The following is a 57,129-nucleotide window of genomic DNA, read 5'->3' as shown; positions in this document are numbered from 1 at the left end:
GTAGAAGGAGGCACAACGGAAGTGGTCGGTGTCGTGGTTGTTCTAGTGGACGGAACTGGTTCAGAGGTCGGCGGCGTAGTAGAGGCCTCAGCTTCGGATTGTTCCTTCGCGAGGTAGGCGTTTTCGCAAGCACCAGCAAGGGTGACAGTGGAGCTGAAGGGCAAGGTAAAGCCCATGACTTCGAGGCCTGCTACGGCTTCGAATTCATCCTCGAGAGGTTGCAGACGAAGCTCCCCCGGCTTCATGAGATTGGTCAGCTTTTGAGAAGTAGTGGGGAAACCAGCATGTAGACCTGCGGAGTACGAGGGCACCTGCGTCCGAAGATCCATGGCAGAATCCTCGACTTCACCGTTCTGTGAGTTCACTACGGGGAGATCGCCGTAGGGATACTCAGCGAGTTCGCTGGGAGTCCAATTGCGCGCCACTTCCCAATTGAAGGGATATCCGTTGGCCGCCCAATCCTTGTACTTGGCCTCAGTGTCAGAATTGGTGAATACGAGGTAGGAAGCGTCCAAGCGGTCGTAGCCCTGAGCTGCAAGCTCAGCCTCAGTGGGGAGCGCAAAGAAGCTGATGTCAGACCAGAAAGTGAGCATTTTGTGGGTCTGAGGGGCGGAGTCTAGGCGGGCAAAGCTGTCCGCATACTGCGGGAAGTCCTGGCGCATGCGGTTCTGCAGTTTGGTTTGTTCCTCGAGTTTCGCAGCGAAGTACTTCTTAGAGATTTCCTTTTCCGCGGAGTCGAGGGAGACCACACAAATCTCTTTGCCATTGCGAGTGTCCAGCTGAGCATCGAGAGCAGTAGCGGAAGGGACAGAAACCAAGGAGAGCGAAACGGCGATGGAGACTCCAAGACCGAGCCGAGAGTATGTCATGAGAGAGTTCAACTTTCAGAGAAGAGAAATAGTGACCTTGTAGTTATAGCCCAAGATTGTGTCTGAAGTCTTGGTTATTAGTAATCAAAATTATTTTTATGGATCTGCTTGTTTGTTGGCCTGCTGCCTTGAAGAAACGATGCATGCCGCAGCATGAAAATGAGTAGGCATTCATCGGGCACGAGGAGCTGCGTTCGCTCTTTCGAATTTTTCGAATTGCCCTATGATGAACTTATGGATGAGGCACGGAATCACCGCCCCCACACGACGCTTCCGCCGCAGGACCTGAAAGCCATGCTTGACGTGAGCAGGTTCTTAGAGCAGCAGTCGGGACCTACTGCGCTAGTGGGGCCCGACGGGCAGGCGGTAGATCTGCCCGAGGAGGCATTGAGCGTATTACTTGACGCAGTTCACGCGATGCAGCAAGGAAAGGCCGTGACTGTTGCGCCCGTAGACCAGTTGCTCACAACGCAGCAAGCGGCAGATTTCCTGGGCATTAGTAGGCCGACTCTGGTGAAGAAGCTTGAGGATGGATCGATTGCGTTTGAGCGCACTACCGGTGGAAGGCATAGGAGAGTTCGGCTCGTTGACCTATTGCGGTACCGAGATGGGCTGCGGAGTGAACGCCGCAAAGCACTGCGAGAGCTGGCGTCTGAGGCCCAGCGTGCTGGTGCCTATGACGTAGATACTCTAGATAAAACTGACGGCGCTGTGGACATTACGCAGATCTTTAAAAACGTCCGCAAGGAAGCGGCGCAGAAGGCTCGGCGTGGATAGTCTGTCGGCGCATCTGGATGGGGTCATGCAACGAGCCATCCACATAAGCCATCACAAGCGGTCGTCACGGTCCAGTAGCGAAATAATGTCGGTTCCAGGACGCAGATTGTCTGTGTGCCTTGGCTGCGGGGCTGTGGCGGCTGGCTGTGAATAAGGCTCTGGAGCGTGGCTCAAAATTCCGGCAGCCACTAATTGCTTCACGGGGCTATCTGGGGATGAGATGGGGACAATTCGAACGATGGCTTGATTGCGGTCAGTGATGACCACGTTGTGACCCGTAGCGGCCACTGCACGCACTATGTGCTCAGAACGCTGGGTGAGTTCGCGCAAAGAAATACTGGTCATCGTTTTAGCTGCCTTGTCTGAACATCCGGTGGACGGGAGTTTTGTCCTTCTTTATTGGTTTATTGGTGTCCTTGTTTTTGAGTGGTGGACCTTGGAACAGCCAACTGTAGAACTGCAGGACAACGGTGATTCTAGTGGCGTATTTAGGCAAGGACAAGGGGCGAATGCAGTGATTAACCAGGGAGGACGGCGATAGGTCAGGGAAGAGAGAGGCTGAAGAGATTGACCCGGGAAAGGAGTAATTCTGGTAGCTAGGTATAGGGCGGTGACTTAGAATTACTGGAATCAAGCTGTATTCGATATGACACCACGTCCCTGGTGATGTGAAAACTTGTCCCTGGAGAACTCTATGGTGACCACTACTCCCCCGACTGCTGGGCGCAACGGTGTGCCAGGTGGGCCTGCACGCAGCAACTTCAGCTTTGTACGTTACGTCTGGCCCACTGCGTATGAGGAATGCCTGAAGGTAGAGCGGTTCGTCGATGCGGACCCCGTGATTTCCTGCTTTTACGCGCGCAAGGTGTTGGAGCGGGTGGTCAGCCACATCTGGGTGCTCCGAAATTTGGGTGACACTCAGTACCGCAGCTTGGCGGAGATGACCCGAGACCGCGCCTTCACTGACTGCGTGGATAACCAGACCATGTTGCGCAAGATGACTCTCTTGCGCAAGAGCGGCAACGACGCCGCACACGCCGACGACATGGAAGGCAAGCAAGCGCCGACCTCCCCGCAGAGGGCGCGGAAGGCGGCGGCGCACCTCTATGACCTCATGGCCTGGGCGGTGCGGTACCACTCGGCCAACCCTCAGGCCGCACCGGGTCCGCAGGCGGCTTTTGATACTAACCTGCTGGGCCAAGCCACAGCTGACTCTTCAGGCATTCACGTTGCTGGGCGCTCCCAAGCGCAGACCGCCGCGTACCTCAAAAAGCTGGAACAGAAAGATGAGGAGCTAAAGAAGAACCGGCTGCTGCTCAACGAAGCCCAGGAAGCAGCACGTCAAGCGGAGGAGAAGCGCCTTCGTGAGGCTGCCCAGTTCGAGCTCAAGCGGCGGAGCACGGAGATTAAGGCGAAGGCGGAGATCGCCGATGCCCAGGAGCAAGCCGAAGCGGAGCGCGAAGCTGCACGGCAGGTGAAAGACGAACTTGCTGCCAAGATTGAGGCCCTCCAGGAGCAGTTGGCTGAGCAACAAGCAGCCGCTGCAGAGCGCGCCGGGGTGGCAGCACCGTCGGCTGCGCCTTTGGCGATCAGCGAGGCCGAGACCCGCCGACAGCTCATTGACCCGATGCTCGAAGCGGCAGGGTTTAGTGATGATTCAATCACTCGAGAGCTCGAGCTGCGCGGCATGCCCAACACCTCCGGTGTTGGATTCGCAGATTATGTCTTGTGGGATGATGACCGCACACCGCTGGCCGTTATCGAAGCGAAGAAATCGATGGAGTCTATGAGCGTGGGCGCCCAACAGGTGAAGCTGTACGCGGATTGCATCGAGCGCGAATACGGCACACGGCCGGTCATGCTGTGTACCAACGGCTATCACATTGACCTGATCGATGATGCCGCTAACCTTCCTGGCTCCGGTGTGGGCTATCCCGCCCGAGAGGTTGAAGGTTTCCCCACTGCGCAGCAATTTCGCCGCATGATCGGGCGGCGCACCATGCGTGCCCTATTGAGTGAGACGGCGGTTGATACGGAGATTGCTGGCGGCGGCGCCCGCACGTATCAGCTCGAGGCCATCCGCGCGGTGACGGAGACGTTGGAGAGGCGGAGGCGTCGCCAAGCATTGCTGGTCATGGCGACGGGAACTGGTAAGACGCGTGTGGCCGTGGCCACCGTCAAGCTGTTGCGCCAGGCCGGCTGGGTGGGCAAGGTGCTGTTCCTGGCGGACCGCACTGCCTTGGTCAACCAAGCGCACAAGGCTTTTGTGAGCATGTATGCGGAGTCCACGCCCGTGAACCTCATCAAGAATCCTGAGCAGGTGGGTGATGTGTACGTCACTACCTACAACACCATGATGAACCTGATTGGTGATGACGGAGACACACCGGCCAAGTTTGGGCCGTTCGACTTTGACCTCATCATCGTGGATGAGGCCCACCGCTCCGTTTACAACCGCTTCAAGCGCATCTTGGAGTACTTCGATGCCTACGTGGTGGGGCTGACGGCGACGCCGAAGAGCGAAATCGACCATGACACATATGCGCTCTTTGAGATGGAAGATAAAACCCCGTCCTTCGAGTACGGCCTCGATGAAGCCGTGGCAGATGGAAACCTCGTTCCCTTCAAGACGGCTCGTCAGGACTCACTCTTCCTGCGTCGTGGTATGTCCTATGACGAGCTCTCCCCCGAGGAACAGCTGGCGTGGGACACGTCCGATTGGGGTACCGACGAGGACGGTGGGCGCCTAGATCCGCCCGGGCAGATTTCCTCGGCGGAGATCAACCGCTACCTGTTCAACAAGGACACCATACGCAAGGTGTTGAAAACCGTGGTGGAGAACGGGATTCGCGTGGGCGGCGACCAATTGGGAAAGACCATCATCTTCGCCCGGACCCAACGCCACGCGGAACTTATCAAGGAAGTCTTTGACGCGACGTTCCCGGAGTATTCGCGCACTGGTGCCTCCGTGATCACCACGCACACAAAGTATGCGCAGTCGGCCTTAGACGAGTTTGCAAATCCGGACGGGGACGTCAACATCGCGATTTCCGTGGACATGCTGGACACTGGCGTCGACGTACCCGAGGTGGTTAACCTCGTCTTCTTCAAACCCATCTACTCCCCCACCAAGTTCTGGCAGATGGTGGGCCGAGGGACGCGATTGCGCCCGGACCTCTTCGGGCCGGGGATGGACAAGACGCACTTCCTCATCTTCGACTTCTGCGGCAACGTGGATGAGTTCTACAAGGGTGAAGCCCGTGATTCGGCCACGGGACGCCCGCGATCGCTGTCGGAAAAGCTTTTTGATGCCCGCGTGGGATTGCTCGCGCAGCTGGACAAGCACTCCGATGCCCCAGAACTGCGCGCCGAGCTTGCCGACTCCCTCCACGCCTCAACGGCGTCTGTGCCGCTAGGCCACATCATGGTCCGGCCCGGCGACAAAGAAACCCTGATGCGCTACCGCGAGCGCTCCGCCTGGGACGACGTGAATGAGGAAAAGGCTGAGCAGCTGCGCCGCCATCTCGCACACCTGCCGCTGAACACAATGAAGGAACCAGAGACAGCTAAGCGCTTTGATCTGGTGATTCTGAAGCTCCAAGTGGGGTTGCTCGACCACAGCCCCGAGTTTGCGGCAATGCGCCAACGCGTGGAGGGTATGGCGAATGATCTCATGGCCGTGAGCTCCACCATCCCCATGGTGGCCGAGCGGCGGTCCTTCCTCGAGCGCGCGCTGGATCCGGAGTGGTGGAAGAACGTTACGGTCGAGGACCTCGAGACCATCCGCATCGGCATGCGTTCGCTCATCCAGTTCGTGCCCAAGGGAAAGCGCAACGCCGTGACCCTCGACATCCAAGATGAGATGGGTGAACTCACGATCGATGATGAGATGCCTGGGCGGCTGCCCGGAACAGGCTCTTACCCCTCTCAGGCCGAACAACAGCTGCGTGATGTGCTGCAGGAACACGACAACGATCTCGCGATGATCAAGTTGCGTAGTGCACGTGCGCTTAACGCAGAGGATGTTGCCGCGTTGGAAGCCATGGTGGCTCAGGCTGGCGGGGGAAGCGTGGGCTTCGAGGAAAGCATTGACAAGCTGCGGGAACGCATGGGTGGAGACAGTATTCCTGCCTTCATTCGCCGCTTGGTAGGTCTTGATGAAGCTGCAGTCCAGGAGCAATTTGCGGACCTTCTCAGCAACACTTCGTTCAGCGCCGCCCAAATCCGCTTCATCAAGATGCTGGTGGACGTGCTGGTTCACAACGGTGGCGTGGCCTACGAGGAAATTTTCCAGCCGCCCTTTGATGAAGAGGGCTCTGTCGTCGATATCTTCTACAACAAGACCGATGTCATCGTGGATTTGCGCAAGCGCCTTGAACGGATTGAAGCAACGGCACAGGCTAACTAAGTGCCGCCGCTCTGCGGGAAAGGACGCGGTCTAGCTGGGTCTAACTGGGGTGATGTCCGTACGGTGACTACACTGTCTAACCATGACTAACCCGAGCGATAACACCACCCACCGCTACACGCCGGAGCTCGCCGCGCAGATTGAAAAGGCCTGGCAGCAGTACTGGAAGGACAACGGCACGTTCAACGCGCCGAACCCAGTCGGTCCGCTCGCGGAGGAGGGTAAGGAACTTCCCGCGGAGAAGCTGAACATCCAGGACATGTTCCCCTACCCTTCGGGCGCAGGCCTTCACGTGGGCCACCCGCTGGGCTATATCGCTACGGATACCTATGCGCGTTATCAACGCATGCTGGGCAAGAACGTCCTGCACACGTTGGGTTATGACGCCTTCGGCCTGCCGGCGGAGCAGTACGCCATCCAGACGGGTACGCACCCGCGCACCACGACGGAGGCGAATATCAAGAACATGCGCCGCCAGCTGGGCATTCTGGGCTTAGGCCACGATCCGCGCCGCTCCGTGGAGTCCACCGACCCCTCCTTCTTCAAGTGGACGCAGTGGATCTTCCTGCAGATTTATAACTCCTGGTTTGATGAAGAGCAGCAGAAGGCGCGCCCGATCTCTGAGCTCATCAAGGAGCTTGAGGTGGGCAAGCGCACCACCAAGGACGGCCGCTACTACGCGGATCTCACCAAGGAAGAGCAGCGCCACGCGCTCGACGAATTCCGTCTTGTTTACCTGTCCAACTCCACCGTGAACTGGTGCCCGGGCCTGGGCACGGTGCTGGCTAATGAGGAGGTCACCGCGGAGGGCAAGTCCGAGCGCGGAAACTTCCCGGTCTTCCGCAAAAACCTGCGTCAGTGGATGATGCGCATTACCGCCTACTCCGACCGCCTGCTCGATGACCTGGAGCTTCTGGATTGGCCGGAGAAGGTCAAGTCCATGCAGCGTAACTGGATTGGCCGCTCCCGTGGTGCAGAGGTCAGCTTCCACGCCGAGGGTTACAACATCGACGTCTTCACCACCCGCCCGGATACTCTCTTCGGTGCGGAGTACGTGGTGCTGGCCCCGGAGCACGAGCTTGTCGACGCCCTCCTCTCCCCCATCCCTTATGACGATGATGTGGATGAGCGCTGGACCTTCGGTCATGATGATCCGAAGGAGGCCGTGGAGGCCTACCGCGCGTCCATCGCCGCGAAGTCCGACCTGGAGCGCCAGGAGAACAAGGAAAAGACCGGTGTCTTCCTGGGTACCTATGCCACCAACCCGGTCAACGGCAAGCAGGTGCCGATCTTCATCGCAGACTACGTCCTGACCGGCTACGGCACCGGCGCCATCATGGCGGTCCCGGCGCACGATACGCGTGACTATGAGTTCGCCACGGTCTTTGGGCTGCCGATTACTGAAGTGGTTGCTGGCGGCGACATCACCAAGGAGGCGTACACGGAGTCCGGCAAGGCCGTAAACTCCGCCAACGATTCCCTGGACATCAACGGTATGTCCAAGGATGAGGCCATCGCCGCCATCATTCCGTGGCTGGAGGAACAAGGAGTAGGCCGCGAGAAGATCCAGTACAAGCTGCGTGACTGGCTGTTTGCCCGCCAGCGCTACTGGGGCGAGCCCTTCCCCATCGTCTACGACGAGGCCGGCCAGGCCTACCCGCTGCCGGAGTCGATGTTGCCCATCGAGCTGCCTGAGGTGGAAGATTACAAGCCGGTGGCCTTCGATCCGGATGATGCCGATTCCTCCCCGCAGCCGCCGCTGGCCAAGGCCCGCGAGTGGGTTGAGGTGGAGCTGGACCTGGGTCTTGGGGATGGCCCCAAGACGTACTACCGCGACACCAACGTCATGCCGCAGTGGGCAGGTTCGTCCTGGTACCAGCTGCGCTACATCGATCCGACGAACGATGAAGTCTTCTGCGATCTGGAGAATGAGCGCTACTGGACGGGCCCGCGTACAGAAGAGCACGGCGCCAACGATCCGGGCGGCGTTGACCTCTACGTCGGTGGCGTTGAGCACGCTGTGCTGCACCTGCTCTACTCGCGCTTCTGGCACAAGGTGCTCTTTGACCTGGGCTTTGTAAGCTCCAAGGAGCCCTACCGCCGCCTGTACAACCAGGGCTACATCCAGGCCTACGCGTACACGGATTCCCGCGGTGTCTACGTCCCGGCCGCCGAGGTAGTAGAACGCGATGGCGCGTTCTACTACGGGGATGAGAAGGTCAACCAGGAGTACGGCAAGATGGGCAAGTCCCTGAAGAATGCCGTGGCCCCGGATGACATCTGCAACGACTATGGTGCCGATACCCTGCGCGTGTACGAGATGTCCATGGGCCCGCTGGATACCTCCCGCCCGTGGGCGACCAAGGACGTGGTGGGCGCGCAGCGCTTCCTGCAGCGCCTGTGGCGCTTGGCTATCGATGAGAACTCCGGCGAGCTGTCCACGACGGACGCCGCGCTTTCCGACGATGACCTGAAGCAGCTCAACCGCACCATCGCCGGCGTGCGTGACGACTATGAGAACCTGCGCCTCAACACCGTCGTGGCCAAGCTCATCGAGTACGTCAACTACCTGACCAAGACCTACCCGAAGGGAGCGCCGCGCGCGGCCGTTGAGCCGGTAGCGCAGCTGGTCTCCCCTGTTGCCCCGCACATTGCGGAGGAGCTGTGGAAGCGCTTCGGTCACGAGGAGACCATTACTTACGAGTCCTTCCCGGAGTTCGATGAGAAGTACCTCGTCGACGATGAGATTGAGGTTCCGGTACAGATCAACGGCAAGGTCAAGGCCCGCGTCATGGTGCCCGCCGATGCCGACCAAGCCACCGTCGTGGGCGTGGCAAAGAGCGATGAGCGCATCGCCGAGCTGACCGCCGGCAAGAACGTGGTCAAGGAGATTTACGTCCCGGGCCGCATGGTCAACCTGGTGGTGAAGTAAAACCAACGTGGCTCCGTTAGATGGCGGCCGCAACTGCCCTAGTTGACGAAACCAGCGCCCTTCCAGCGAAGGATCGTGGGGAAAATTGTCAGTTAGGGCAGTTTTGCGCCTAGGCGTGTACCTTCGTCACTCCCCTCGCAGCGCGCAACGTCTGCGTGCCTCCATTGACATGCAGGAGGCAACTGACAAAAGGCGTCTTACAAAAGGCATCAGTCAAATGGCGTTTTCGCGACCAAAAACGCCATTTACTCAGTGCAGATGGCGTTTTTAGACCCAAAGATGCCTTTTACCAGATGCCTTTTGCAGGACGCCTTCCTGACCTAGGCGGATTTAGTGCGCAACAATCCCACCTCACCGCCGAACAACACCAGGGAGCAGTGTTATGAGTGTCGTCTACATGGTCGCGGCTTGGAGCTAATCCAGCTCTTGGTTCAGCTCCTCGCGCACCTTGGTGATGATCGCGCCGAGGAAGCCCTCGCAGCCATCGGTAATCATGGGAAACGTGGAATCATCCTCAAGGACGCCCAGCGTGAACAGCAGGTCGCGGGTGATGGCGTGCGTGTAGTCGTATTCCGGGTTGAACTCCCACTCGCCGCGGAATAAATGGACTAGTTCGAAGGACAGTTGAGGAATGCCCTCCGGTTCGGCGTAGGCATAGGGGATGTTGTTCAGGACGACCTGCGTTGCCCAGAGCGGATCGCTCATGGCCTTGCGGCCATATTTGGTGAGCTTGATATCCGTCGTCGTGGTCTTGATCCAATCCAAGTCCGTCAAGAAACCCCGCAAGTTCAGCAACGGCTGGTGGTAGTCCTCGCGCTTGACCTCATCAAAATCATTGGGGCTATTCAGTCCCTCCTTGAGGCGCGCGACGGCCGCCTGCTTGAGGTAGCCGGCCCCGGTGAGACGCGGAAATTCCTCGATGACCTCGAGGTATTCGCGTATGCGCTGGCCTACGTGGGCGGCGGTGGCGTCGTCAAGCGCCGGCAGCTCATAGTCGGGGCGCAGCTCCGGGTAGGCCTCGTGGATGTCCGCGCGCCATTGCTCCAGCAGCTCCGGGGAGGGCACGGGGATGTCTTCGAAGGGGGTGGAGCGGAAGGGATCGAGCGGGAGATCCCCAGGCAGCGCGGGCTTGGTGCCGCCCTCGAGGTTGGCGGCCTCCGTGCCCATGGTGGCCAGGCGCTGCGCCACTGCTGGCGGGAAGAACGTGGTGAGGCGTTGGTGGATTTGGTCCAGTGTGTAGTTGGGGAAGAGCGCGAAGATGCGCTCCATACTATCCGTGGGCACGGCCATGTAGGCCATGGTGGCCTGGACGTCGAGGACCACCTTGAACATCGCCTCGGCACTTCCGAGCTCACTCATGAGATCGGGACCCTCACCGGCGATAAGCGCGGGAAGGCCCATGACGACGCGCGAGCTATCGGCCACGCTGATGCTGATATTCCATGCGCCGTCCGAGGGGTGGTAGTGCGCTACCTCCCGGAAAGTCTCGAAAAAGTCCTGGTCAATGATGCTGAGGACGTCGATTGGCGTATCGTCCCCACCGACGAGGATTCCCGGATGAGAGGGCTCGAGGCCGAGTGCGGCGTGGACGATGATCATCATCTCGCCCACGGTGAGTTCCGCGGGGGCGGCGACGAAGCGGGACGTGGTGAAGAAGGGATTCTCCACGTCGATGCGGACGTTCCTAGCGAGGTTCATAGTGACCGACAGTATTAGAAAACCGTGCTAGCCGCGCGCCAACGCTTCGCCCACGCGCTTGCCCGAGTGGATGCATCCGCCGAGGAAGGTGCCTTCCAGCGCATTCTTGCCGTGCATGCCGCCACCGCCGAAACCGGAGGCCTCACCGCAGGCGTAAAGGCCGGGGAGTACCGTGCCGTCGGGGTTGAGGCACTGGCCATCGAGGTTGGTCTCCAGGCCACCCAGCGTCTTTCGGGTCAGGAATTTCAAACGCACCGCGATGAGCGGGCCCTTGGATTCATCGAGGATGCGGTGCGGGGGAGCCACGCGGATGAGCTTGTCACCCAAGAAGCCGCGGGCCACGCGCAGGTAGTTGACTTGGGTGTCCTTGCTGAAGGGATTATCAAGCTGAGAATCGCGGTCTTCCAGGACTTTTCGAAGTTGGGCCACATCAATGGTGGGGGAGCCCTCCGGAGAGATGTCGTTCATTCCGGCGACGAGATCCTCCAGGTTGTCTTTTACGACCCAGTCGATACCGTTGTCCATGAAGGCCTTGACGGCCACGTGCGTGCCGGGGCCCAGCTTGCCGGCGAGCTTCTTGAATTCCTTATCCGTCAGATCCGGGTTCTGCTCCGAGCCGGAGAAGATGAATTCCTTGTCCACGATGGCCTTGTTGAGCACGAACCAGGAATAGCCGTGGCCGGTCTGGCCAATGTGGGCGAGTGCGGCCAGGTTATCGGTGCCGGGGAAGAGGGTGGTGGGCAGGCGGTTGCCTTCGGCGTCGATCCACAGCGCCGAGGGCCCAGGGATGATGCGGATGCCGTGGCCGGGCCAAATGGAGTTCCAGTTGGTCATGCCCTCGGTGTAGGCCCACATGCGGTCGGTGTTGACCACGGAGGCGCCGGCCTGCTGGGCGATGTCGATGCCGCGGCCGTCGACATGCGCGGGAACACCCGTGACCAGCTCCTTCGGGCATTCGCCCCAGCGCTCAGTGGGCCACATCTTGCGTACCTTCTCCAGATTGCCGCCGATGCCGCCGGTGGCAATCACCACGGCGGAGCCGCGCAGTTCAAAGTGCTTGACGACGTCCCTCGGGCTGGCCTCGCCACGTACCTGATTGGTGGGGGAGAGGACGCTGCCGCGCACGCCCACCACACGCGGACGACCCGCCTCGTCGTTCTCGACGACGAGCTCATCCACGCGGTGGCGGAAATGGAACTCTACCTGGCCTTTTTCTTCTGCATTAAGGAGCGGCTCACGGAAGACGCGCACGACCTCTGGGCCCGTGCCCCAGGTGAGGTGGAAGCGCGGCACGGAGTTGCCGTGGCCGGAGGCATCCCCGGAGCCGCGCTCTGCCCATCCGATGGTGGGCAGGACGTTGAGGCCTAGGCCTTTGAGATAGGAGCGCTTTTCATTGGCGGCGAAGCGCACGTATTCGCGTCCCCATTTCTCACCCCAATAGTCGTGACGGTCCTCCTCGGTCACTGGGTCATAATCGGCTGAGTTGGTCCAGTCCCGCCACGCCAACTCTTCGGAGTCCTTGACCCGCATCATGGATTGTTCGGGAGAATTGACATAGAACAGCCCGCCGAGTGACCAAAAAGCCTGCCCGCCGAGGTTATTGCGGTTTTCTTGTTCAAGGAAGATGACGTGCTTGCCACCTTTGAGGGCCTCGTAGCCGGCGACCATGCCGGCGAGGCCGGTGCCCACGATGATGACGGAGGTTTCGTTCATGGAAAGAAACTTTACGCGATGAAAGAACAGTTAGGGGGAGTATTCAGGAAGATGTACAGAAACAATGGAGTTTCGGCATTTGTTAGTTGGGGGTAAATGGGGGCGTAAAGAGGACGTAAAGATTCGAGGCTGAAGGTGTAAAGATGCCGCAAAGAAAAGGTAAGTACAGCGGGGTGTGCTCCTAACGTCACTAGATGTCAGATGCCGATTAGGAGGCACTGATGCTCGGTGACAACCTTCACTGAGCACGGACTAGTGCAGAACATTGCACGCGCACAAGGGGGTCTCTCCCACATGTTGGACATTCTGGTCATAGTGATCGTGGTCCTTGCGTTCAGCGGTCCTTCCTCCATCAACGAGTTTATGGACGGAGACGCGTAGAACATGAACACCATCACAGCAGTCATCGGGCTCATCATTGTTGTCGCGCTCGTGGCTTATCTCATCATTTCCCTTATTGACCCGGAGCGTTTCGCATGATCGCTAGCATTGCGGCGGTGGCGCCGCAGTATCTTGCCCTCCTTGCACTTCTAGCAGCGGCCTACGTGCCGCTGGGCAATTGGATGGCCCGCACATATACCTCTGAAAAAGACTGGGCCGTGGAGCGCCTTGTGTACAGAATTTTGCGTATTGACCCTAACCGGGGCCATAACGCTAAGAACTACGCTCGCGCTCTGCTGGGCTTCAGCCTGGCTTCAGTCCTCGTCCTTTACGCAGTGCAGCGGCTCCAAGCGGTGTTGCCAAGTTTTGGAAACCCCCGCGAGGAAGCCGTGGAGCCGTGGATGGCCTTCAACACCGCGGCTTCCTTTACCTCCAACACCAACTGGCAGTCCTATTCCGGTGAAGACACTCTGACGAACGCTTCGCAGATGCTGGGCCTGACCGTGCAAAACTTCGCCTCAGCCGCAGTGGGCATGTGTGTTGCTGTCGCCTTGATCCGCGGCATCGGTCACTTGGGGTACAGCCGCGATACGTTGGCAACCGAGAATGGTCAGCACCTCATCGGCAACTTCTGGGTGGACCTCACCCGCGGCCTCGTCCGCATCCTGCTTCCCCTGTCGCTATTCATCTCCACCGTGCTCGTCCTCGGCGGAACCATGCAAACCTTTGGCTCGAACCTGGTTACGGAGTCCGGTGTAGATATTTCCCGTGCTCCCGTGGCCAGCCAGGAAGCCATTAAGCTCCTGGGTACCAACGGCGGTGGCATCTTCGGTGCCAACTCTGCGCACCCGTTTGAGAACCCGACCGGCTTTACCAACTTGGTGGAGATCTTCTCCCTGCTTGTCATCTCTTTCTGCATGATTCGCACGTATGGTGTGATGCTCAAGTCGCAGAAGCACGCGTGGACGCTGCTCAGCGTGGCTGGTGGTTTGTGGACCGTGATGGTTGTTCTGGTGACTTGGGCACAGCACACCCTTGTCGGCGGCGCGTCTCAGTTGGCAGGCACCAACATGGAAGGTATCGAACAGCGGCTAGGCATTGATGCCTCAGCACTGTTCGCCGTGTCTACCACGGGTACCTCGACGGGTGCGGTGGATTCGATGCACGATAGCTATTCGCCACTGGGCGGTGGTCTGCTCATCCTCAACATGCTGCTGGGTGAAATCGCGCCGGGTGGTGTGGGTACTGGCCTCTATGGCCTGTTGGTTGTGGCCATCCTCGCGGTGTTCATCGGTGGCCTCCTAGTGGGCCGCACACCGGAATTTATGGGCAACAAGATTGGCCGCAAGGAAATTTCAGCGGTTAGCTTGTACATCCTCACCATGCCGGTTCTGGTCCTCGTGGGCGTCGGCGCTTCCGTGGCGCAGCGCAAACTCGTGGAAGCTTCAGCGACCAACTTCGGTGCGCCGGGCACGGCTGATAATGCCCACAGCCTGTCGGAAGTTCTCTACGCCTTTACCTCGGCGGCGAATAACAACGGTTCTGCTTTTGCCGGACTGACGGTGACTGAGCCCTGGTGGCAGATCACTTTGGGCTTGGCCATGCTGTTGGGCCGCTTCCTGCCCATCGTCTTCGCCCTTTACCTAGCCGGAAGCCTGGCAGGACAGAAGCGCCAGGCCACCACCGCAGGCAGCTTACCCACCTCCGGCATTACCTTCTCGCTGTTGACTATCGGAGTAATCCTGCTGGTTGCAGCGCTCACTTTCTTCCCTGTCCTCACCCTGGGTCCCATTTCGGAGGCACTATCATGACAACCCAAACCATCACCGCTGAGCCGGATAAGACTCCTCACCGCAACGCTCCGGAGAAGAGCAGTGGCCTCGCGGCTGCGGCGCTGAAAACGCTGCCGAGCAAAATGTCCCCGCTCGCCCAAGCACGCAACCCCGTGATGTTCGTGGTGTGGGTAGGCGCGGCACTGACCACTGTGTGGTCCATCCTCAACCCCAGCTTTTACGGATGGGTCGTGACGGTATGGTTGTGGTTCACCATTGCCTTTGCCGCCTTTGCCGAGGCATATGCCGAAGGCCGTGGCAAGGCCCAAGCAGACAGTCTGCGCTCTGTGCGCGATGATGCAACTGCCAATCTCATTACTGACTCTGGCATTGAAGTGGTCCCCGCGTCCGAGCTGACCAAGGGTGCCATCGTGCGTGTAGAAGCAGGGGAGACCATCCCGGGTGACGGTGACGTCATCGAAGGTGCTGCCACCGTGGATGAATCGGCTATTACTGGTGAGTCGGCTCCTGTGGTCCGCGAAGCTGGCGGTGACCGCTGTGCCGTGACCGGCGGCACCGTGGTGCTCTCTGATTCCATCAAGGTCAAAATCACCTCCGAACCGGGCTCCACCTTCGTTGACACCATGATCGCCTTGGTGGAGGGCGCGGAACGCCGCAAGACTCCGAACGAGATTGCGCTGAGCATCCTGCTCTCCACGCTGACCATCCTCTTCCTCGTCGCCGTCACTGCGCTTGCCCCGATGGGTCTATTCACCGGCGCGGAGCTTTCGCCACTATCCCTTATCGCTCTGTTGGTCTGCCTAATCCCTACCACCATTGCCGCCCTACTTTCGGCAGTTGGTATCGCCGGTATGAACCGCCTCGTTCGTCACAACGTTCTGGCCACCTCCGGCCGTGCGGTGGAGGCGGCTGGTGACGTCGCCACGCTCCTCATGGACAAGACGGGCACCATCACTTACGGAAACCGCCAGGCCACCGGCCTGATTGTGGCTTCGGGCGTTGATGAGCGCGAGGCTGCAGCGATTGCTCGCATTTCCTCCCTAGCGGATGAAACCCCAGAAGGCCGTTCCATTGTGGCCTGGCTGACTGAAAACTACTCTCTGTCCAGCGAAGGAGATGCAGAAGCGCGGAGTGCGGAGGTCGTTCCATTCAGCGCGTCGACGAGGATGTCCGGCCTTGACCTGGCTCACCGCAAGCTGCGCAAGGGCGCTGGCGATGCCGTACGCAAGTGGGTTACTGAAGCAGGTGGCACCTGGCCGCAAGAGATCGAGGATTCCGTAACCCGAATTGCACAAGACGGTGGCACCCCGCTGCCCGTCGCTGTGGAAGAATCCGATGGCAGCCGCACGGTTATTGCGGTGGTGCAACTGAGTGACGTCGTCAAACCTGGCATGGCCGAGCGCTTCGCTGAACTGCGTCAGATGGGTATCAAGACCATCATGGTGACCGGTGACAACCCGCTGACCGCAGCTGCCATTGCCAAGGAAGCCGGCGTCGATGATTACATCGCCGAAGCTACTCCGGAGGACAAGCTCGCCCGCATCCGTGAGGAGCAAGCACAAGGCCGCATGGTGGCCATGACCGGTGACGGTACTAACGACGCCCCAGCGCTGGCCCAGGCGGACGTGGGCGTGGCCATGAACACTGGTACCTCCGCGGCGAAGGAAGCTGCCAACATGGTGGACTTGGATTCTGACCCGACAAAGCTCATCGATGTCGTTCGAATTGGCAAGCAGCTGCTTATCACCCGCGGCGCGTTGACTACCTTCTCCTTGGCCAATGACCTGGCGAAGTACTTTGCCATCCTGCCGGCGCTCTTCTCCACGCAGTTGCCGCACTTGGAGCGCCTCAACGTCATGCACCTGCATTCCCCTGAGTCCGCCATTGTTTCCGCAGTTGTCTTCAACGCGCTCATCATCGTCGCGCTCATCCCCTTGGCGCTCAAGGGTGTGTCCTACAAGCCGGCCTCTGCGTCCTCACTGTTGCGTCGAAACCTCGGCATCTGGGGTCTCGGCGGTGTTATTACCCCCTTCATCGGCATCTGGGTTATCGACCATGTCGTCTCCCTCCTTCCAGGCCTATAAAGAAAACCTGCAAAGAAAAAGGAAGCAATAATGCGTGTTTATCTGCGTAATCTCATCGCCGGATTCGTCGCCGTGCTCTTATGCGTCGTCGCGCTGGGCATGATCTATCCGGCCGCGGTGTGGGGAATATCTCGCATCACCCCGAAATCTGCCGATGGAAACCTTATCTACCAGGGTGAATGCCTGGTCGGTTCCACTCAGATTCAGGATGGCTTGGAAGATGGCCCCTACTTCTTCGCCCGCGCGGAAGGTATGAGTAACTACGGCACATCAAGTACGGAGCTAGAGAAGGCCATCCGGGAACGCCGAGAGGAGATTGCTCAGCGCGAAGGCGTATCAGTGGAGCACGTGCCTGCCGATGCCGTTACCGGCTCCGGTTCCGGCGTGGATTCCGGCATCAGTCCTGAGTACGCGGAGCTGCAGGCTCCGCGTGTGGCCCGGGAACAGGGTATGCCTATCGAAGACGTGAAGAAGCTGATTGCAGACAATACTGAGCATGCCAGCCTGGGTTTCTTGGGCGAGGACACGGTAAATGTGACCACACTCAACATTGCATTGCCCACGCCAACCCCTTGCTCATAAAGATCAGCTCATAAGATGAAGCAATGTTGACCGAACCGACGACACCCCCGACGCGGGTCAAACGCGGCACCCTGAAGATTCTGTTGGGCGCCGCTCCCGGCGCGGGCAAAACCTGCGCCATGCTCAGCGAAGCGCACACGCTGGTCGACCAAGGCCGCGACGTTGTCGTTGGGGTAGTGGAAGACCACGGGCGCGCGTACACCAAGGCCCTGTGCGAGGGGCTGGAGATTGTTCCGAGGCGCACTGTCGAGGGCATTTCCGCGGGTGAAATGGACACCGCGGCGGTTATCCAGCGGCACCCGGAGATCGTTCTCGTCGATGAGTTCGCGCACTCTAATCCGCGCGGCGAGGTTCACGAGAAGCGGTGGGAAGACATTGAGCAGATCCTGGACGCCGGAATTGATGTCATGTCGACTCTCAATATCCAGCATCTGGAGAGTCTCAATGACGTTATCAAGCAGATCACGGGCATCGCGCCGCAGGAAACGGTGCCGGACGAGGTAGTACGTGCTGCCGATGAGATCGAGCTTGTTGACGTTTCCCCACAGCTGTTGCGCACCCGTCTGAGCGACGGCCACGTGTACCGCGAGGCGCGCATTGAGCCTGCACTCAACAACTACTTCCGCGTGGGAAATCTCACCGCGCTGCGCGAGTTGGCACTGCTGTGGCTAGCGGATCAGGTTGATGAGGCACTCATCACTTATCGCTCGGATCAGAAAATCACCGAAACGTGGGAAGCGCGTGAGCGGGTGGTTGTGGCCATCCAAAACGTTGCCCATGCTGAGACTCTTATCCGCCGCGGACGGCGCATCGCGACAAAATCCTCGGCGGAATTGCACGTGGTCCACGTTGTTTTCGGTGATTCCTTCACCTCTCGTTCCTCCTCGGTGGGGGGATCAGCGCAACAGCTCGCCCGGCTGCAGTCCTTAGCCCAGGATGTGGGCGCACGACTGCACCAGGTTACCGGGGACAGCGTCCCAGAAGCCCTGCTTAATTTTGCCCGGAGTGTCAACGCCACCCAGCTCGTAGTGGGGGTCTCGCCGCGGCGTCGTTTCGGCGTGCACTGGCACGGTACGGTAGCGGAAACGGTGCTGCGTGAATCCGGCTCAATTGACTGTCACATAGTCAACCTTCCCCCGGAAAAACCACTTCCGCTCACACGGATGCTGCATCCTTTCCGCCCTTTCCCGCAGCGCGCCATCGCGTGGCTTAGCTCAGCGTTGGCTTTCGTGGGGCTCACTGCGCTGTTGGTGCAAGCTGACGGCCAGGATTTGGGAACAGGTACTTGTTCCGCGTTCTACTTTGCGCTCATCCTGCTTGTCAGTTTGCTGGGAGGCCTGTGGCCGGCCGTAGTGGTGGCGGTGGCTTCCGGCCTAGCGGTCAACTGGTTCTTCACCGAGCCGATCCATACCTTCGATATTGCTGATCCCGCTAACGCCGTGATCGCCGTAGTCATGGTGGCTATTGCGCTGGCCGTCGGCATGCTCGTGCGCCGCGCCAAGATTGAGCGTGCGAACTCGGCTATTGCTGCGCGTGATGCTGAGCTACTCACGGTGTTTTCCCGCGCCGCCTTGAATCGCCGCGCGGATTCTTCTCCGAAGGATGCCGTGATGCGCAAGGTGGGGGAGGCTTTTAATTGTCGTAGAGCAGAGCTGCTGGATGAAAACGGTGACGTTCTTGCCACCTGGCGCGCAGCTACCCCCGAACGCACTTCGAAACACCTTCATATTCCCGAAAAAGTGCGCCATGAACAGGAAGTGGACACCGTTGTTGCGAGCGCAGATGGCACGGTTCAGCTGCGTCTCGAGGGCCCGACATTGTCTGCTCGTGACCGAGGTCTGGTCACCGTGGTAGCGGGCTATCTCGCAGGCATTGTTCGCCGCGAAAAGCTCTCTGCTGAGGCCGCGCGCGCAGATGCGATAGCCGCTGCTGACGAGTTGCGCCGAGCGCTGCTGTCTAGTGTGAGCCACGACCTGCGTACCCCGCTGGCCACGGCCAAGTTGGCGGTGTCCTCGTTGCGCAACGCTGACATTGAATTCACTCCCGAAGACCAGGACATGCTTTTGGCAGAAACTGCGGCGAGCATCGAGGAACTTACCGGATTGGTAACCAATTTGCTGGATTACTCCCGGCTCACAGCCGGCGCCATAACCGCCCGCCGAGACATCGTCGACGTAGCCGAAGTGGCTAATCGCGCCATTGCTTCCTGTGCCTTCGGGCATTCCCGAGAGCAAATTGGGCGCATTCACCTTGACCCTAGCGTGCGTGGAGTTACGTGCTGCGCGGATACGGCGCTCATGGAGCGCGTCTTGGCCAATCTCTTCGATAACTCCTTGCGCTATGCACCAACCGGCGACGTTACCTTGAGCGCCCAGACCACCACCGAACAGGTAGAACTGATCGTTGTCGATGAAGGCCCGGGCATCCCACCGGAGAAGCAGAAGGAACTGTTCCAAGCGTTTCAGCGTTTGGGTGATACCAGCAACGACAACGGTGTAGGCCTTGGCCTTTCTGTTGTCCAAGGCTTTGTAGAGGCCATGAGCGGTAGCATCGAGGTGGCTGCCACCCCGGGCGCAACCTTTATTTTGCGGTTTCCCGTCGCGGGAGGAGAACAAAAATGACGACGAAAAAGACCAGCATCGCCATTGTGGACGATGACCCCCGCCTACTTAATACGTTGAGTATTAACTTCAAGGCTCGTGGCTACGAGGTTCACCAGGCGCGTACAGGCGCAGAGGGACTACAGGTGGTGTCGCAGCAGCAGCCAGACGTTGTGATTTTGGACATGGGGCTGCCGGATATGGATGGCACCGTCGTGTTGGAAGGAATCCGCGGGTGGTCTGCGGTACCGGTCATCATCCTGACGGCGCGCTCCGATCCACTGTTTAGCGCCGCAGCTCTCGACCGTGGCGCGGACGACTACGTGACCAAGCCCTTCTCTATGGAGGAGCTTCTAGCCCGTGTGCGAGTGGCGTTGCGGCATGGTAGCCCACAGAGTCCGGTGAGGCGCACTGAGATCGCTGTGGTTCGCGCCGGGGATATCGTGATTGACGTTCCGCACCATTCCATCACCAAAGGTGGCGAGCCGCTGCATCTGACACCCACCGAGTGGGGCGTGCTCACCACGCTACTTCGCGCCCACGGTGGCTTGGTGCGCAAGGAGGACCTGCTCTCTGAGATCTGGGGTCCCGGCTTTGAGGGGCAGGGTCACTACCTCCGCATTTACACCTCCCAGTTGAGGCGCAAGTTGGAGGATGACCCCGCCCACCCACGGTACCTGCTCACAGAATCTGGGTTGGGTTATCGTTTCGTCATCCCAGAGACGGGATAGGAGAGCGACCTAACTTAAAGGTGGCGAAAAATGAGACACAATTCTCAAAAAAGGGTACCTATTGGTCGGCAGGTAGTATAAACTCCTCGCTAATACTCGTCCGCATGTGGATGCTGAAGGTTCCACTTTCAGGCTCATGCGGACGGGATGTGCTCTACAAGAAGGTGCTCTCATGTCCTCAACAACCACGACAAAAACTACGTCAACGCGCGATACGTTTAACACCCGCTTCGTCTTCCTTATGGCTGCTATTGGCTCCGCTGTGGGCCTGGGTAATATTTGGCGCTTCCCCTACGTTGCTTATGACAACGGTGGTGGCGCCTTCCTCATCCCGTACATGGTGGCGCTGCTGACCGCGGGTATTCCGATTCTCTGGTTTGACCTGGCCATTGGTCACCGCTTCCGTGGTTCAGCACCGCTGGCCTTCCGCCGCATTGGTAAAAGCTGGGAAGGCGTTGGCTGGTTCAAGGTCGGCGTGAACTTCTTCATTGCGATCTACTACGCCGCCATCATTGCCTGGGCGGCGTTGTACACCGTGAAGTCGGTAAAGCAGGCGTGGGGTGACGATCCTGCCACCTACTTCATGAGTGATTTCCTCCAAGCAGACCCAGAGACCACTTATTCCGGCGACGTGGTTCCCTCCATCCTCATCGTCATGATCCTCGTGTGGATCATCTGCATTGCGACGTTGGCCACGAGCATTAACGAGGGAATTGGCAAACTGACGTCGATCTTCTTGCCGGTTCTGGCGGTTATGTTCATCATCCTCGTGGTGCGCGCATTCTTCTTGGAAGGCGCCACGGTTGGCCTGAATGCCTTCTTTACTCCGGACTGGTCCGTACTGAGCAACCCCTCAGTGTGGATTGCGGCCTACGGCCAGATTTTCTTCTCGCTGTCCATCGGCTTCGGCATCATGATCACCTACGCGTCTTACCTCAAGCCGCGTACCAACCTTACGAACACCGGCCTGGTTACCGCCTTTGCGAACTCCTCCTTCGAGGTCCTCGCTGGAATTGGTGTCTTTGCCACCTTGGGCTACATGGCGGCGCAGCAGGGCGTGGCCGTGGATGAGGTGGCCTCCTCCGGTATCGGCTTGGCGTTCATCGCCTTCCCGACCATCATCAACCTTATGCCGTGGGGCGGATTCTTCGGTGTCCTCTTCTTTGGCTCACTGTTCTTGGCCGGTGTGACCTCGTTGATTTCCATCATGGAGGTCGTGGTTTCCGCAGTGGCCGATAAGTTCGATGTGTCCCGCCGGGTATCCGCGATTTTCGTCGGCAGCGTCATGGCGGTTCTGTCCTGCTTCCTCTTCTCCACGTCTTCCGGGCTGGTCACGCTGGACATCATGGATAAGTTCACCAATAACCTGGGTATCGTCTTTGGCTCTATCTGCGCGCTGATTGTGGTGGGCTGGATTACCGGCCGTCGCCGTGAAATCCAGCAGCACCTCAACGCCGTGTCCCAGTTCAAGGTTGGTGGCTTCTGGCAGATTCTCACCTTCGTGGCTACGCCGCTGCTTCTGGTGTACTTCCTTGTCAACGAGATTCTCACCATCGCGCGTGAAGGTTATGAGGGCTATGCCTCTATCCAGATTGGGCTCTTTGGTTGGGCAGCCCTCGGCCTCATCCTGTTGGGAAGTCTGCTTATGCCGCTCGTAGCTTTCCGCGGCAACAAGTACCTCGACGGGATAGAGACCTCGGATTACGGCGTCCCAGTCGGCGGGCGCCCCGCAGGTACTCCAAACCCGCTGGCTGCTGGCACTGTGTCAGAAGTGAGCACCGAGAGCGCAGCCGCGCCCGGACACAATGCCGTGCCCGTTTCAGGCCAGAAATAACAACTAGTAGGAAAGGAGAATGACCATGACTACCAGCGCAATCCTGCTCTTTATCCTCTTCGTCGTCGTCATCTGGGGTGGACTAGTGGTGTCCTCCATCTGGCTAGCCCGCACTGACGATGACACTACGGGCGAGCTGGGCTCCGCCCCCGGTACGGATGACGAAGCCCTGTCACATCGCGTTCATCAGCGCAGTTAAATTTCCACCACTGTGCGTCCGTGGCGGGTGCCGGCACGCAGTTCCTTGGCGGCCGCGGTGACGGCGTCGAGCGGCACGGTTTCCGTAATGGAGTGCAGCAGGTCGAGGTCCAGGTGATCGTCGAGAAGCTGCCAAGCAGCCTCACGCACCGCGCGCGGAGCATCGACGGAGTTGCCACCCGCCAGCACGATGCCACGCAGGATGAACGGCAGCACCGAAGCCGGCAAGTCTGGGCCGGCCGCCATGCCGGTGGCTGCGACAACACCACCCCAGCGCACCTGCGCCAGAACGTTAGCCAAAACAGTGGAGCCAGCGGTGTCGATGGCGCCGTCGTAAAGCGCCTTTTGCAGCGGACGCCCAGTTTCCGAGAGCGCAGCGCGGTCCAAAATGTGATCCGCACCCAGCCGAGTGAGGTACTCCGATTGGGAGTCCACGCGGCCAGTCACAGCGGTGACCTCGTAGCCGGCAGACTTGAGCAACTGCACGGCGATGGAGCCCACGCCGCCTGTCGCGCCGGTGACGAGGATGTGACCTTCCGTCGTGCCGTGCGTGCGCAGCTGGTTCACGCAGATAGCCGCGGTGTAGCCGGCGGTGCCGATGGCAGCAGCATCGTGGGCGCTGAAGCGCTCCGGAACGGGAATGGTGGCCTCACCGTTGACGCGCTGCTGGGTGGTGTAGCCGCCGTGACGGAACTCGCCCAGGCCGTCGCCGAAGGCTGCGACGAGCTGGCCCGGTTTCAAACGCTCATCCGTGGTTTCTTCCACGGTGCCGACGACGTCAATGCCGGGCACGAGTGGGTCGATGCGCATGACGCCCTTATCGCCCTCCAAAGCCATGGCGTCTTTGTAGTTAAGGGAGGAAAACTGAACATTGACCAGCGTGTCCCCTTCTGCCAGAACCTGCTCGTCCTGGAAAGTCTGGGAAACGCCGGACTCGGTGCGGGTGACAATGAGTGTGCTCATGCGCACTATCCTACCGACACTGTGAAGCAGCCTCTTGGCAGCAAATGCACTAGGAACTTGTCAGCTTTTCCTCTTACAGTGGCCACCATGAGCACCACAGAGCTACGCCACACTCGAAACCGGCTTGCGCCCGTGCCGGATCCGTACCGGCATGTGCTTCGCGACGCCCTCCTAGTCACCCTCCTCGCCCTTGTCACCGTGGGGCTAGCCACGCTGGGCAAGCCCTTCATGGAGATCCCGGGAGTCGTGGATGGCTCTGCGCATGCGGTACGCAAGGTGAACCTGCACCTCTTTGGCGGTTTTGAGACGGCCTCGGTGTGGTATGGAGCGTGGAGCGATCTCTTTGGCAACATCCTTCTTTTTATGCCCTTCGGTGCGGCCGTGTACGTGGTGGGGCGCTCTCTGCGCCGGATTCGCTGGGGTCTCGGTGGAGCACTACTGGCAGGTCTCATGGTGAGCCTGGGGATTGAAACTGCCCAGTACGTCTTCTGCCTAGGCTTTAGCGATATTGATGATGTCCTTTACAACACCGTGGGCAGTGTTCTGGGGGCACTTCTTATGGCGCGGCTGAGCCGTGAGGCACGAATGAAGATCCTGCAACGCCTTGGCTTTCTCCTAGCACTGGCATCAGTGGCGCTTATCGGAGCCATGCTGCTGAACTAGGCGTTTGCTAACTTATGCGTTCGGCGATGGTGGTCGCTACCTGTCGCGCATAAGGAGAAACACCGGTAATCGTGGCCGAACCAGGACCAGTCCACGAGCCGTAGCCCACGGGAAAGAAACCTTCCACCGTGGGCTTTCCGTTACGGAGCAGCCCGGTAAAAGGGCGCAGGGCGGGCCTAAAACCGGTAGCCCAGATGAGATCACTAAAGCCCTGCTCGGTGAGTTCATCGAGGGAATCGAACATCGGGGCAGCGCCTAACAGCCCGCTATCCCGGGCCTTGAGCACCGGCGGGACCATGACGATGTCACCCAGTTCCGACTCCGATCCGGGATCGGGCTCCCCCTTTGCCAAGGCGAGCATGCGCTGCCGGTTGCGGCTAAAGAGCACGCGGCCGTCCACGTCATCCGGCATCCACCGCGGCGGATGCGTGGTAAACCACGTGGTGTCCACGCCTTCCAGGGCAAGCTCGGCGGCGATTTGGGCACCTGAGTTGCCTGCGCCCACGACGGCGACACGCCCCGCATCGTGCTGTGCGTCGGGGAGAAACGGCGCGGGGCCGGGGTAATTCGCCGTGTGCCATTGGCGGCCCGCAAACGCGCCGGGGTAGAAGGGGATAAAGGGCGCGGACCACGTACCCGTGGCCGCCACAACGGTGCGGGCTAGGAACTCCCCGCGGTTCGTGGTGAGGCGGAAGAACGGAGCGTCGTACAGTACATCGGTGACATTTACCCCATGCCGAACGGGCAGGTCATAGCGCTCCTCGTAGCGCGTGAGGTAGTCGACCACATGGGTTGCCGGCGGAAACCCGGGGTAGTGCGGCATGGGCCAGCCGGGAAGAGTGGAGGACTCAGCATCGCTAAACAGCGTCAGCGAGTCCCACACGTGCTGCCAGGCACCGCCGGGGGAGGGGTTGGCGTCGAGGATGAGAAAGTCGAGCTTCTTTTTGCGCAAGTAGTAGCCGGTGGCGAGGCCGGATTGGCCACCACCGACGACGATGCAGTCATAGGTATGCATTGGCTTAAATGAGTTTGCGCTCGCGGGCAGCGGACACCGCAGCGGTACGGGTCTCCACTCCGAGCTTCTGGTAGACGTGGATCAGGTGGGTCTTGACCGTGGCCTCAGAGATGAACAGCTCCTGCGCAATCTGCTTATTGGACTGTCCCGTGGACAAGGCCTGAAGGATCTCCAATTCACGGGCAGAGAGTGCCGTCTCCGGCTGGGCTAGGCGCTCCGCCAGGAGGTTGGTGACCTCGGGGGCTAACGTGCGCTTTCCCGCAGCGGTGTCGAGGACCGCGTTATGCAGGGCTTCCTCAGGAGCGTCCTTGAGGAGGTAGCCCATTGCGCCAGCTTCGACCGCGGCGAGGATATCCGCCTGGGTGTCATAGGTGGTGAGGATCAACACCGGTGGGCCGTTGAGCTCACGCACGCGCCGGGTGGCGGCGATACCATCGACATCCGGCATCTGGATGTCGCAGACGACTACGTCGATCGGGGGGACGTCGTCAAGCAGCAGCTTCTCTACTGCCGAACCGTCAGAGCCTTCCAGAACCACATCAATGTCGTGGAACGTGTTGAGAATGGCGCGCAGCCCGGCGCGGACCACGGGGTGATCATCGATGAGCATCACGTTAACCATTGCGGCTGCTTCCTGTTGGGAGTCGCACCGCGAGCGCGGTGCCGGCCGGTGAGGATTCTACCTGGACGGAGCCACCGACGCTGCGAACACGCTGCTCCAAGCCGGTCAGGCCGAAGCCTTGTGGGCCGTCGATGCCGCGGCCATCGTCGACCACGTCCAAGGTGATTTCATCTGTGAAAGCGCCCAGCGTAACTACTGCACGGTTGGCGTCGGCATGCTTCATCACGTTGGTCAGGCCCTCGCGCGCGGAACGCAGAATGACGTGGTGGAGCTCGGTAGGCACCTCGCCGCGGCCGGTGAGTTTGAGGCTCAACTGCGTGCGCAGACCCAGACCGTGTGCCTGGGCCTGGAGCTCATCTACCAGTGCACGTAGACCTTCATCGATGGAGGAGGTTGGGGCGGCGAGTTCTTTGACGAAGCGACGAGCTTCGGCGAGGTTGTCCTTGGCCACCTTCTCAATGAGTTCGAGCTGCGCGGTGGTCTCCTCTGGGTCCGTGCTGTTTTTGGCAGCGCGGCTGAGCAGCACGATGGAGGATAGGCCCTGGGCCACGGTGTCATGAATCTCCCGGGAGAGCCGCTCGCGCTCCTCCAGACGGCCGGCTTGGTGCTCGGTGGCGGCGAGTTCCTCCTGTGTTTCACGCAGTTGCTTGGCGACGGCCGCGTGGTGCACCGCCTCCGCCTGAATCTTGCGGGCCGCGTGATAGACGGCCACGGCGAAACAGGTGCCGATGAAGGGACCGATGGCGGCAGCCGCTGTCCATGCCTGGGGATGTAGCCAGGCGGGGATAAAGGCGGCGATGGCCCACAGCACAACGCTGGCGAGGATGCCAGGCCAGAAGGGAAGAGCATGGACAAAGACGAAGACCAGGGGGAATTCCATCCACATGAAGTCTTGGGCATGCACCATGAGGCCGATCCACAGCAGGCAGAGCGCAGCGAGCCACAGCGTGGTGGGTACGGGCTTGGCGGGCTTGCGGGCAGCGTAGAGCACGAAGCCGGCGTAGACCACGGCGAGGGCAATCGAGAGCCCGAGGACTCGGGCATCGAGCCGGTTATCGGCCCAGGCGCGGAGTACGCCGAAGACCAGCAGGAATCCGAACATGACGTGGAGGCCAACGGTCCACAGGCTGTTTCGCATCATCACGCCGATCCAGCCTATCGCCTCAGCGGTTGAGGCCGAATCAACCAACTGGTTGAGTGAAGGTTCAACTAGGTACCCGATTACTTTCTCTTCGCGCGTGAGCAGTATGAATACTATGTTCCTTGCATTGAGAGAGATAGTCACCGCCCGTGGTCGTTTCTTCCTGATCGGCGGCGTCGTGGCTCTAATTACGTTGTTGCTCGTTATGCTGTCCGGCCTGACCCAAGGCCTGTCCAAGCAAAATACGTCCGCCCTGGAGGCGCTCGGTGAAAACACCCCGAACGTGACGTTTTCTACCGAGGACCCGTCCTTTACGGAATCAGAAATCTTCGCTGAAGACGTCACCGCTGGTGCTATCCCGCTGGGCGCTACCCAGACCAAGCTTGACGGACAGGGCGGCGTAGCTGTCTTCGGTCTGCCGGCTGGTACTGAGATCCCCGGTACGGACACCCTCATCCCGGATCGCGGCATGGTTCTGAGCGAATCTATCGACGAGGAGATGAACGCGCCTTCCCAGGCCACGCTCGGTGGCGTGGATCTGGACGTGCGCGGCGCGGTGCCGGATGAGTACTACTCCCACTCCCCGGTCGTATGGGTAGACACCGCCACCTGGCAGAAGGTCTCCCACGCCCGCGAGGACATGGTGGGTGTTGCCCTGTTGAGCGCGGAACCGACTGATAGCTCCGTCTCGATGGCTAAGGCCCTGTCTGGCCTGCCGGCTTATAGCTCGGAGCGCGGTTCCCTGCTCACCATGCAGGCATTCCTCTACGGCATTTCCGCCCTGGTGACCATTGCTTTCCTCAGCATCTGGACCATCCAGCGCACCCGTGACCTGTCCATCCTCCGCGCTCTTGGTGCCAGCGTGACGTACTTGCTCAAGGACGCTATTGCCCAGGCGGCCATCATCCTCGCCGCCGGTGTGGGCGCCGGCGCGCTCGTCGGCTGGCTGCTGGGCCTCGCCGCACAGGGCACCGTGCCCTTCGAGGTTTCTGTAATGACGGTCATCGTTCCCGCACTCGGCATCTGGCTGCTCGGCATCGCCGGTGCCTTCCTCGCCACCCGCCGCGTATCCAAGATCAATCCGCTCGACGCCCTAGGAGGCAACGCCTAATGACTACCACTGCTACTCCTGCTCTGTCCCTTCGCGACATCGTGGTGACCTACCCCGACGGCGAGTCCCGTGTTACCGCTCTGGATGGTGTGAGCCTAGACGTGAAGCCTGGCGAGCTCACCGCTGTCATTGGTGAGTCCGGCTCCGGCAAATCGACCTTGCTATCCGTAGCCGCCGGCCTCATCGAGCCTGATTCCGGAACCGTCGAGATGCACGGCACCCGCGGCCTCATCTTCCAGCAGGCCAACCTCATTGCATCTCTGACCGCGCGTGAGCAACTACTCATCATCGACCACTTGGAAGGCCGAAAGCCACGCCAGGATCGTGCCGATGAGCTCTTAAGCTTCGTGGGCCTTGAGGACTTTGGTAACCGCCGTATGAACCAGCTGTCTGGTGGTCAGCGCCAGCGCGTCAACATTGCCCGCGCTCTTATGGGCCAGCCGTCCGTGTTGCTGGCGGACGAGCCGACCTCTGCCTTGGACTCCAAGCTTTCGCGTGAGATTGCCAAGCTTCTGCGCGGTGTTACCGAAGACTTCGACACCGCAACCCTGTTCATTACCCACGACCGTAGCCTGCTTGATTACGCTGTCCGTGTCCTCGAAGTCAAGGATGGCAAGGTTTCCGCTTACTCGGAGGTCGCGGCCTAGCCCTCGCTATTAATTCAAGGAACTAATTTTCCTCCTCGGTGCCCGAACCAGGCGAGTACGGAGTACATTAGTACTTCGATATGCTTCGACCTCGCCGCCTACGGGTAACCCCTACCGACTATGAGCGCATGCAACAATGGACCCCGCTGCATGCGCTCATGTTGACGATTACCATCGCTGCCTGCGGTGTCTTTATCGTCGGCGCTCGCCGCGTTAAAGGCACAAGCCGTGAAAAGTTCGTCCGCCAGATGGTCGGCTGGGTCCTTTTGGTCCTCGGCACCGCATGGACAGTTATTTCCCTGGACCCTTCCCAGTTCGATATCCGGGAGTCCCTCCCGCTGCACCTTTGTGACGTGCTGCGTCCCATCTTGGCGCTCGGCCTTATTACCGGCAACGAGCATGCGCTGACCCTGACGTATTTCTGGGGCATCATCCTTAACCCGCAGGCCATCATCACCCCGGATGTCATCTACTACTTTGCCCCGCGCTGGCTGCGTTTTAGCACCTACTGGTTCTTCCACATCGTGGCCCTCGCCGTGCCGTTGGGTCTGACCTTTGGCTTAGGCTATCGGCCGACGTGGAAAGGCTACCGCTTTGCCGTGAAGGTCACGCCCATCTGGATGGCCATCGCCATGGCGGTCAACGCCAAGACAGACGGCAACTACGGCTTCCTCAACCACGCGCCGGGCAGTCCCTCCATCATCAACCTGCTGGGTCCCTGGCCTGGCTACATCGCGGCAGAGACTCTTGCCGTCGCGGCAGCATGGGCCGGAATGACGTGGCCGTGGGAAAACACCTCGCTGCGTCGCGGAACCGTGCCGGTGGGCACTCGGGGACTGCTGCGCAAGTCCGTCGGTACTGCGTCCGGGATCCTGCGCCGGGCCACTGTACGTTTTCGTAAATAGTGGCCCGCAAATCGCGAAATTCTAGGGCTTCGTTGCGAAAACGTACCAAGACGGCGGCGGCCAGGTACGGATCGATCAAATAAGGCCCCAGATCTTCGGATTTTTGGGGTGCTATTTGATCGAAACGTACTTAGTAGCGGAGCTAGCGCTCCGCGTTGAGGAGCCGGGCAATGGCCTGTGGGATGGCTGCGGCGATCTGGGAGGACGAGCAGGGCGCGAAGCCGTCGGGGGTTTCGGCCGCGATGGCCGCCGCGTGCGCGTGGATGGCCCCGGCGTGGAGAACTTCGGCGATGACCTCAGTGGGGGATGCGGCGGGCGCGGTGGCGGAAAGCTGAGCCATGACCGCACCGAGGATGCCGGAGAGCACGTCGCCGGAGCCGGGAGTCGCGGCATAGGAATGGCCGGAATTGAAGGAGTACTGCGGCTGGCCGGGTGCGGTGACGCGGGTGAGGCGGCCTTTGAGCAGGATGATGCTGTTCAGTTCCTCGGCTAGCTCGCGGAGGGCGCGGCTCCAGCCGGTAGCCGCATCGGGCGAAGAGCCGAAGGTGGCCTCGTAGAGGCGGGTGAATTCGCCTTCGTGTGGGGTGAGGATGGTCAGCGGATGATCGGTGACTGTCCGGCGCAAGGAGGTGTTGCGCGCCAGAAGCGTGAGGGCGTCGGCATCGATGACGGTGGGCAGACCTTGTGCCAGTACCTTTCGCAGTTCGGAGGCCGCCGCCGAATCGGTGCCGCGGCCGGGACCCACGACCCACGCCTGGGCGCGCCCAGCGGAGACGACATCGGGGTGGCAGACCAGCTCGGGGAGAAGCGCGGTAATGGTGTTATCGCCGATGAAGCGCACCATCGACGGCGTGGCCCGCACCGCCGCGGTGGCGCACAGAATGCCCGCGCCCGGGTAAGCCTCACTGCCGGCAGCGAGGGCGACGACGCCACCGGAATACTTATCGGAACGCGCGGCGGGAGTGGGATCGGTCATGGGGCCGGTGCAACCGACGGGCCAGGGACGAGTGAGGCGCCCGCCAGGAAGATCGAGTTCGCCCGGGAGCCACTCCCAGGGCGTCGGAACGGTGGGTTCATGGGCGATGAATGCGGCAGGATTATCCAGCTCAGCGAGGGCCTCAGCGAAGGAAGGTGCGCCGGGTAAGAAGAGGTCGGAGACCACCACCTGTCCACATTCAGCGGCCAACGCGTGGCCCAGTCGCGGTGAGCCAAACGTGACGGTGACATTGGCCTCGACAGCATCCGCGGCGACAACGCCGGTATCGGCATCAACACCTGTGGGCATATCGACGGCGACAACGGGCACGCTGGTAGCAGTGGCCTCGCGGTAGAGCGACAGCGCGGCGCCGGTCAGGCCACGGGCGGAACCGAGGCCCGCGATAGCGTCGATAAGCAGTGCGGTGCCTGTCGGCAGCGCGGACATAGGAGGAAGGACCGTGGCACCCGCGGCGAGGAAGGCCTCCAGTGCTGCCTCGTGGTGCTTCTCGGGGACTAGGGCATGGACGGTGATACCACGCTCGGCCAAGAGCGCGCCGGCAAAGAGTCCATCGCCGCCATTGCCGCCCGGCCCAGCGAGAATGACAACCGCGCCGGGGTGAGCAGCCAGCATCGAGGTGGCAGCTTCCGCCACCGCTGCGGCGGCAAGTTTCATGAGCTGATCCGGCTCCGATTGCTGGGCTAGAAGCTGCTCTTCAGCAGCACGAACAGTGGCAACGGTATAAGCAGGGCGCATACCCTACGAGTCTAGCCCTGGCAGGTAGGGCACCAGAAGAGGTTGCGGCCCTGTATGACCTTCTCCTGTATCTCCGTGCCGCACACATGGCAGGGCTGCCCGGCGCGGCGGTAGACGTAGACCTCGCCACCGTGGTCGTCCTTGCGCGGCTCGCGGCCCATGGCCTCCGGGGTATGGGCTGGGCGGACGGTGTCGATGCGGCCGTGTTCCACGCCGTAATCCATGAGACCTACCAAGTCAGACCAGATTGCATCGAACTCGGCGCGGTCGAGCTGACTGCCGGGGATGAAGGGGGAGAGTGCTTGGCGGAAGAGCGCCTCGGCGCGGTAGATGTTGCCAACTCCGGCGAAGAGGCCTTGGTCCATGAGCATCGCGCCGATACTGCGGCGTGAGGCATGTACCCGGGCCCACAGGGCATCGGGGTCAGCATCCTCACGCAGCGGATCCTGGCCCACCTTCGCCACCTTGGCCTGGTACTCCTCCTCCGTAATGAGTGTGCAGAACTGCGGGCCGCGCAGGTTCGCGGCCATCGTTCCGTTATCGATGCGCAGCCGGATTTGCCCCCACACATCAGCGGAAGGCTCAAAGCGCAGGGACCCAATGAGCCCCAAATGGATGTAAATCACGTGGCGCGGGCTGTCCGCATCGAAGTGGAGGAAGAGGTGCTTGCCAAAGGCTTCGGCGAGGGAGAGGGGTGAGGCGTCGACAAGCGCGGCCTCCGCAGCAAACCTGCCCTGGGGGCTGCTCACAGCCAGCGGCGCGCCGCGAAAGTCCGCATTGAGTGTCCGAGCAAGGCGGTGAATAACGTGTCCCTCAGGCATGTCAGGAAGTCTACGCGGGGGCAGTGCTGCTGTAGACTTTCCGGGTACTACCCGTTGAACGGAAGGGCCTAAATACTATGGGGCGCGCAATCGGTTTTGACCGTGAAAAATACATTGAGCTGCAGTCGGAGCACATCAACGCTCGACGCAAAGAAATCGGTGGGAAGCTTTACCTGGAAATGGGTGGCAAGCTTTTCGATGACATGCATGCCTCCCGCGTGCTGCCCGGTTTCACCCCGGATAACAAGATTGCGATGCTTGAGCGCATCAAAGATGACGTAGAAATCCTCGTCTGCATCAACGCAAAGGACATCGAGCGCCAGAAGATGCGCGGTGACCTGGGGATCCTCTACGAAGACGATGTGCTGCGGCTTGTCGACGTCTTCCGGGGCCGCGGCTTCCTTGTCAATAACATCGTCATGACGCAGCTCGAGGACGGCAACAGCCAGGCGGAGGCCTTCATCGAGCGCCTCGAGCGCCTGGGGCTGACGGTGGCGCGCCACCGCGTCATCCCGGGCTACCCCGCCAACATCGACCTCATCGTCTCCGAGGAGGGGTTGGGCAAGAACGACTACGTGGAGACCACCCGTGACCTCGTGGTGGTCACCGCGCCGGGGCCGGGCTCCGGTAAGTTGGCTACCGCACTATCGCAGGTCTACCACGAGAACGTGCGCGGCGTGCAGGCGGGCTACGCCAAGTTTGAGACCTTCCCCATCTGGAACCTGCCGCTCGACCACCCGGTGAACCTGGCATACGAGGCAGCCACGGTGGACCTTAACGACGCCAACGTCATCGACCACTTCCACCTCTCCGCGCACGGCGAGTCCACGGTGAACTACAACCGCGACGTCGAGGCCTTCCCGCTGCTGAAGTCCCTGCTGGAGCGCCTGACCGGCACCGTTCCCTACCAGTCCCCGACGGACATGGGCGTGAACATGGTGGGCTTCTGCATCACCGACGACGAGGTCTGCCGCGAGGCCTCCCGGCAGGAAATCATCCGTCGCTACTTCAAGACTTTGGTGGAGGAGGCCCGCAACGGCCTCGACTCTACGCAGTCCGAGCGTGCCGCCGTGGTCATGGCGAAGGCCGGCATCAAGTCCACCGACCGCCCGGTGGTGCTCCCGGCGCGTCAGAAGGCGGAGGAGACCGACGGCCCGGCGTCCGCGCTGCAGCTTCACGACGGCACCATCATCACCGGCCGCACCTCTCCACTCCTGGGCTGCTCGGCGGCCACCTTGCTCAATGCGCTCAAGCACCTGGCGGGTATCGACGATGACCTGCACCTGCTCTCGCCGGAATCCATCGAGCCGATCCAGACGCTGAAGACCAAGCATCTGGGTTCGCAGAACCCGCGCCTGCACACCGACGAGGTGCTCATCGCACTCTCTGTCTCCGCGGCCAAGGACGAGAACGCCCGCCGCGCGCTCGACGCACTGAAGGAACTCGAGGGCTGCGATGTCCACACCACCACCATCTTGGGTTCCGTGGATGAGGGCATCTTCCGCAACCTAGGTGTCCTGGTGACCTCCGATCCGGTCTTTGCCTGCAAGAGCGCGCTGTACCAGAAGCGCTGAGACTCCACCGAAAAATTGGGGATCTTGCCATTAGCAGGCCTAGACTTGCGGGCGTGACTATTGGCAAGATTCTCCTCTACTACTGCTTTACTCCCATTGAGGACCCCACCGCGATCATGCTGTGGCAGCGTAACCTCTGCGAGAAGCTCGGGCTGAAGGGCCGCATCCTCATTTCGGAGCACGGCATCAACGGCACCGTGGGCGGGGACATGGAGGCCTGCAAGCGCTACGTGCGCGAAACCCGCGAGTACCCGGGCTTCAAGAAGATGGAGTTCAAGTGGTCCGAAGGCGGTGCGGAGGATTTCCCGCGCCTCTCGGTTAAGGTGCGCGATGAGATCGTGGCCTTCGGCGCGCCGGGTGAGCTCAAGGTGGATGAGAATGGCGTCATCGGCGGCGGCGTTCACCTCAAACCCGAAGAGGTCAACAAGCTAGTAGAAGAGCGCGGCGAGGAGGTCGTCTTCTTCGACGGACGCAATGCCATGGAGGCGGAAATCGGCAAGTTTAAGAATGCCGTGGTGCCGGACGTGCGCACGACGCATGACTTCATCGCCGAAATCGAGTCCGGAAAATATGACTGGATGAAGGACAAGCCCGTGGTCTCCTACTGCACGGGCGGCATCCGTTGCGAAATCCTCTCAGCGCTGATGAAGAACAGAGGCTTCAACGAGGTCTATCAAATCGACGGCGGCATTGTGCGCTACGGCGAAAAGTACGGCAACGATGGCCTGTGGGAAGGCTCGATGTACGTCTTTGATAAGCGCATGCACCACGAGTTTGGCCAGGGCCTAGAGGATCCGGGCTTCATTCAGCTGGGCCACTGCGTGCATTGCGGGGCGGGAACCAACACGTTCCATAACTGCATTAATGAGGACACGTGCCGTAAGCAGGTGCTCATCTGCGATGACTGCATCCAGCATGTGGAAACACAGCACTGCGGCCGGCCGGATTGCGCCGAGGTGGCAGCCGCCCAGGCGCAGGGCTAGTTTTCGATAACCGGGGCGAGCAGGATCTGGATATCGTTGATACACCAGATCATGAAGTTGCCGGCCATGACCCAGAAGATGGCCATCCAACCGCGCCAGCGCACATAGGCCTTGAGCTTGCGCACCATGATGACGGCGCAGCCGATCATGCCGATGAAGGGGATGATCAGCGTCGTCGTGGCGAACACGGTGCGCTGGGTCCTCGTGCAGAGCCAGGCGGCATACTCGGCGCGGAGGCAGTTGGTCGTGGTTCCGGCGACTTTAAAGATGCCCGCGAGGAGAAGCGCATAGAGCGCTGAGCCGATAAGGATGGCAATCATAAACCACAGAGCTTGGCGCGAGGAGCGGCGGTTGGCTTCGGCGACGGCGAGGGGGTCGGGTTCGTCGGCAAGCTCGTCAAATGTGCGGGGCTCGGGGCGAGGCAGGTTCGTATAGTCCGCGTCGGACGTGAGATCGTTTTCGGGGTGCTCAGCTGCCATGGTCTGCCAGTCTAACGCGCTTCGGCGGTGTAGGTGCTGGGGCAGACCAGCACGGGCACGCCCAAGTGCGGGAGCAGCTCGGTGGCGGTGCTGCCGATGAAGACGCGCTCGATGGGGCCCATGGGGTCGGAGCCTAAGCAGAGGAGGTCGCCCTTCTTCCACTTCAGCGAGTCCACCGCGCCGGACCAGCCATGGCCGCTGCCGATGGCCGTCGTGACCGAAAGCTCGGGGTAGGCATCCGCGATGAAATCGTGGGCCCGGTCCAACAACGAAAGCGAATGCTCGCGCCAATTGGGGGCATCGGAAGGAAAGGTGGGGGAGTATTCGAGGGGGACGTCGACAAGCCCCTTGGCTGAAAACGCCAGGATTCGCAGGGGGATACCGCCGCGCTGCGCAATGCAGGCCGCGTGCATGAGAGCGGGATCATCGGCGCTGCCAAGATCGGTGAAAGCAAAATTAATGCGGGTAATGCCGTGCTTGGACAGCTTGATGCCGCGTGGAGTCAAGCCCACCGGAAGCGGCGCATAATGCAAAAGCGCATCGGCGGTAGAGCCCGAGAAGAAACGGCCCTTGGGTGCGGATTGGTTTGCGCCGAGGAGGATGACGCTTGCGTTGAATTCCTTGGCCGCCTCCTCCAAGAGCTGCGGGCGCGAGGGCCCTGCGATGAGAACGGAGACGTTCTTATCGAGTTGGGACTTGTCTACCCCTGCTGCGTTCAATGCCTGTTTGACGGCCCGCTCGCAGGCGGCGCGCTCTTTCTTGAACCACTTTTTGTAGGAACCGGTGAGCTTGCTGAGCGACGTCACGGTGAGTGGTTGCGAAATAGTAGATACCACGCGGATCTGAACGGGCGTGGAACGCGCGATCCACGCGGCAAACTCGATAGCTTCCGTGCCGGTGGAGCTGGGGCTCCACGAAACAAGGACGCGGAGCGGAGGGACCGTGGCGTCTGGGGAGCACTGTCCTTCCGCGGGGTGTGAAGAATTCTTAGCCATTCATCAAAAGGTTCGGGGTCGTTTTATTCATTATCGGCCCTTCACGCCTTAAAATAAAAATCCGCTCTACCGGCGCTTTTTGGTCTATTTTCCTTCCATGATTGGCCGGTAGACATCGGCCAGCTTGGAGATCAGGTTAACCAGGGAGTTGGCATCCTTGATGTCGTCCGGATCGAGCCAACGCAGGATCTCTGCCAAAGCCGCCGCACGCTGGCGAGAGACGATGGTCAGCTCGGATTCACCGAGCTGGGTAAGGGCGACGAGGACACCGCGGCGGTCCTTCTCGTCGCGGTGGCGTTCCACGAAACCTTGGCGTTCCAATTGGTACAGCGCATTGGAGGCGGTAGGCATCCGGATGAGCTCTGCCTGGGCGATGGTGCTCACGCGCGAAGGGCCGCGCATGCGCAGCTGGTTCATGATGGAGACCTGCGACGTGGTGAGGGATGTGCCCTCTGTCGTGCGCTGGAAAATGAGCATGAGTTTGTTGAGCGCGGGCTGGATCTGGCGGGCGACTTCCAGGGCATCCTCGTAAGGGATGGGGGATTCGATAGTTTCTTCACTCATGGAAAATAAGTGTAGCTAGTAATTTCGCGGAGCGGTAGTTAGCCGATTAAAAAATTTGGTTTCTCACTGCGAAGCACTATGAAAGGGCCTAGGTTGTTGACGCCGCCGGCACTACACTGTCCGGCGTGAATTCTCCGTCAAAGGCAGAGTCTGCAAAGACAAGGTCCGCAGTGGCCTACCGCAACGAAGTCTCTTATGAATGGGAGCGTGCACAGCATCTGCGCGAGCTTCGCGCGGGAAAGGTGACGCGGGAAGAGCTATGTGATGCCGACTTTCTCCTTCGCGCGGCGGCGGAACACCATGGCGTCGACATGCGCAAGCCGTGCCCAGTGTGCGGTTCAGAAATGCGGCTGACCCGTTGGGTTTATGGAGATGCTTTAAAACGCCGGGCGGGAAGTGCGCGGAGCGCTGCGGAAATTGCGGACATGGCCGCAGAAGGGCTGGAATTTACCGTGCATTTTGTGGAAGTGTGTCCGGCGTGCCGCTGGAATCATCTGCTTCGAGCTGCCACGGTCTATGCTCTAGGGTAGTTTTGGCTTCCCAGTTCACGCCGGTAAGCTGCATGTATTTACAGTTTCTGTACAGGATTGATGAGGACACGGATCAGTGACCGAAAAGGAAACCTCCGGGCGAAAGTCAGGTAATCGCAGGAAGAGCACCTCACAGAGCGCTCAGCGTTCGTCCGGCCGCAAGCGCCGCTGGCCGTGGATCGTGCTGGCTGTTTTGTTTGTACTAGTGGGCATTCCCGCCCTGCTCTTCGGCTACGCGTATACGCAATACGACGTCCCCGGCCCCAAGGAGCTGCAGCCGAGCCAGATCTCCACCATCGTCGCCGGCGATGGTGAAACTCAGTTGGCCAAGCTCGTTCCGCCGGAAGGTAACCGCCGTCAGGTGACGTTGGATGAGATCCCGGATTACGTAGAGGACTCGGTCCTCGCCGCCGAGGACCGTGAGTTTTGGACCAACTCGGGCTTTTCCTTCACTGGTCTGGGCCGCGCCGTCTTGGGCAAGCTCACGGGTGATAGCACCGCCGGTGGTGGTTCCACCATCACCCAGCAATACGTGAAGAACACCCTGGTGGGTGACGAATACTCCTACGTCCGCAAGATCCGTGAGCTCATCTACTCGGTGAAGATGACCAATGAGTGGGCCAAAGAGGACATCCTGAACGCCTACCTCAACACCGTGTACTTCGGCCGCAATGCCTACGGCATCGAGGCTGCCTCCAATGCCTACTTCAATAAGGACGCCAAGGACCTCACCGTGGAGGAAGGTGCCATGCTCGCCGGCCTCATCCAGTCTCCATCGGTCTTGGATCCGTGGGTGGATGAGGAACGCTCGCAGAACCGCTGGAACTACGTCATGGACGGCCTGGTTGAGATGGGCGATCTGGATGCGGCTGAGCGTTCCCAGATGGCTTTCCCGGAGACCCGTGATCCAAGCGAATACTCCGCCTACACCGAGGCGCCCGGCGCTTACGGCCACATCAAGAACCAGGTCATCGATGAGCTGTCCCGTGTGGGCATCACTGAGGATCAGCTGGCCACTGGTGGCCTGAAGGTGACGACAACCATTGATATGACCGTCCAGAATGCGTCGACGGATGCTGCTCATGCAGAGCTGGGAGTGCTGCAGGAAGATGCACGTGCAGCGGCGGTCACCATTGACCCGGCCACGGGTGCTGTGCGCGGCTACTACGGCGGTGACGATTCCAACGGCTGGGATTATGCCAATTCCCCGCTGCAGACAGGTTCAACCTTCAAGATTATGACCCTGGCCGCAGCGCTCCAGCAGGGCATCGATCTCAATACTTATTACTCCTCGGCGCCCTACCAGCTGCCTGGATCGCAGCTCGTGACCAACGACGTGGGTGCCGGCTGCGGTAGCTGCTCCATCGCTGAGGCAATGAAGAATTCTTATAACACGTCCTTCCTGCGCCTCCAGGATGACTTGGAAAACAAGACGCAGGACACCGCGGATATGGCGCATGCGTTGGGCGTGCCGCGCAGTCTTCCGGGGATTGAAAAGACCCTCACTGAAAATGGTGGAACGCCGTACGAGGGCATCGTGCTGGGCCAGTACCAGTCGCGTCCGCTCGATATAGCGACGGCAATGGCCACCTTGACCAACCAAGGCATATGGCATCAGCCGCACTTCGTGGAAAAGGTAGAAAACGCTGCCGGCGAAGTCCTCTACGAGAACCCGACCGACGGCGGTGAACGCCGTGTCTCCGCCAACGTGGCCAACAACGTGATCTCCGCGATGCAGCCAATTGCCGCATGGTCCAATGGTGCGCTAGCTGGCGGACGCCCGTCTGCCTCCAAGACTGGTACGACGCAGCTGGGCGATACGGGCCAGAACAAGGATGCGTGGATGGTCGGTTCCACGCCGCAGCTGGCTACAGCAGTGTGGGTAGGCACGGCCGACAACACCTCCGCAATCTTTAATCAGTGGGGCGGCATCATGTACGGCTCCAACTCGCCGACGAAGATCTGGAAGTCCATCTTGGACACCTCTCTGGCTAATGCTGAGCAGCAGACCTTCCCGCAGGCCTATCCGATCAACTACGGCGTCGGCAGCTGGGGTTCGGGCTATGTCTATGACCCGAGCCAGACCACGACGTGGGACCAGACCCCGGCAAGCCCGGAGGGCGAAGCCGCTGAGGGCGAGGGCGAGGCAAAACCAGAGGAAGGCCAACACCATGAGGAGGGGCATGGTGATGCCCCGGCGCAGCCGGCCCAGCCTGAGCAACCGGCTCAGCCCGCCGACCCTGAGGTCCCCTCGCTGGATGAGATTCTCAATGGAGATGGCCTCGACCAACTACTTGGCCAATAGGAGACTGATCCCTGGTGAGCCAACACATGACTTCTCAGCTAGTCCCTCTCTCTTCTGAGTCGATGGCCCGCGGCGCCGTCGACGCCCTGGGCGGGTCGACGGGGCGTTTTGCTCGCTCGGCCCACTCCGGGTGGTGGACTCCACTGCGAGTGATCATCACGCTGGCGTGGACATTCCTGGCGTTTGGGTTCTTGAGTAAGGCAACCTGTGCCGGTAGTCGCAAGGGCGAGGATGGCCTCATTAGCCTGAATTGGGACGGTAACCGTCAGTACACGTCCTTCTGCTACAACGACATCATCCCGCTCTACGGGGGCCGTGGACTAGACCAGCCGGGCTTCCCCTACGCCTATTCCTGGGTTGAAGGGGATATCACGCGCTACATGGAGTACCCCGTGTTGGCTGGCATGTTCCAGGGCGCCGTCGCTTGGCTGGCGCGCACCACCTACCCGGCCGTCGAGTGGATTGGGATTGCCGATGTCAGTTGGTACTTCGGGCTGACCGCGCTCATCATGTCCCTCGTGTGGGTAGGCACCGTGGTTATGGTCTTCCAGCTCACGGGCAACCGGGCGTGGGACACCGTCCTCATGGCAGCTAGCCCCCTCGTGGTCATGCATGCCTTTACCAATTGGGACATCCCGTCGGTGGCGTTCATGGTCGGCGCCCTGCTTGCGGTGACCAAGCGTAAGAACTGGCTCGCCGGCATCCTCATCGGGCTCGGCACGGCCTTTAAGCTGTGGCCCCTGTTTATTCTGGGTGCCTTTCTGGTGCTGGCCATCCGCAACAAGCGCTGGTCGCCGTTCATCAAGATGTTCGTGGCAACTATTGCGACGTGGCTCGTGGTGAACCTTCCCGTGGCGGTGGCCTACCCCGAAGCTTGGCGCGAATTCTTCCGGCTCAACCAAGAGCGTGGGGCGGAGTGGACCACGATCTACGCACTCCTGACTCGCGTTACGAACGTGAGCTTTGAGGCCGAATTCCTCAACACCTTCTCCCTCGTGGCCTTCCTTGTGAGCTGCGCAGCAATCGCCGTCATGGGGCTTAAAACCCCGCGTGCGCCGCGGGTGGCTGAGATGATCTACCTCATCATCATGGCCTTCCTTATCTTCAATAAGGTGTGGTCGCCGCAATACTCGCTGTGGCTCATTGTCCCGGCGCTCTTGGCGCTGCCACGGTGGCGCCTCATCTTTAGCTGGGCGCTTGCCGACGCCCTCCTCTGGCCCATCCTCACCTGGCACATGCTCGGCTCGGAGAACAAGGGCCTGCCGCACGAGATGCTGGACATCGCGGTGATCACCCGGGATGGTTTCATCATCGCCATCGGCGTGCTCATCATCCGTCAGATGTGGGGCAAGTCGGAAGACAAGGTTCGTGCCGCGCACGGTGGCAGGGATCCACTGGCGGGGGACTTTGCGCGATGACCATAACAATCGTGGGCATCATCTCCATCACGATAGGTTTCTTGTGCGTATTGGGTGCCTATTACCTGTTTCAGCGTTCTGAAGACCGAACCTGGCCCATCATGCTGGGGTTGCTGGCTCTGCTTTTCCTTACGGTGATACCTGCGAGTTCGGCAATCTTCGTCGCCGCGACTCACTAGGGGGCGGCCGAGGAGACAAGGGATTTCCTTTTCCGCCGGTCAGTGCGGTACTGTGTGAGGGTTGCTTGACGCAACAGACCCTCCTGCCATATCCGCAAAGGTGATATGGCCGATACCAATTACTAGACCATAGGAGGTGATGAGGTCCGTGCGTCACTACGAAGTCATGATCATTCTGGATCCCAATCAGGATGAGCGCACCGTAACCCCGTCCCTAGACAAGTTCCTCGAAGCAATCCGCAAGGATGGCGGCAAAGTCGAAAAGGTTGACGTGTGGGGCAAGCGCCGTCTTGCATACCCGATCAACAAGAAGGAAGAGGGCATCTACGCAGTCGTGGATCTGGAGTGCGAATCCCACTCCGTTCTCGAGCTCGATCGCCGTCTGAACCTGAACGACTCCATTCTGCGTACCAAGGTTCTGCGCACCGACAGCAAATAGCGGATACTGGGTTTCGAGCAATCCACGTAACCGATATTAAGGAGTAAAGACATGGCTCAGGGAGATACCAATATCACGGTCGTTGGCAACATTGTCGCCGACCCGGAACTGCGCTTCACCCCGGCGGGTGCCGCAGTGGCAAATTTCCGTGTTGCCTCCACCCCGCGTCGCTATAATCAGCAGACTTCCCAGTGGGAGGATGGCGAGGCCATGTTCCTCACCTGCAACGTGTGGCGCCAAGCCGCAGAAAACGTTGCGGAGACCCTGACCAAGGGCATGCGCGTTATTGTTACTGGCCGTTTGCGTCAGCGCTCTTACCAGACTCGTGAGGGCGAGAACCGTACTGTCTTTGAGATCGAGGTCGATGAGGTCGGCCCGTCCCTGCGTTATGCAACCGCTCAGGTAAACCGCAAGTCCGGCAACGGTGGCGGAAACTATGGCGGCGGCCAGCAGCAGGGTGGTGCTAACTACGGCGGCGGCAACCAAGGCGGTTTCTCCGGAAACCAGGGTGGTTTCTCTGGAAACCAGTCCCAGTCTTCTGCCCCGCAGCAGTCCCAGCAGTCGGCTCCGAGCAACGATCCGTGGAATTCGGCACCCCAAGCGGGAAGCTTTGGTGGTGCGGATGCAGAACCCCCGTTCTAAGACTGTCACGCAAGTATTCATTTAACTCAATTGAAAGGCAGGGATCATGAAGCTGATCCTCACCGCTGCCGTTGAGAACCTCGGCGCCCCCGGCGAAATTGTAGAGGTTAAGGACGGCTACGGACGTAACTACCTGCTTCCGCGCGGCCTGGCAATCGTTGCCACCCGCGGTGCTGAGAAGCAGATCGAGGGCATCAAGCGTGCCCAGGAAGCTCGCGCAATCCGCGACCTGGACCATGCACGCGAGATCCGTACCCAGCTGGAGGAGCTCAAGGACGTCAACGTCCCCGTGAAGACCTCCGAGTCCGGCAAGCTCTTCGGCTCCGTGTCCGCAGAGGACATCGTGAAGGCCGTTGCCGCCGCTGGCGGCCCGAAGCTGGACAAGCGCATCGTTGTGCTTCCCAAGGGCCTGGTCAAGAAGACCGGCAACTACCAAGTCGAGCTGAAGCTGCACGCTGACGTTATCGGCAAGGTGAACTTCTCGGTCGTCGCTGCCTAAGAACTAAGGCGCACGACGGTCACCCTCCGTCCAGCCGCGTGTGAGGCGCGGCGATGGTACGCCAGTAAGTGACCCTCAGACAACAGCAAGGTTTAAGGCCGTGCTCCTCCCACTATGTGAGGTGGTGGAAGGTGTACGGCCTTTAGCCGTTTTAGGCATGCGGGGTGGGGAATCGTCGCCAAGCACGGCATGTGGATAACTCGCGGAACCTGTGGATAAACCTGCGTGCAGTTTACAGTGAGTTTACTCACGCCGCCTTTTGTTAACCCGCAGGTAGCGCCTATTTCGGGTTGAAGACCCTACTTTTTCACGGGTTTTGTGCGTATATTCACACCTCGAAAAACAGGCTCTGACCTGCGGTAATTATCTGTGCTGGTCACAAGCTTGCAGAGTTATCCACAGGACTGACCTCGTGCTTTGCGGAGTTTTCGTCCGCTGAGCTGGTAATTCCACAGGGATCTGTGGATAACTGTGGGAGTTATGCCCAAGGGGCAGTGTCCATTGCCTCGGCTACACTGTTGTGTACTACGCGCGGTTGCCGCTTGGCACTGCCTTAAAGCCTGGCCGTCCGGCGCGGATAGAAGCTGAGATTTTCAGGGGCGGTCAGGGTGGGATCGATGAACGGTGGGATTGATGGACAATGACTAATGCCAGTTTTGATGACGATCAGGTTCCACCGCCGCCTGAACCGGTAGAGGAGGAACCCCGCCGCTCCTACCGTCAGGAGGAGCCGAAGCGTTACGGCGAATTCCGCCAGCCACCCGCGGACCGGGAAGCGGAGCAGGGCGTTCTTGGCGCTATGCTCTTGAGCCCGAACACGGTGATGGAGGTCATTGAAGAGCTAGAGCCGGAGGATTTTTACTACCCCGCGCACACGCTCATCTATCAGGCCATGATTGACCTCTATGCCGCGGGCACCGATATTGATGCGGTGATCGTGGCAGCTCGGCTCGATCGCTACAACAACCTCGAGCGGGTCGGCGGCGCGCCCTATCTGCACACCCTGCTGGCCACGGTGCCGACTGCCGCCAACGCTCGCTACTACGCGGAGATCGTGGCGGAAAAGGCGGTGCTGCGCAAGCTGGTCGACGCCGGAACCAGAGTTGTCCAGCTCGGCTTCCAAGGTTCCGAGGACATGGAGATCGAATCGGTTCTGGACCGCGCCCAGCAGGAAGTCTTCGCGGTGGCACAGAAGAAGACCACCGAGGACTACCGGGCACTGAGCGATCTTATCGATCCCACTATCGACGAACTCGCCGCCCTGCAGCAAAACGGTGTGGAATCGGGCGTGCCCACCGGGTTCATCGACTTGGATAACCTGACCAATGGCTTGCGCGCCGGCCAGATGATCATCGTCGCCGCCCGCCCCGGCGTGGGCAAGTCAACGCTCGCCATGGACTTCATGCGCTCGGCATCTCTGCAGCACAACAAGACCTCCGTGGTGTTTTCCTTGGAGATGTCCGCCTCGGAAATCGTCATGCGCTTGCTGTCGGCGGAGGCGGAAGTGAAGCTGTCGGATATGCGCGGTGGACGCGTATCGACTGAGGACTGGGCAAAGATCGATGACACCCTCAACCGCATCCAGGATGCGCCCCTGTTCATCGATGATTCCCCGAACCTCACCATGATGGAGATTCGCTCGAAAGCCCGCCGCCTCAAGCAGCAGCACGGGCTCGACCTCATTGTGCTGGACTATATGCAGCTGATGTCCTCGGGCAAGAAGGTGGAGTCCCGCCAGCAAGAGGTTTCGGAGTTCTCCCGCCAGCTCAAGCTGCTGGCCAAGGAGCTCGAGGTCCCGCTCATCGCGATTTCCCAGCTAAACCGTGGCCCAGAGTCCCGTACCGATAAGAAGCCACAGCTGGCGGATCTGCGTGAATCCGGCTCGCTCGAGCAGGACGCCGACATGGTTATGCTCCTGTATCGCCCGGACTCACAGGACCGCGATGATCCCCGCGCCGGTGAGGCGGACATCATCTTGGCAAAGCACCGTGGCGGACCGATCGACACAGTGAAGGTGGCGCACCAGCTGCACTACTCCAAGTTCGTCAACATGGCGCATGGTTAAATCACAGGTCCACCACGGCGTTGGGGTCACCCAACCGTGGGCTGAGAATGACTAAGACTAGGACCTGACTTTCCAGGTACGGGGGAGCGTGCTTTTTAAGAGGCTAAGCGCCTATTGAGTGAGGCTGCATGCTGCGGAATTTCTTCCATCGTCAGCATCGAGATATCGAGATCGCCACAAAATTCACGGAACTGCTGGTAGTTCTTCTTCTGCGCTGACGAGTTCGGCAATGTGGTGACAGCGACGATATCCAATTCGCGAGGAACAGAGATTAAAGTCTCACCAGCAGTAAGCTCACCGCCCGCCTGCTGCAACTTGTCCACCTTGAGCGTCCAAGAATCAATGGCCGCGCGCGTGATATTCGCATCAGAAGACCGGAAGTTAAATGCCTGATTAAGCTCGATAACTTCCTCATCATCGACAACCGCCAAAGTTAGATCCAGCTCGCGCCGGGCAACTTGGACGTCGGCGTCAAAGATGGTTGCTTTTTCCAGGCTTGGGAGTTGCTCGTATTGTTTGCGGATAAAGCGTCGTACCTGTCTGACGTCTTGTTGATGCTTGCCGGTGGGGGCTTCGCCAATGAGGGTCGAAAACAGTAGGTCGGTGGCCTCATTGAGGTTTGCAGCGTCCATGCTTTGCATGGGGTGAACCTTGATGAGGTTGTTCCAGTGTCCGCTAATGAATTCGAGATAGCTCGACAGCGTGTGTTGCCCGTCAAGGTTGAGCGGCTCGGTTGTCGTTGTCAGCTTCTTGAGGTCGGCTTTGAAATGTTGCAGGGCTCGCCGGATGGCCTCGGGAAAGTCGGAATCGTGGTGGATACCGCGGTCGGAGCGGAAATGATTCTTTGTTTCGCCTGTTGCGGCATCGATGACGATGACACCGACGCCGATCGTGGTGATGCCCATGGGGCGGGGAACCACGCTTACGGTCCAGTAGTCGAATCTCATGTCATTGTCCTTTGCGGTGTTTGTACGAGCGTAGGAGCTCCCGAGCGTAGTCCTTGCGAGAGAGGACGTAGTTCATGAGTTTGTCAGTCTCATGCGCAGGTATTGCCCATTCTATTGGTAGTGCTTCTTGCAATTCTTCTCGTAGGGTGGTGTCGAGGTTGTCGAGTGCGTTGATGGCTTTGTCCCACGAGCTGTTGGGAATTTCGGTGCGCAGTAGAGGAATGCGTGCGGTGCCGCCTGCGCGTTCTGGCGGGGTTAGTTGCCAAGGGTAGGGCTCCGAGTCGAACCAGAGCCCGTGGTCGATGGACCAGATGGAGTTATCGTCATCGTTGTCCGTGAGGATTTGGAGGTCTTCCTGAACATTGCACAACAACCACAGTGCTATCAGCTTCGGGATGTGGTTGTAGTTGGCGTCGTCGTTAACGTAGGGGATGACTCCGAACCCTTGGTGCAGTGTAGCAGTGTGGAGATTGAGCGAGCCGAAGAGTGGAGTCCCGGTGAGCCTGTATCTCCATATTGATTCTCCAATCATGTGTCCGTGTAGTGACTCGGGGACGTAGATAATTTTCCATGGGCGGATGTGGGCGCCCAGGCGCAGACCGACGATGCTTGCAGCAACTTCGTTGACTACGGCTTCGCGCCCATGGTCACTTTCTATGCGTTTGCACCAGTATTCGTTGCCGTCGTCGGCCTTGCCGAGGAACGGCCGGGTGCCAGTGTGGAAGGCGACTCTTCCGGGGATTTGTAGGTAGGTCTTTTCTTCACGGCTGCGTCGGGCATCGATAGAGATGACGTTGTTGGTGTTCATTGCAAAGCCTTTGCGAGAGGGGTGAGCGGAGTACAAGCCTGCGGGTCTAATGGGAACAGGAAATTTGGGCGTAGTTGCCTATTCGGGGATTATCTGTGTCTACCGCGGCCGTTTTGTGGTCGTGAGGTTTAGAGCGCCAGTAGTGGCGGCTACGACCGATGGGATGAGGATTAGGGTGCTCAGTTCCGTAGTGAGTGTTAGCCTGAACGCGACGATTCCAGAGACGATGCCGAGGGCTAGGAGGATAACACTGTAGATATCGATGACCTTTTTGAGCGTGATGAATCGGGTTTGGACCTATTAGCCTGAGTCCGGTTCTTGAGCGTCACGGGTCTTTTCCTCCTTTTGGATTTTCAGAATAGTCCACTTTTTGTTGGTGCGACCATTCTTTGTGACTTTGTCCTCACGGATTTTGAGGTTGTATGAATCAGTTCCATTGAGGTTGAGACCTTCCACCATCGAAACAAGTCGAAGCGCGCTAGTTGACGTCAAACCAAACTTAGATCATGGGTGGATGAGAAATGTCACTCTTAACACCTCAATATCGTCATCGCAGCATTAGCCAGGGCACACCTGATGGAAACCCGCAGTGGTTACTCCAACAAACGCCTCGTGAGAACACTCAAGAAATACCGCAACTTTTGATTCGTTGTTGGCGGCGAAACCGTCCACGCCGCCGTACCACCTCCACTCGGCCTCACCGTCACCATCCAAGCAATCACCGGCCAAGAACTCTCGCACTAAGTTGGTCTAAGTCGGGTTCGTCAACATGGCGCACGGTTAAATTACAGGTCCACCACGGCGTTGGGGTCACCCAACCGTGGGCCGAGAATGACTAAGACTAGGAAGACGGCTGCTGCGGCGAGTGCGAGCCACCGCCACACGGGGAAGAAGCGCTCGCCACACAGCCGGGCAAACCCTGCTCCGATCAGCGCGCCGAGGGTATTGAAGATGAGGTCATCGATATCGGTGCGCCCCAGGGCGAAGGCGTACTGTGCTGTCTCCAGCGCCAGGCTCAGCGCGAAGCCCCACGCGGCCGTGGCCTTGAGTGAACGGCACATGCTGAAGACGAGCATTCCGAAGGGAATGAAGAAAGCGGTATTGCCCGCGTACTCAAAGAGCGGGCCAAACCAGGTGCCGCCGGAAAACTCATCGAGCGGAACCAAGCGCAGATCGCGGACACGCTGGTTCTCTGGCTTCCAGAGGTAACCAATCTGAAAGAAGGACTTCAGCGTAGTCAGCGCAACCATGACCGCGACCCACGCGCCAAGGGCGACCCTATTGAGCAAGGGTCCTACCCTTGAATTCTGGCAGGGTCAGCGCCGCGACAGCGGCGGTGCCAAAGGCTGCCGCAAAGAGTACGAAGAGCCAGCCCGTGCCCGCCACCGCGATGAGCGGCGGAACGATGAGCGGCGCCAAGATGGATGCGAGCCTGCCGAAGCCGGCGGCAGCACCCGTACCGCGCCCGCGCAGCGCGGTGGGATAGAGCTCGGGGCCGATGGCGTACAAAGCACCCCACGCGCCCAGGTTGAAGAAGGACAGCAGGCAACCGGCCAGGATGATCGTGGCCTCGGTGCTGGCAAAACCATAGAGACCTGCGGAAAGCGCGGAGCCCACGAGGAAGGTAGCCAGCGTGGTGCGGCGCCCCCATACTTCGATGAGCCAGGCCGCGGCGGCGTAGCCGGGCAGCTGGGCCAGGGTGATAATCAGCGTGAAGCTGAAGGACTTCACCAGGGAGAATCCGTCGGCGACCAGCAGCGAGGGAATCCAGATGAAGGCGCCGTAGTAGGACAGGTTGACGCAGAACCAGATGGTCCATAGTGCCAGCGTGCGCCCGCGCAGGGACGGCGACCAGATACTGGCGGCGGTGACGTCTTCCTCGGAGTAGGTCGGTGCCGGGGGCGTGCGGTCGATGTCCGTCGAGTCCACCTCGGCCTCAAAGGAGGCGACGATCTCCTCTGCCTCCTCGTGGCGGCCTTTCGACTCTAGGAAGCGCACCGATTCCGGCAGGTGGAGGCGTACGAAAAGTGCATAAAGGGCGGGGACCATGCCGAGCGCGAGCGCCCAGCGCCAGCCGCTTTCCGACGCCCCCACAACAAACGTTCCAACTACCGCGGCCAGGATCCAGCCCACCGCCCAGAAGGCCTCCAGCAAGACCACCATGCGCCCGCGGACCTTGAGCGGGGCGAACTCGGAGATCAGCGTGGAGGCTACCGGCAGCTCGGCGCCCAGGCCGAGTCCGATGAAGAAGCGCAGGACGATGAGAAGCGTGAGGCCCGTCGCCAGGGCGGAAGCACCCGTGGCGAGGCCATAGACCAGCAGGGTCAAGGCAAAGACGTGGCGGCGGCCGAACTTATCGGCCAAAAGGCCACCAAAGGTAGCACCTAAGGCCATGCCGATGAAGCCCACGGACGCCAGCCATGAGGATTGGGTCGGCGTGATTCCCCAGTGCACGGCCAAAGCGGCCATGATGAAGGAGATGAGGCCCACGTCCATGGCGTCGAGAGCCCAGCCAATGCCGGAACCGAAGAGGAGACGTTTGTGTTTTCCAGTGACGGGAAGGCGGTCGAGCCTCTCCGTGCGAGAGATAGAGCGATGATCAAGACGATTCATGCAGGCTAAGCATACTCTGCGGAGTGAAAGCTTTTCAGGCGCAAAGAATTACTGACTACAAAAACCGAACTCAACGCCATGGCTATACCCGCGAAAAGGGGGTTGAGCAGGCCAAAAGCGGCAACAGGTAGAAGAATAATATTATAGGCGAAGGCCCAAAATAGGTTGCCCTTGATGATGCGCAGGGTGGCCCGCGCCAGGCGTACGGCATCGGCGACGGAACGTAGGTCGTTATTCATTACCGTGATATCGGAGGCCTCGATGGCGACATCGGCCCCAGCACCCATCGCGATGCCGAGGTCCGCCTGTGCGAGTGCCGCGGCGTCGTTCACGCCATCGCCCACCATGGCCACGGTCTTTCCTTGCTGCTGAAGCTGGGCTACAGCGTCCACCTTGTCAGAGGGCATCACCTCTGCTGTCACGTTGGCTTCATCAATGCCAACGGCTCGCGCCACTGCGTGTGCTGCACCTGCGTTGTCGCCCGTGAGCAGATGGGGTGTGAGGCCGAGATCCTGGAGGGCGGAGATGGCGGCGGCTGCGGACTCCTTAACGCGGTCCTGTAGCTCGATGGTTCCCACCACGTCATCCGCCACGTAGACGCCGACCTGCGTCCCAGTGCCGTCGTAGCCCGCGGGTGGGCGTCCCACCCGCACGCGCGCGCCGTCGACGGTCGCTTCGATCCCTTGGCCTGGCAGCTCGCGGTAGTCCTCGGCTGCAGGGATGTCGCCGTCGTAAGCCGCGCGGATGGCCCGCGCGATGGGGTGCTCGGAGCCCTGCTCCGCGGCGGCAGCAAGACGGAGAACCTTCTGCTCTGAGTGCCCCGCAGTGGCCTGAACCGCCGCTACTGACATCTGGCCTTCGGTGATGGTGCCCGTCTTATCTAGAACGATGGTGTCGATCTGGCGGGTCGATTCCAAAATCTCCGGGCCCTTGATGAGGATTCCCAGTTCGGCGCCGCGCCCGGTGCCCACGAGGATTGCGGTGGGCGTCGCCAAGCCCATGGCGCAAGGGCACGCAATGATGAGGACGGAGACGGCGGCCACGAAGGCCGGGGCAACTCCGCCGACCCACAGGTGAGCCACGAGCGCGAGGATAGCGATGCCGATGACGATGGGAACGAAGACAGCGGCGATTCGGTCGGCGAGGCGCTGCACCGGGGCCTTCGAGGTCTGGGCTGCGGTGACGAGCGCGCCCATCTGGGCAAGGACGGTGTCGGAGCCGACGCGGGTGGCGCGCACCTCAAGCCGCCCGGAGGTGTTGATGGTTGCGCCCGTCACCGTGCTGCCGGGTGAAACCTCAACCGGTAACGATTCGCCGGTGAGCAGGGATTCGTCCACGGCTGAATGGCCGGTGAAGACCACGCCATCGGTGGCGATCTTCTCACCGGGGCGAACCACAAAAACATCGTCTACATGGAGATCACTGGCAGGAATACGGGTTTCGGTGCCGTCGCGAAGCACGGTGGCTTCTTTAGCCCCCATAGTCAGCAGCGTGGTGAGCGCCTCGGAAGAGCGCCCTTTAGCCTTGAGCTCAAACCAGCGCCCAAGCAGCAGGAACGTAATGACCATCCCCACTGATTCGAGGTAAATGTGGTCCATCTGCGCGTCATTGGAACGCAGCGTCATATGCATGGTCATGCCGGGCATGCCGGCGTTGCCGAAGAAGAGCGCGTAGAGCGACCAGCCAAAGGCGGCGGTGGTGCCCAGCGTGATGAGCGTGTCCATCGTGGCGGCGCCGTGCTTCAGGTTGGCCCACGTGGCGCGGTGGAAGGGCGCGCCTCCGATGACGTAGACGAGCGTTGTGAGTACCAGGCAGGCCCATTGCCAGTTCTGGAATTGGAGGGCCGGGACCATGGAGAGGAGCATCACGGGCAGCGAGAGCGTCGCAGAGACGAGCGTGCGCTGCAGGATGTCGGAAGCCTCACCCTCGCGGGCGGTGTCCGCCGTGCTTGCCGACGCCTCCCCCTCATCGTCCACCGCAAAAGCCCCGTAGCCCGCGCCTTCGACGACGTCGATGAGATCGGCGGGGGTCGTCGTCGCTGGGTCATAGCTTACGGAGGCAGATTCCGTGGCGAAGTTGACCGTGGCTTCGACGTTGTCGAGCTTGTTGAGCTTGCGTTCCACCCGGGATGAGCAGGAGGTGCAGGTCATCCCGGTGATACCGAGAGTGAGGCTGGTGGTCATGATGCTTAGGCCAACTCGTAGCCGGCTTCGGTGATGGCGGCGGCGACCTGGTCATCGCTAAAGCCCTCACCAGTCACGGTGACGGCGCCGGTGGTGTGGTCAGCGGTGACGTCGGTGACGCCCTTGATCTCCGAGATCTCTTCCTTCACGGAGAGTTCGCAGTGGCCGCAGGTCATGCCGTTAACGGTGTAGGTGGTGGTGCTCATGGTCGTGATCAGACTCCTTAAGTAGTGGGTAGATACACCGTTGAGCGTATACCCCCTAGGGGTATAGGTGCAAGGAATAATTGAGCCTTGTGTACCGTTGAGAGTTGAAAGAACCTACAAAGTTCCCCGAAACAGATAGGAAGAGACATGGCAACGATTGACATCACTGAAGAGACGTTCCAGGAGACCATCTCCGGCGATGGCATCACCCTCGTGGATGCCTGGGCGGAATGGTGCGGTCCGTGCAAGCGCTTCGGCCCGGTCTTTGAGAAGGCATCCGAGGAGCACCCTGATGCCACCTTTGCCAAGTTGGATACCGAGGCAAACGAGGAGCTGGCTGCGAAGCTGCAAATTAACTCCATCCCGACGTTGATGGTTTTCCGTGACGGCATCTTGGTTTTCCGCGAGTCGGGTGCATTGCCGCCGGCAGCCCTGGAAGATCTCATTAGCCAGGTCAAGGCTCTCGATATGGATGAGGTCCGCGCCCAGGTGGAGAGCCAGCAGGCCTAATAATTCCGGATAGTTCGTCTATAAGGCGGTCGAGATAGACCGCTGTGCGCGCTTTCCTGTGAGTATCGCTACACTCGCAGGAAAGCGTCTTTACATATAAAGCACTAACGAGCGCTGCATTGATTACTGCTGCAGGAACCACTAAGGAGTGAGCGCAATGGCAAACCCATTCAGCAAAGGTTGGAAGTATGTGATGGCTTCTTTCGATCAGAAGATCGATGAGAACGCTGATCCCAAGGTTCAAATCCAGCAGGCCGTGGAAGGTGCAAAGGAACAGCACCGCCAGATTTCCGAGCACGCAGCGGAGATTATCGGCCGCAAAACCCAGCTGGAAATGCAGCTCAACCGCCTAGTGAAAACTCAGAAGGACTACCAGGATCAGACGCGCCGGGCCTTGGAGTTGGCGGACGCTTCCGAGGATCCGCAGAAGGCCGCCGAGTACAACCAGGCAGCGGAGGTTGTGGCGAGCCAGCTGGTCGCCGTAGAAAATGAGCTGGCGAATCTGAAGTCCCAGCACGAGGCTGCCGCGCAAGCGGCGGAGCAGGCAAAGGCCCAGCAACAGCAGTCGGAGGCCCGACTGAAGGAGCAGCTCGCGCAGGTGGACCAGTTGCTGTCCCAAGCCGATCAGGCGGCGATGCAGGAGAAGAACGCTGAGGCTCTGGACTCCATGAATGAGCTCAAGCCGGATGACTCGACGCCTACGTTGGATTCGGTACGCGCCAAGATTGAGAAGCGCTACGCTGATGCGCTCGGTGCCCAGGAGCTGCACCAGGCAGCTGGTGGTAGCCGGATTCAGGAGATTTCGGCGGCGGGCCACGATATGGCCGCTATGTCCCGCTTGGATGAGATCCGCGCCGAGATGGCCAAGAACAAGGAGCTGGAAGGCTCATCCTCCAAGACCATAGAGGAGCTCGAGGCCGGCGCCGAAGCCAAGGACGCTGAGGATAAGTAGTAGCCAGCGCGAAAAGGGGCCTTCTGGAGCAGGCCGCATTCTGCGGCCAGGGGATTTCACCACCCCGCGCTCCAGAAGGTCCCTTTATTAAGGTCCCTGTGCGCCTCGACGGTCTAGCTGCCCTGGCGGCGGATATTGATAAGCACGCCGCGGATGCCGGAGTGGAAGCCATCGCGGAGGTTCACGCGCTGGGTTTCGGTGAGCGTGTACTCGTGCAGAGTCTCGCAGGCGAACTGTAGCAGCGGACGGTCGATCTCCGGCGGCAGACCGCCGCCGGAAAGGAGATGGGCTTGGTCGCGCTGATCGGCGCTCGCGGCGTTGTCGAACCACCACGAGGCATATTGCTGCCCCACGTCAAAGGGGGACTGGAAGCCGGCGGAGCTCCACACTTCCTCGGGGAGGGGAACATACTTCGAGCGCAGCTTGCGGCGCGGCGCCATCATCGACGGCTTGGGCGCGGCCGGTTTGGGGGCAGGCTTCGGGGCTTCGGAGCCCGTTTCCTCTTCTGCGTCCGCGGGCTTCTGATCCGCGGCGCTGGGCTTTGTGGCTTGTTCGCCGCAGGGGGCGGGCTCCTCTTCGTCGGCGGGGGCGCTCGGTGCTGCCGACTCTGGGTGCGAGGCGGTGGCAGCCACGTCTTGCGCCGCGGCGGAAGGTGTTGCCGGCCCAGGCTTTGGCGCAGAGGGGAAGGCAGCTTGTGCTTCGGTAGGTTCGTCGCACTCTGGGGCGTCCTCGGTGGCGGAATCGCTAGCGTCTTCGCTTCCTTCTCCGGTGCTCTGGGGCTCGCGGATGGTCGGCGGCAGCGGGCCTTCAAGGACCTCGAGCTCCATCGCGTCGGCGAAGTCCTCCCGCGGATCGAGGATCGTGGTGGAGTCGCAGGCATGGCGCAGAGCTGAAGACATGGAGTCCCAACCGAAGCCATAAAGGTGCACGCGCACACCGTTGTTCACGGCTTCCTGGACCCCGGGAATCATGTCTGCGTCGCCGGAGACCAAGACGAAATCCGTGACTTGGCCCTTCATGGCGGAAACGATCATATCGGCGACGAGGCGGGTGTCCACGGCTTTCTGGGTTCGCCGTTCGCCCCATTCGATGAGTTGACCGGTGCGCAATTGGACGCCATCGCAGACCCGCAGCGCTCGCTGGTAACGGTGGGGGCCGGTATCGGGGATTCCGTCGTACCAGTATTGGCGGTGGATGGGGTTGCCTACTTGGTTCTCAATCATGGAACCAAGGGAGCTGACTACTTCGGGTAAATCAATCTCTAGCTGGGCGCGGGCCCCCGTCTCCCAAGAGTTATAAAAGCTGGCCAGTAGGTATGACGTGTCAACGAAGACAAGTGTTCGTTCAAGCATGGCTCCTAAATTCCGTTCTATTTCTTCTAACTAATTTTCTAGGGTCACTTCTGTGAGATCTTCCAGCCTAGGGCCGGTGTAGTCCAGTGTGCCCCATTAGTCACAAAACGTCGATAACCCCGAGGAAATTCCCAGGTCAATGGCGTTGCCCAAGGGGGGCTTGCGAGGGTTTCGGTGTGGTTATATGGTTAGTTACATGAGTAACCAACCAACGAGGAGGCCGGCATGGACAACTCTGCCCAGCCGCTCTTCCGGCAGATAGCGGTGCTCATCGAGGACGCCATTATTGAGGGCACTCTCGCCGAGGGTGCGCAGGCGCCATCCACTAATGAACTTGCCGCCTTTCATAGCATCAACCCCGCCACTGCCCGCAAGGGGCTGACCCTCCTCGTAGATCTAGGAATCCTGGAAAAGCGCAGGGGGATAGGAATGTTTGTCACCTCAGGTGCAGCCGAGAAGATCCGCGCGCGGCGTCGCCAAGAATTCGCGGCCGAGTACGCCGCGCCGCTTATCGACGAAGCCGTGCACCTGGGCTATACCCGCCAGCAACTCCACGACCTCATCGACCTTGTCGCAGAAAGCCGAGGACTCTACTCATGATTTCCACTCCGCACTTCACCTTCAGCGACGGCCTTACGCACGGCCTCGTCGGCCCCAATGGCATTGGCAAAACCACCTTGATGCGTAAAATCGCCGGTCAGCTGAATGCTTCCGGCATCACCGTCGATGGTGACAAGCCTTACGACAATGAAAAAGTCCTCAACAAGATCGTCCTCATGGGCATTGATAACCCCCTGCCTGAAGGCTGGAATATGAAGAAGGTCTTCACGGTATGCAGCCTGCGCTGGCCCACCTGGAACAAGACGCGCGCCGCGGAACTGGTCGAGCGCTTCGAGCTTCCGATGAAGAACTACTCGGGCCTCTCCCGCGGGCAAAAGTCCGCGGCGAGCTTCATCGTTGCGGTGGCTTCGGGGGTGCCGTACATGCTTCTCGACGAGCCCTATCTCGGCCTCGACGCTTCCAAGCGGGAAGTATTCTATGAGGTCTTGCGCGAAGAGCATGGTCGCACCATTATCGTCTCCACCCATCACCTCAACGAGCTTTCCGGTTTGCTTGATACCGTAGCCCTGATGGGGGAGAACCCGCTCTCCGGCCCCATCGATGAGTTTATCGAGGGCGTCGTCCAGCTCACCGGCTCTGCCGAAGCCCTCGACCGCGCGTTGGGGCGCTTGCAGCTCCCGGTGCTCGAGCGCGAAACCTCCGCCGTGGCGGACCGAGCGCTTGTCGACGCCCGCCCCAACCACACCGCCAACGTCTTTGCCATGGCTCAGGAAATGGGGCTGCGTGCCACCGAGGTATCCCTCGAACAGGCAGTTCTGGCATTGGGGGAGGCGTGATGAAGCTGTATAGGCATATGGCGCTGAGCTGGAATAGCCTCTTCTTTGCCCTGTGGTTCGTCGTCTTGCCGGTGATCGGGATGGGCAGCGGGCGAGGGTGGGCCATCGGCTACTCACTCTTTATGGTGCTTACGGTCTATCTATCCCAGCCTGATTTCTCCCGCTATCTCACTTTTGGCCTCAGCTCGCGTATGTGGAACGGGCACCGGCGCATCAATGCCACCCTGACGCTTTTGTTGATTCTTGTTAGCGCGCCCTTAGCCTTTCCGTGGTGGGTTCTCATAGCGCCAACGGCAGCGTGGATTTTCTGCATGGCCAAGCGCGTCGAGCCATCACGACTGACCACTAGCTCCCTCATCGTAGGTAGCGATGGTGATTCTTCGACGGGCTGGTTCTCAGCGTCCCCGGTTTCGCAAATTGTGGTGCGCCCCCAGGTGCGCGCCTGGATGTGGACGGCGATCGGCATCGCCCTCGCGATCGCGGTGAACCTCGTGTTGATCAAGCTGTGGGATACCGGCGTGGGCATCGTGGGTGTCATTGTTACGTTGATTGTCCTGCCGCTAGTGGCTGATTCAATCCGCAGCTCACTCAAAGATGCAGTGGCCTTTGGACTGCCGCGCGGTGTGTGGGCCAAGGTCACTTTGCTGTGCACGGCAGTCCCCGTGGTCCTATCGGTCTTGGCCGATCTTGTATCCATGATGTGGACCGGCAATCCAGCCGGATTCACCATCGTGTGTCTTGCAACGACGTCACTACTTTTAACTTTCGCCATTACCGACAAACTGACGTGGCTCTACACCACTGCGCTAGCGGGAGTAATCGCCGCACTGTTCATAGCGTGGCTTATCAATCCCAGCGTTGCGATGGGGTGGGCGCTCACAGGGATGGCAATCATCTACGTCGTGTGGGTTGCCGTATATCCCCGGATGGCGAAGAGGACCAACGTGTTTAGCCCGGGGCTCATGGGCTGGTTTGGGGCACGCTGAGAGCCAGCCAATGTCTGCGTAAAAAGCTTGTCTTTGTGCACTTCAAGAAGGGGTAAAAACCTTCATTGAAGTGCATATTTGTGTTTTATCAAGGCCGTGTGTAACTTTATATGAGTCAGCGCGACCGACAGCGCCCCACAGGAACTGAGGTTCTTGGAGAGAGGCAGTAGGAAAACAGGCCCTGACAAAAAATGTTTTCTTTACTCACAGTACTGCGTACCGTCAAAGGCGTTCCGTATGACTGTGTGGTGACGATGTTTGAGAACTCAATAGTGTGCCAATG

The 57,129-nt window shown here is 60.1% G+C and carries 50 protein-coding genes (1 of these 50 only partly in view); 30 read left to right on the top strand and 20 right to left on the bottom strand.

Annotation, left to right across the window (positions count from 1 at the left end; genetic code table 11):
* Positions 1-869, bottom strand: the 5' portion of a protein-coding gene (locus tag HMPREF2808_RS07310; RefSeq protein WP_070624327.1) for a hypothetical protein. It extends 319 nt beyond the left edge of the window; 869 of the gene's 1,188 nt are visible here — the first part of the coding sequence; it begins with the start codon at positions 867-869; its stop codon lies off the left edge, out of view.
* A 234-nt stretch (positions 870-1,103) separates the two neighbouring features.
* Here HMPREF2808_RS07310 and HMPREF2808_RS07305 point away from each other — a divergent pair, with 234 nt between their 5' ends.
* Positions 1,104-1,646, top strand: coding sequence for an excisionase family DNA-binding protein (locus HMPREF2808_RS07305; RefSeq protein WP_070624328.1), 543 nt, complete (start codon positions 1,104-1,106; stop codon positions 1,644-1,646).
* 51 nt (positions 1,647-1,697) lie between these two features.
* On the opposite strand, the gene HMPREF2808_RS13970 is transcribed toward HMPREF2808_RS07305, so the two are convergent.
* On the bottom strand, positions 1,698-1,991 hold the full coding sequence (locus HMPREF2808_RS13970) for a type II toxin-antitoxin system Phd/YefM family antitoxin (protein WP_083309044.1): 294 nt from the start codon (positions 1,989-1,991) through the stop codon (positions 1,698-1,700).
* 349 nt (positions 1,992-2,340) lie between these two features.
* On the opposite strand from HMPREF2808_RS13970, the gene HMPREF2808_RS07300 reads away from it, so the two are divergent.
* Positions 2,341-6,054: a type I restriction endonuclease subunit R gene (locus tag HMPREF2808_RS07300; RefSeq protein ID WP_070624326.1), complete on the top strand. Its 3,714-nt coding sequence runs from the start codon at positions 2,341-2,343 to the stop codon at positions 6,052-6,054.
* A gap of 82 nt (positions 6,055-6,136) precedes the next feature.
* Positions 6,137-8,986 carry a leucine--tRNA ligase gene (gene leuS / locus HMPREF2808_RS07295; protein WP_070596473.1) on the top strand — a complete coding sequence of 950 codons (2,850 nt, stop codon included), beginning with the start codon at positions 6,137-6,139 and terminating at the stop codon, positions 8,984-8,986.
* A gap of 414 nt (positions 8,987-9,400) precedes the next feature.
* On the opposite strand, the gene HMPREF2808_RS07290 is transcribed toward leuS, so the two are convergent.
* Positions 9,401-10,684: a hypothetical protein gene (locus tag HMPREF2808_RS07290; protein WP_070561867.1), complete on the bottom strand. Its 1,284-nt coding sequence runs from the start codon at positions 10,682-10,684 to the stop codon at positions 9,401-9,403.
* A gap of 27 nt (positions 10,685-10,711) precedes the next feature.
* Entirely contained in the window at positions 10,712-12,397 is a 1,686-nt protein-coding gene (locus HMPREF2808_RS07285) for an FAD-binding dehydrogenase (RefSeq protein WP_070563929.1), read from the bottom strand.
* 228 nt (positions 12,398-12,625) lie between these two features.
* Between HMPREF2808_RS07285 and HMPREF2808_RS13510 the strand changes: the two genes are divergently transcribed.
* The 9 genes from HMPREF2808_RS13510 (at position 12,626) to metS (ending at position 22,601) form a co-directional block, all read left to right on the top strand.
* Positions 12,626-12,778, top strand: coding sequence for a hypothetical protein (locus HMPREF2808_RS13510; protein ID WP_158011604.1), 153 nt, complete (start codon positions 12,626-12,628; stop codon positions 12,776-12,778).
* Between the two features lie 3 nt (positions 12,779-12,781).
* Positions 12,782-12,877, top strand: a complete 96-nt coding sequence (gene kdpF / locus HMPREF2808_RS07280; RefSeq protein WP_039672809.1) for a K(+)-transporting ATPase subunit F — start codon at positions 12,782-12,784, stop codon at positions 12,875-12,877.
* On the top strand, positions 12,877-14,589 hold the full coding sequence (kdpA, locus tag HMPREF2808_RS07275; RefSeq protein ID WP_369822001.1) for a potassium-transporting ATPase subunit KdpA: 1,713 nt from the start codon (positions 12,877-12,879) through the stop codon (positions 14,587-14,589). The genes kdpF and kdpA overlap by 1 nt, the downstream gene beginning before the upstream one ends.
* Positions 14,586-16,655, top strand: a complete 2,070-nt coding sequence (gene kdpB / locus HMPREF2808_RS07270; protein WP_070533697.1) for a potassium-transporting ATPase subunit KdpB — start codon at positions 14,586-14,588, stop codon at positions 16,653-16,655. The genes kdpA and kdpB overlap by 4 nt, the downstream gene beginning before the upstream one ends.
* Before the next feature lie 30 nt (positions 16,656-16,685).
* Positions 16,686-17,237 carry a potassium-transporting ATPase subunit C gene (locus HMPREF2808_RS07265; protein WP_070533699.1) on the top strand — a complete coding sequence of 184 codons (552 nt, stop codon included), beginning with the start codon at positions 16,686-16,688 and terminating at the stop codon, positions 17,235-17,237.
* 23 nt (positions 17,238-17,260) lie between these two features.
* Positions 17,261-19,858 (top strand): ATP-binding protein, encoded by a 2,598-nt coding sequence (locus HMPREF2808_RS07260; protein WP_070533701.1) that lies wholly within the window; start codon positions 17,261-17,263, stop codon positions 19,856-19,858.
* Positions 19,855-20,568 carry a response regulator gene (locus HMPREF2808_RS07255; RefSeq protein WP_070533703.1) on the top strand — a complete coding sequence of 238 codons (714 nt, stop codon included), beginning with the start codon at positions 19,855-19,857 and terminating at the stop codon, positions 20,566-20,568. Before HMPREF2808_RS07260 ends, HMPREF2808_RS07255 begins: the two co-directional genes overlap by 4 nt.
* A 172-nt stretch (positions 20,569-20,740) precedes the next feature.
* Entirely contained in the window at positions 20,741-22,402 is a 1,662-nt protein-coding gene (locus HMPREF2808_RS07250) for a sodium-dependent transporter (protein WP_070533704.1), read from the top strand.
* Positions 22,403-22,427: 25 nt separating this feature from the next.
* Positions 22,428-22,601 (top strand): methionine/alanine import NSS transporter subunit MetS, encoded by a 174-nt coding sequence (gene metS, locus HMPREF2808_RS07245; RefSeq protein WP_070533705.1) that lies wholly within the window; start codon positions 22,428-22,430, stop codon positions 22,599-22,601.
* Here the strand turns inward: metS and HMPREF2808_RS07240 are convergent.
* On the bottom strand, positions 22,598-23,563 hold the full coding sequence (locus tag HMPREF2808_RS07240; protein WP_070533707.1) for an acrylyl-CoA reductase family protein: 966 nt from the start codon (positions 23,561-23,563) through the stop codon (positions 22,598-22,600). The two genes, metS and HMPREF2808_RS07240, sit on opposite strands and share 4 nt — an antisense overlap.
* Before the next feature lie 87 nt (positions 23,564-23,650).
* Here HMPREF2808_RS07240 and HMPREF2808_RS07235 point away from each other — a divergent pair, with 87 nt between their 5' ends.
* The gene (locus HMPREF2808_RS07235; RefSeq protein ID WP_070533709.1) at positions 23,651-24,226 is read left to right on the top strand and encodes a VanZ family protein; all 576 of its coding nucleotides are present in this window, start codon (positions 23,651-23,653) and stop codon (positions 24,224-24,226) included.
* A gap of 7 nt (positions 24,227-24,233) precedes the next feature.
* On the opposite strand, the gene HMPREF2808_RS07230 is transcribed toward HMPREF2808_RS07235, so the two are convergent.
* From HMPREF2808_RS07230 to HMPREF2808_RS07220, 3 genes are read right to left on the bottom strand one after another with little or no spacing between them, the layout of a single operon-like run.
* A complete protein-coding gene (locus HMPREF2808_RS07230) occupies positions 24,234-25,241 on the bottom strand; it encodes an NAD(P)-binding domain-containing protein (RefSeq protein WP_070563935.1) in 1,008 nt (335 codons plus the stop codon).
* 4 nt (positions 25,242-25,245) lie between these two features.
* On the bottom strand, positions 25,246-25,863 hold the full coding sequence (locus HMPREF2808_RS07225; RefSeq protein ID WP_070533713.1) for a response regulator: 618 nt from the start codon (positions 25,861-25,863) through the stop codon (positions 25,246-25,248).
* The gene (locus tag HMPREF2808_RS07220) at positions 25,856-27,004 is read right to left on the bottom strand and encodes a sensor histidine kinase (RefSeq protein ID WP_070533714.1); all 1,149 of its coding nucleotides are present in this window, start codon (positions 27,002-27,004) and stop codon (positions 25,856-25,858) included. Before HMPREF2808_RS07220 ends, HMPREF2808_RS07225 begins: the two co-directional genes overlap by 8 nt.
* 115 nt (positions 27,005-27,119) lie before the next feature.
* Here HMPREF2808_RS07220 and HMPREF2808_RS07215 point away from each other — a divergent pair, with 115 nt between their 5' ends.
* From HMPREF2808_RS07215 to HMPREF2808_RS07205, 3 genes are all read left to right on the top strand, one after another.
* Entirely contained in the window at positions 27,120-28,115 is a 996-nt protein-coding gene (locus HMPREF2808_RS07215) for an ABC transporter permease (RefSeq protein ID WP_070533715.1), read from the top strand.
* Positions 28,115-28,762 (top strand): ABC transporter ATP-binding protein, encoded by a 648-nt coding sequence (locus HMPREF2808_RS07210; protein ID WP_070624325.1) that lies wholly within the window; start codon positions 28,115-28,117, stop codon positions 28,760-28,762. The genes HMPREF2808_RS07215 and HMPREF2808_RS07210 overlap by 1 nt, the downstream gene beginning before the upstream one ends.
* A gap of 80 nt (positions 28,763-28,842) precedes the next feature.
* Positions 28,843-29,667, top strand: a complete 825-nt coding sequence (locus tag HMPREF2808_RS07205) for a YwaF family protein (RefSeq protein ID WP_070533719.1) — start codon at positions 28,843-28,845, stop codon at positions 29,665-29,667.
* A 142-nt stretch (positions 29,668-29,809) separates the two neighbouring features.
* On the opposite strand, the gene HMPREF2808_RS07200 is transcribed toward HMPREF2808_RS07205, so the two are convergent.
* Together HMPREF2808_RS07200 and HMPREF2808_RS07195 are read right to left on the bottom strand one after the other, a co-directional pair.
* Positions 29,810-31,399, bottom strand: a complete 1,590-nt coding sequence (locus HMPREF2808_RS07200; RefSeq protein ID WP_070533720.1) for an NAD(P)H-hydrate epimerase — start codon at positions 31,397-31,399, stop codon at positions 29,810-29,812.
* Between the two features lie 11 nt (positions 31,400-31,410).
* Positions 31,411-32,220: an Fpg/Nei family DNA glycosylase gene (locus HMPREF2808_RS07195; RefSeq protein WP_070533721.1), complete on the bottom strand. Its 810-nt coding sequence runs from the start codon at positions 32,218-32,220 to the stop codon at positions 31,411-31,413.
* Between the two features lie 77 nt (positions 32,221-32,297).
* On the opposite strand from HMPREF2808_RS07195, the gene HMPREF2808_RS07190 reads away from it, so the two are divergent.
* Complete coding sequence (locus HMPREF2808_RS07190) at positions 32,298-33,794, top strand: DUF1846 domain-containing protein (protein ID WP_070624324.1); 1,497 nt, start codon at positions 32,298-32,300, stop codon at positions 33,792-33,794.
* Positions 33,795-33,847: 53 nt separating this feature from the next.
* Entirely contained in the window at positions 33,848-34,777 is a 930-nt protein-coding gene (locus HMPREF2808_RS07185) for an oxygen-dependent tRNA uridine(34) hydroxylase TrhO (protein ID WP_070533722.1), read from the top strand.
* On the opposite strand, the gene HMPREF2808_RS07180 is transcribed toward HMPREF2808_RS07185, so the two are convergent.
* The 3 genes from HMPREF2808_RS07180 to HMPREF2808_RS07170 all read right to left on the bottom strand — a co-directional run bounded on the left by HMPREF2808_RS07180 (position 34,774) and on the right by HMPREF2808_RS07170 (position 36,815).
* Positions 34,774-35,256: a hypothetical protein gene (locus HMPREF2808_RS07180; protein ID WP_070533724.1), complete on the bottom strand. Its 483-nt coding sequence runs from the start codon at positions 35,254-35,256 to the stop codon at positions 34,774-34,776. The two genes, HMPREF2808_RS07185 and HMPREF2808_RS07180, sit on opposite strands and share 4 nt — an antisense overlap.
* A gap of 11 nt (positions 35,257-35,267) precedes the next feature.
* The gene (locus tag HMPREF2808_RS07175; RefSeq protein WP_070524206.1) at positions 35,268-36,251 is read right to left on the bottom strand and encodes a universal stress protein; all 984 of its coding nucleotides are present in this window, start codon (positions 36,249-36,251) and stop codon (positions 35,268-35,270) included.
* Positions 36,252-36,335: 84 nt separating this feature from the next.
* Positions 36,336-36,815, bottom strand: a complete 480-nt coding sequence (locus HMPREF2808_RS07170) for a MarR family winged helix-turn-helix transcriptional regulator (RefSeq protein WP_070524207.1) — start codon at positions 36,813-36,815, stop codon at positions 36,336-36,338.
* 170 nt (positions 36,816-36,985) lie between these two features.
* Here HMPREF2808_RS07170 and HMPREF2808_RS13045 point away from each other — a divergent pair, with 170 nt between their 5' ends.
* The 7 genes from HMPREF2808_RS13045 (at position 36,986) to dnaB (ending at position 44,892) form a co-directional block, all read left to right on the top strand.
* A complete protein-coding gene (locus HMPREF2808_RS13045; RefSeq protein WP_083303768.1) occupies positions 36,986-37,345 on the top strand; it encodes a DUF5318 family protein in 360 nt (119 codons plus the stop codon).
* Between the two features lie 76 nt (positions 37,346-37,421).
* Complete coding sequence (locus HMPREF2808_RS07165) at positions 37,422-39,650, top strand: transglycosylase domain-containing protein (RefSeq protein WP_070533727.1); 2,229 nt, start codon at positions 37,422-37,424, stop codon at positions 39,648-39,650.
* A gap of 26 nt (positions 39,651-39,676) precedes the next feature.
* Positions 39,677-41,068, top strand: a complete 1,392-nt coding sequence (locus HMPREF2808_RS07160) for a glycosyltransferase family 87 protein (RefSeq protein ID WP_070533729.1) — start codon at positions 39,677-39,679, stop codon at positions 41,066-41,068.
* A gap of 327 nt (positions 41,069-41,395) precedes the next feature.
* Positions 41,396-41,686 carry a 30S ribosomal protein S6 gene (gene rpsF / locus HMPREF2808_RS07150; RefSeq protein WP_180952128.1) on the top strand — a complete coding sequence of 97 codons (291 nt, stop codon included), beginning with the start codon at positions 41,396-41,398 and terminating at the stop codon, positions 41,684-41,686.
* A 51-nt stretch (positions 41,687-41,737) separates the two neighbouring features.
* The gene (locus HMPREF2808_RS07145) at positions 41,738-42,328 is read left to right on the top strand and encodes a single-stranded DNA-binding protein (RefSeq protein ID WP_010187897.1); all 591 of its coding nucleotides are present in this window, start codon (positions 41,738-41,740) and stop codon (positions 42,326-42,328) included.
* 46 nt (positions 42,329-42,374) lie between these two features.
* The gene (gene rplI / locus HMPREF2808_RS07140; protein ID WP_070524218.1) at positions 42,375-42,827 is read left to right on the top strand and encodes a 50S ribosomal protein L9; all 453 of its coding nucleotides are present in this window, start codon (positions 42,375-42,377) and stop codon (positions 42,825-42,827) included.
* A 640-nt stretch (positions 42,828-43,467) separates the two neighbouring features.
* On the top strand, positions 43,468-44,892 hold the full coding sequence (gene dnaB / locus HMPREF2808_RS07135) for a replicative DNA helicase (protein ID WP_010187892.1): 1,425 nt from the start codon (positions 43,468-43,470) through the stop codon (positions 44,890-44,892).
* Positions 44,893-44,987: 95 nt separating this feature from the next.
* Here dnaB and HMPREF2808_RS07130 read toward each other — a convergent pair whose 3' ends face one another.
* From HMPREF2808_RS07130 to HMPREF2808_RS07105, 6 genes are all read right to left on the bottom strand, one after another.
* Positions 44,988-45,839, bottom strand: coding sequence for a DUF3037 domain-containing protein (locus tag HMPREF2808_RS07130; protein WP_070563953.1), 852 nt, complete (start codon positions 45,837-45,839; stop codon positions 44,988-44,990).
* Between the two features lies 1 nt (position 45,840).
* Positions 45,841-46,647 carry a HipA family kinase gene (locus HMPREF2808_RS07125; RefSeq protein ID WP_070533733.1) on the bottom strand — a complete coding sequence of 269 codons (807 nt, stop codon included), beginning with the start codon at positions 46,645-46,647 and terminating at the stop codon, positions 45,841-45,843.
* A gap of 785 nt (positions 46,648-47,432) precedes the next feature.
* Positions 47,433-47,897 (bottom strand): VanZ family protein, encoded by a 465-nt coding sequence (locus HMPREF2808_RS07120; protein ID WP_070533734.1) that lies wholly within the window; start codon positions 47,895-47,897, stop codon positions 47,433-47,435.
* Positions 47,898-47,925: 28 nt separating this feature from the next.
* Positions 47,926-49,260 carry an MFS transporter gene (locus tag HMPREF2808_RS07115; RefSeq protein WP_070533736.1) on the bottom strand — a complete coding sequence of 445 codons (1,335 nt, stop codon included), beginning with the start codon at positions 49,258-49,260 and terminating at the stop codon, positions 47,926-47,928.
* A 5-nt stretch (positions 49,261-49,265) separates the two neighbouring features.
* Complete coding sequence (locus HMPREF2808_RS07110; protein ID WP_070597052.1) at positions 49,266-51,443, bottom strand: heavy metal translocating P-type ATPase; 2,178 nt, start codon at positions 51,441-51,443, stop codon at positions 49,266-49,268.
* Positions 51,444-51,448: 5 nt separating this feature from the next.
* The gene (locus HMPREF2808_RS07105) at positions 51,449-51,649 is read right to left on the bottom strand and encodes a heavy-metal-associated domain-containing protein (RefSeq protein ID WP_070524224.1); all 201 of its coding nucleotides are present in this window, start codon (positions 51,647-51,649) and stop codon (positions 51,449-51,451) included.
* Between the two features lie 147 nt (positions 51,650-51,796).
* On the opposite strand from HMPREF2808_RS07105, the gene trxA reads away from it, so the two are divergent.
* Both trxA and HMPREF2808_RS07095 read left to right on the top strand, forming a co-directional pair.
* Positions 51,797-52,159, top strand: a complete 363-nt coding sequence (gene trxA, locus HMPREF2808_RS07100; protein WP_070524226.1) for a thioredoxin — start codon at positions 51,797-51,799, stop codon at positions 52,157-52,159.
* Positions 52,160-52,316: 157 nt separating this feature from the next.
* Positions 52,317-53,111 carry a PspA/IM30 family protein gene (locus HMPREF2808_RS07095; protein WP_070624323.1) on the top strand — a complete coding sequence of 265 codons (795 nt, stop codon included), beginning with the start codon at positions 52,317-52,319 and terminating at the stop codon, positions 53,109-53,111.
* Between the two features lie 113 nt (positions 53,112-53,224).
* Here the strand turns inward: HMPREF2808_RS07095 and HMPREF2808_RS07090 are convergent, their stop codons facing one another.
* A complete protein-coding gene (locus HMPREF2808_RS07090; RefSeq protein WP_070561790.1) occupies positions 53,225-54,463 on the bottom strand; it encodes an NYN domain-containing protein in 1,239 nt (412 codons plus the stop codon).
* A gap of 225 nt (positions 54,464-54,688) precedes the next feature.
* Here HMPREF2808_RS07090 and HMPREF2808_RS07085 point away from each other — a divergent pair, with 225 nt between their 5' ends.
* Genes HMPREF2808_RS07085 through HMPREF2808_RS07075 form a run of 3 tightly spaced genes read left to right on the top strand, consistent with a single transcriptional unit; the run spans position 54,689 to position 56,846 of the window.
* A complete protein-coding gene (locus tag HMPREF2808_RS07085) occupies positions 54,689-55,063 on the top strand; it encodes a GntR family transcriptional regulator (RefSeq protein WP_070533746.1) in 375 nt (124 codons plus the stop codon).
* On the top strand, positions 55,060-55,860 hold the full coding sequence (locus HMPREF2808_RS07080) for an ATP-binding cassette domain-containing protein (protein WP_070533748.1): 801 nt from the start codon (positions 55,060-55,062) through the stop codon (positions 55,858-55,860). Before HMPREF2808_RS07085 ends, HMPREF2808_RS07080 begins: the two co-directional genes overlap by 4 nt.
* Positions 55,860-56,846, top strand: a complete 987-nt coding sequence (locus HMPREF2808_RS07075; RefSeq protein WP_070563971.1) for a hypothetical protein — start codon at positions 55,860-55,862, stop codon at positions 56,844-56,846. Before HMPREF2808_RS07080 ends, HMPREF2808_RS07075 begins: the two co-directional genes overlap by 1 nt.
* Positions 56,847-57,129: the final 283 nt, after the last annotated feature.

The organism is Corynebacterium sp. HMSC078A10 (assembly GCF_001811565.1).
Lineage (GTDB): Bacteria > Actinomycetota > Actinomycetes > Mycobacteriales > Mycobacteriaceae > Corynebacterium > Corynebacterium hesseae.
This window is presented reverse-complemented; position numbering and strand designations above follow the sequence as displayed.

Bases quoted from the DNA above. Each gene is read 5' to 3' on its own strand.
- HMPREF2808_RS07305 (WP_070624328.1), top strand. From the start codon at position 1,104: ATGGATGAGGCACGGAATCACCGCCCCCACACGACGCTTCCGCCGCAG.
- HMPREF2808_RS13970 (WP_083309044.1), bottom strand. From the start codon at position 1,991: ATGACCAGTATTTCTTTGCGCGAACTCACCCAGCGTTCTGAGCACATA.
- HMPREF2808_RS07300 (WP_070624326.1), top strand. From the start codon at position 2,341: ATGGTGACCACTACTCCCCCGACTGCTGGGCGCAACGGTGTGCCAGGT.
- leuS (WP_070596473.1), top strand. From the start codon at position 6,137: ATGACTAACCCGAGCGATAACACCACCCACCGCTACACGCCGGAGCTC.
- HMPREF2808_RS07290 (WP_070561867.1), bottom strand. From the start codon at position 10,684: ATGAACCTCGCTAGGAACGTCCGCATCGACGTGGAGAATCCCTTCTTC.
- HMPREF2808_RS07285 (WP_070563929.1), bottom strand. From the start codon at position 12,397: ATGAACGAAACCTCCGTCATCATCGTGGGCACCGGCCTCGCCGGCATG.
- kdpF (WP_039672809.1), top strand. From the start codon at position 12,782: ATGAACACCATCACAGCAGTCATCGGGCTCATCATTGTTGTCGCGCTC.
- kdpB (WP_070533697.1), top strand. From the start codon at position 14,586: ATGACAACCCAAACCATCACCGCTGAGCCGGATAAGACTCCTCACCGC.
- HMPREF2808_RS07265 (WP_070533699.1), top strand. From the start codon at position 16,686: ATGCGTGTTTATCTGCGTAATCTCATCGCCGGATTCGTCGCCGTGCTC.
- HMPREF2808_RS07260 (WP_070533701.1), top strand. From the start codon at position 17,261: ATGTTGACCGAACCGACGACACCCCCGACGCGGGTCAAACGCGGCACC.
- HMPREF2808_RS07255 (WP_070533703.1), top strand. From the start codon at position 19,855: ATGACGACGAAAAAGACCAGCATCGCCATTGTGGACGATGACCCCCGC.
- HMPREF2808_RS07250 (WP_070533704.1), top strand. From the start codon at position 20,741: ATGTCCTCAACAACCACGACAAAAACTACGTCAACGCGCGATACGTTT.
- metS (WP_070533705.1), top strand. From the start codon at position 22,428: ATGACTACCAGCGCAATCCTGCTCTTTATCCTCTTCGTCGTCGTCATC.
- HMPREF2808_RS07240 (WP_070533707.1), bottom strand. From the start codon at position 23,563: ATGAGCACACTCATTGTCACCCGCACCGAGTCCGGCGTTTCCCAGACT.
- HMPREF2808_RS07235 (WP_070533709.1), top strand. From the start codon at position 23,651: ATGAGCACCACAGAGCTACGCCACACTCGAAACCGGCTTGCGCCCGTG.
- HMPREF2808_RS07230 (WP_070563935.1), bottom strand. From the start codon at position 25,241: ATGCATACCTATGACTGCATCGTCGTCGGTGGTGGCCAATCCGGCCTC.
- HMPREF2808_RS07225 (WP_070533713.1), bottom strand. From the start codon at position 25,863: ATGGTTAACGTGATGCTCATCGATGATCACCCCGTGGTCCGCGCCGGG.
- HMPREF2808_RS07220 (WP_070533714.1), bottom strand. From the start codon at position 27,004: ATGATGCGAAACAGCCTGTGGACCGTTGGCCTCCACGTCATGTTCGGA.
- HMPREF2808_RS07215 (WP_070533715.1), top strand. From the start codon at position 27,120: ATGTTCCTTGCATTGAGAGAGATAGTCACCGCCCGTGGTCGTTTCTTC.
- HMPREF2808_RS07210 (WP_070624325.1), top strand. From the start codon at position 28,115: ATGACTACCACTGCTACTCCTGCTCTGTCCCTTCGCGACATCGTGGTG.
- HMPREF2808_RS07205 (WP_070533719.1), top strand. From the start codon at position 28,843: ATGCTTCGACCTCGCCGCCTACGGGTAACCCCTACCGACTATGAGCGC.
- HMPREF2808_RS07200 (WP_070533720.1), bottom strand. From the start codon at position 31,399: ATGCGCCCTGCTTATACCGTTGCCACTGTTCGTGCTGCTGAAGAGCAG.
- HMPREF2808_RS07195 (WP_070533721.1), bottom strand. From the start codon at position 32,220: ATGCCTGAGGGACACGTTATTCACCGCCTTGCTCGGACACTCAATGCG.
- HMPREF2808_RS07190 (WP_070624324.1), top strand. From the start codon at position 32,298: ATGGGGCGCGCAATCGGTTTTGACCGTGAAAAATACATTGAGCTGCAG.
- HMPREF2808_RS07180 (WP_070533724.1), bottom strand. From the start codon at position 35,256: ATGGCAGCTGAGCACCCCGAAAACGATCTCACGTCCGACGCGGACTAT.
- HMPREF2808_RS07175 (WP_070524206.1), bottom strand. From the start codon at position 36,251: ATGGCTAAGAATTCTTCACACCCCGCGGAAGGACAGTGCTCCCCAGAC.
- HMPREF2808_RS07170 (WP_070524207.1), bottom strand. From the start codon at position 36,815: ATGAGTGAAGAAACTATCGAATCCCCCATCCCTTACGAGGATGCCCTG.
- HMPREF2808_RS07160 (WP_070533729.1), top strand. From the start codon at position 39,677: ATGACTTCTCAGCTAGTCCCTCTCTCTTCTGAGTCGATGGCCCGCGGC.
- HMPREF2808_RS07145 (WP_010187897.1), top strand. From the start codon at position 41,738: ATGGCTCAGGGAGATACCAATATCACGGTCGTTGGCAACATTGTCGCC.
- rplI (WP_070524218.1), top strand. From the start codon at position 42,375: ATGAAGCTGATCCTCACCGCTGCCGTTGAGAACCTCGGCGCCCCCGGC.
- dnaB (WP_010187892.1), top strand. From the start codon at position 43,468: ATGACTAATGCCAGTTTTGATGACGATCAGGTTCCACCGCCGCCTGAA.
- HMPREF2808_RS07130 (WP_070563953.1), bottom strand. From the start codon at position 45,839: ATGAGATTCGACTACTGGACCGTAAGCGTGGTTCCCCGCCCCATGGGC.
- HMPREF2808_RS07125 (WP_070533733.1), bottom strand. From the start codon at position 46,647: ATGAACACCAACAACGTCATCTCTATCGATGCCCGACGCAGCCGTGAA.
- HMPREF2808_RS07120 (WP_070533734.1), bottom strand. From the start codon at position 47,897: ATGGTTGCGCTGACTACGCTGAAGTCCTTCTTTCAGATTGGTTACCTC.
- HMPREF2808_RS07115 (WP_070533736.1), bottom strand. From the start codon at position 49,260: ATGAATCGTCTTGATCATCGCTCTATCTCTCGCACGGAGAGGCTCGAC.
- HMPREF2808_RS07110 (WP_070597052.1), bottom strand. From the start codon at position 51,443: ATGACCACCAGCCTCACTCTCGGTATCACCGGGATGACCTGCACCTCC.
- HMPREF2808_RS07105 (WP_070524224.1), bottom strand. From the start codon at position 51,649: ATGAGCACCACCACCTACACCGTTAACGGCATGACCTGCGGCCACTGC.
- trxA (WP_070524226.1), top strand. From the start codon at position 51,797: ATGGCAACGATTGACATCACTGAAGAGACGTTCCAGGAGACCATCTCC.
- HMPREF2808_RS07095 (WP_070624323.1), top strand. From the start codon at position 52,317: ATGGCAAACCCATTCAGCAAAGGTTGGAAGTATGTGATGGCTTCTTTC.
- HMPREF2808_RS07090 (WP_070561790.1), bottom strand. From the start codon at position 54,463: ATGCTTGAACGAACACTTGTCTTCGTTGACACGTCATACCTACTGGCC.
- HMPREF2808_RS07085 (WP_070533746.1), top strand. From the start codon at position 54,689: ATGGACAACTCTGCCCAGCCGCTCTTCCGGCAGATAGCGGTGCTCATC.
- HMPREF2808_RS07080 (WP_070533748.1), top strand. From the start codon at position 55,060: ATGATTTCCACTCCGCACTTCACCTTCAGCGACGGCCTTACGCACGGC.
- HMPREF2808_RS07075 (WP_070563971.1), top strand. From the start codon at position 55,860: ATGAAGCTGTATAGGCATATGGCGCTGAGCTGGAATAGCCTCTTCTTT.